40 protein-coding genes, 4 tRNA genes and 3 riboswitches are annotated in these 42,245 nt (G+C 73.2%); of the genes, 27 read left to right on the top strand and 17 right to left on the bottom strand.

Annotation, left to right across the window (positions count from 1 at the left end):
- Positions 1 to 141 precede the first annotated feature (141 nt).
- The 3 genes from AB3X52_RS16055 to AB3X52_RS16045 all read left to right on the top strand — a co-directional run bounded on the left by AB3X52_RS16055 (position 142) and on the right by AB3X52_RS16045 (position 2,938).
- Positions 142 to 957, top strand: a complete 816-nt coding sequence (locus tag AB3X52_RS16055; protein WP_367995103.1) for a glycerophosphodiester phosphodiesterase family protein — start codon at positions 142 to 144, stop codon at positions 955 to 957.
- The gene (locus AB3X52_RS16050; RefSeq protein ID WP_367995102.1) at positions 954 to 2,333 is read left to right on the top strand and encodes an MFS transporter; all 1,380 of its coding nucleotides are present in this window, start codon (positions 954 to 956) and stop codon (positions 2,331 to 2,333) included. The genes AB3X52_RS16055 and AB3X52_RS16050 overlap by 4 nt, the downstream gene beginning before the upstream one ends.
- 218 nt (positions 2,334 to 2,551) lie before the next feature.
- Entirely contained in the window at positions 2,552 to 2,938 is a 387-nt protein-coding gene (locus AB3X52_RS16045; RefSeq protein ID WP_367995101.1) for an RNA polymerase-binding protein RbpA, read from the top strand.
- A 163-nt stretch (positions 2,939 to 3,101) separates the two neighbouring features.
- On the opposite strand, the gene AB3X52_RS16040 is transcribed toward AB3X52_RS16045, so the two are convergent.
- From AB3X52_RS16040 to kdd, 6 genes are all read right to left on the bottom strand, one after another.
- Positions 3,102 to 3,557, bottom strand: coding sequence for an FxsA family protein (locus tag AB3X52_RS16040; protein ID WP_367995100.1), 456 nt, complete (start codon positions 3,555 to 3,557; stop codon positions 3,102 to 3,104).
- A gap of 39 nt (positions 3,558 to 3,596) precedes the next feature.
- Positions 3,597 to 4,367 (bottom strand): polyprenol monophosphomannose synthase, encoded by a 771-nt coding sequence (locus AB3X52_RS16035; RefSeq protein ID WP_437440567.1) that lies wholly within the window; start codon positions 4,365 to 4,367, stop codon positions 3,597 to 3,599.
- 467 nt (positions 4,368 to 4,834) lie between these two features.
- Complete coding sequence (gene kal, locus AB3X52_RS16030; RefSeq protein ID WP_367995099.1) at positions 4,835 to 5,242, bottom strand: 3-aminobutyryl-CoA ammonia lyase; 408 nt, start codon at positions 5,240 to 5,242, stop codon at positions 4,835 to 4,837.
- The gene (kamE, locus tag AB3X52_RS16025) at positions 5,239 to 5,994 is read right to left on the bottom strand and encodes a lysine 5,6-aminomutase subunit beta (protein ID WP_367995098.1); all 756 of its coding nucleotides are present in this window, start codon (positions 5,992 to 5,994) and stop codon (positions 5,239 to 5,241) included. The genes kal and kamE overlap by 4 nt, the downstream gene beginning before the upstream one ends.
- On the bottom strand, positions 5,991 to 7,589 hold the full coding sequence (gene kamD, locus AB3X52_RS16020) for a lysine 5,6-aminomutase subunit alpha (protein WP_367995097.1): 1,599 nt from the start codon (positions 7,587 to 7,589) through the stop codon (positions 5,991 to 5,993). The genes kamE and kamD overlap by 4 nt, the downstream gene beginning before the upstream one ends.
- Positions 7,586 to 8,665 (bottom strand): L-erythro-3,5-diaminohexanoate dehydrogenase, encoded by a 1,080-nt coding sequence (gene kdd, locus AB3X52_RS16015; RefSeq protein WP_367995096.1) that lies wholly within the window; start codon positions 8,663 to 8,665, stop codon positions 7,586 to 7,588. Before kdd ends, kamD begins: the two co-directional genes overlap by 4 nt.
- Positions 8,666 to 8,736: 71 nt before the next feature.
- Between kdd and AB3X52_RS16010 the strand changes: the two genes are divergently transcribed.
- Entirely contained in the window at positions 8,737 to 10,149 is a 1,413-nt protein-coding gene (locus AB3X52_RS16010; protein WP_367995095.1) for a KamA family radical SAM protein, read from the top strand.
- Between the two features lie 22 nt (positions 10,150 to 10,171).
- Here the strand turns inward: AB3X52_RS16010 and AB3X52_RS16005 are convergent, their stop codons facing one another.
- Together AB3X52_RS16005 and AB3X52_RS16000 are read right to left on the bottom strand one after the other, a co-directional pair.
- Positions 10,172 to 10,966: a sulfite exporter TauE/SafE family protein gene (locus AB3X52_RS16005; protein ID WP_367995094.1), complete on the bottom strand. Its 795-nt coding sequence runs from the start codon at positions 10,964 to 10,966 to the stop codon at positions 10,172 to 10,174.
- Positions 10,963 to 11,421: an Lrp/AsnC family transcriptional regulator gene (locus tag AB3X52_RS16000; protein WP_437440566.1), complete on the bottom strand. Its 459-nt coding sequence runs from the start codon at positions 11,419 to 11,421 to the stop codon at positions 10,963 to 10,965. Before AB3X52_RS16000 ends, AB3X52_RS16005 begins: the two co-directional genes overlap by 4 nt.
- A 122-nt stretch (positions 11,422 to 11,543) precedes the next feature.
- On the opposite strand from AB3X52_RS16000, the gene AB3X52_RS15995 reads away from it, so the two are divergent.
- Positions 11,544 to 12,449: a 5'-3' exonuclease gene (locus tag AB3X52_RS15995; RefSeq protein ID WP_367995104.1), complete on the top strand. Its 906-nt coding sequence runs from the start codon at positions 11,544 to 11,546 to the stop codon at positions 12,447 to 12,449.
- A gap of 161 nt (positions 12,450 to 12,610) precedes the next feature.
- Complete coding sequence (locus AB3X52_RS15990; RefSeq protein ID WP_367995093.1) at positions 12,611 to 13,051, top strand: SsgA family sporulation/cell division regulator; 441 nt, start codon at positions 12,611 to 12,613, stop codon at positions 13,049 to 13,051.
- Here AB3X52_RS15990 and AB3X52_RS15985 read toward each other — a convergent pair.
- Both AB3X52_RS15985 and AB3X52_RS15980 read right to left on the bottom strand, forming a co-directional pair.
- Entirely contained in the window at positions 13,037 to 13,855 is an 819-nt protein-coding gene (locus AB3X52_RS15985; protein WP_367995092.1) for an aminotransferase class IV, read from the bottom strand. The genes AB3X52_RS15990 and AB3X52_RS15985 overlap by 15 nt on opposite strands.
- A gap of 20 nt (positions 13,856 to 13,875) precedes the next feature.
- On the bottom strand, positions 13,876 to 14,100 hold the full coding sequence (locus tag AB3X52_RS15980; protein WP_367995091.1) for a DUF1918 domain-containing protein: 225 nt from the start codon (positions 14,098 to 14,100) through the stop codon (positions 13,876 to 13,878).
- Between the two features lie 215 nt (positions 14,101 to 14,315).
- Between AB3X52_RS15980 and AB3X52_RS15975 the strand changes: the two genes are divergently transcribed.
- The 9 genes from AB3X52_RS15975 (at position 14,316) to bluB (ending at position 19,648) form a co-directional block, all read left to right on the top strand.
- A tRNA-Gly gene (locus tag AB3X52_RS15975) sits at positions 14,316 to 14,388 on the top strand.
- A gap of 33 nt (positions 14,389 to 14,421) precedes the next feature.
- Positions 14,422 to 14,492, top strand: a tRNA-Cys gene (locus tag AB3X52_RS15970).
- Positions 14,493 to 14,525: 33 nt separating this feature from the next.
- Positions 14,526 to 14,597: transfer RNA gene (locus AB3X52_RS15965), tRNA-Val, on the top strand.
- Positions 14,598 to 14,635: 38 nt separating this feature from the next.
- Positions 14,636 to 14,709, top strand: a tRNA-Gly gene (locus AB3X52_RS15960).
- A 180-nt stretch (positions 14,710 to 14,889) separates the two neighbouring features.
- Positions 14,890 to 15,093, top strand: a riboswitch (cobalamin riboswitch).
- A gap of 53 nt (positions 15,094 to 15,146) precedes the next feature.
- On the top strand, positions 15,147 to 16,007 hold the full coding sequence (locus AB3X52_RS15955; protein WP_367995090.1) for a ferredoxin-like domain-containing protein: 861 nt from the start codon (positions 15,147 to 15,149) through the stop codon (positions 16,005 to 16,007).
- On the top strand, positions 16,004 to 16,684 hold the full coding sequence (locus AB3X52_RS15950; RefSeq protein WP_367995089.1) for a precorrin-8X methylmutase: 681 nt from the start codon (positions 16,004 to 16,006) through the stop codon (positions 16,682 to 16,684). The genes AB3X52_RS15955 and AB3X52_RS15950 overlap by 4 nt, the downstream gene beginning before the upstream one ends.
- Positions 16,681 to 18,240 carry a precorrin-2 C(20)-methyltransferase gene (locus AB3X52_RS15945; RefSeq protein ID WP_367995088.1) on the top strand — a complete coding sequence of 520 codons (1,560 nt, stop codon included), beginning with the start codon at positions 16,681 to 16,683 and terminating at the stop codon, positions 18,238 to 18,240. Before AB3X52_RS15950 ends, AB3X52_RS15945 begins: the two co-directional genes overlap by 4 nt.
- Positions 18,237 to 19,028 (top strand): cobalt-precorrin-4/precorrin-4 C(11)-methyltransferase, encoded by a 792-nt coding sequence (locus AB3X52_RS15940; protein WP_367995087.1) that lies wholly within the window; start codon positions 18,237 to 18,239, stop codon positions 19,026 to 19,028. The genes AB3X52_RS15945 and AB3X52_RS15940 overlap by 4 nt, the downstream gene beginning before the upstream one ends.
- Positions 19,028 to 19,648, top strand: coding sequence for a 5,6-dimethylbenzimidazole synthase (gene bluB, locus AB3X52_RS15935; RefSeq protein ID WP_367995086.1), 621 nt, complete (start codon positions 19,028 to 19,030; stop codon positions 19,646 to 19,648). The genes AB3X52_RS15940 and bluB overlap by 1 nt, the downstream gene beginning before the upstream one ends.
- Positions 19,649 to 19,688: 40 nt before the next feature.
- On the opposite strand, the gene cbiE is transcribed toward bluB, so the two are convergent.
- A complete protein-coding gene (cbiE, locus tag AB3X52_RS15930) occupies positions 19,689 to 20,891 on the bottom strand; it encodes a precorrin-6y C5,15-methyltransferase (decarboxylating) subunit CbiE (RefSeq protein WP_367995085.1) in 1,203 nt (400 codons plus the stop codon).
- Between the two features lie 31 nt (positions 20,892 to 20,922).
- Positions 20,923 to 21,089, top strand: a riboswitch (cobalamin riboswitch).
- Between the two features lie 25 nt (positions 21,090 to 21,114).
- Between cbiE and AB3X52_RS15925 the strand changes: the two genes are divergently transcribed.
- The 11 genes from AB3X52_RS15925 to AB3X52_RS15875 all read left to right on the top strand — a co-directional run bounded on the left by AB3X52_RS15925 (position 21,115) and on the right by AB3X52_RS15875 (position 33,373).
- On the top strand, positions 21,115 to 23,139 hold the full coding sequence (locus tag AB3X52_RS15925; protein WP_367995084.1) for a VWA domain-containing protein: 2,025 nt from the start codon (positions 21,115 to 21,117) through the stop codon (positions 23,137 to 23,139).
- Positions 23,139 to 23,753: a cob(I)yrinic acid a,c-diamide adenosyltransferase gene (cobO, locus tag AB3X52_RS15920; RefSeq protein ID WP_367995083.1), complete on the top strand. Its 615-nt coding sequence runs from the start codon at positions 23,139 to 23,141 to the stop codon at positions 23,751 to 23,753. The genes AB3X52_RS15925 and cobO overlap by 1 nt, the downstream gene beginning before the upstream one ends.
- Positions 23,747 to 26,245 carry a bifunctional hydrogenobyrinic acid a,c-diamide synthase/histidinol phosphate aminotransferase CobBC gene (gene cobBC / locus AB3X52_RS15915; protein WP_437440565.1) on the top strand — a complete coding sequence of 833 codons (2,499 nt, stop codon included), beginning with the start codon at positions 23,747 to 23,749 and terminating at the stop codon, positions 26,243 to 26,245. Before cobO ends, cobBC begins: the two co-directional genes overlap by 7 nt.
- On the top strand, positions 26,242 to 27,285 hold the full coding sequence (gene cobT / locus AB3X52_RS15910) for a nicotinate-nucleotide--dimethylbenzimidazole phosphoribosyltransferase (protein WP_367995081.1): 1,044 nt from the start codon (positions 26,242 to 26,244) through the stop codon (positions 27,283 to 27,285). The genes cobBC and cobT overlap by 4 nt, the downstream gene beginning before the upstream one ends.
- A gap of 17 nt (positions 27,286 to 27,302) precedes the next feature.
- Positions 27,303 to 28,061 (top strand): adenosylcobinamide-GDP ribazoletransferase, encoded by a 759-nt coding sequence (locus AB3X52_RS15905; protein ID WP_367995080.1) that lies wholly within the window; start codon positions 27,303 to 27,305, stop codon positions 28,059 to 28,061.
- A complete protein-coding gene (locus AB3X52_RS15900) occupies positions 28,058 to 29,062 on the top strand; it encodes a cobalamin biosynthesis protein (RefSeq protein ID WP_367995079.1) in 1,005 nt (334 codons plus the stop codon). Before AB3X52_RS15905 ends, AB3X52_RS15900 begins: the two co-directional genes overlap by 4 nt.
- Before the next feature lie 149 nt (positions 29,063 to 29,211).
- Entirely contained in the window at positions 29,212 to 29,439 is a 228-nt protein-coding gene (locus AB3X52_RS15895) for a CbtB domain-containing protein (protein WP_367995078.1), read from the top strand.
- A gap of 28 nt (positions 29,440 to 29,467) precedes the next feature.
- Entirely contained in the window at positions 29,468 to 30,331 is an 864-nt protein-coding gene (locus AB3X52_RS15890) for a CbtA family protein (protein ID WP_367995077.1), read from the top strand.
- Complete coding sequence (locus AB3X52_RS15885; RefSeq protein ID WP_367995076.1) at positions 30,328 to 31,077, top strand: hypothetical protein; 750 nt, start codon at positions 30,328 to 30,330, stop codon at positions 31,075 to 31,077. The genes AB3X52_RS15890 and AB3X52_RS15885 overlap by 4 nt, the downstream gene beginning before the upstream one ends.
- A 128-nt stretch (positions 31,078 to 31,205) precedes the next feature.
- Entirely contained in the window at positions 31,206 to 32,549 is a 1,344-nt protein-coding gene (locus AB3X52_RS15880) for an FAD-dependent oxidoreductase (RefSeq protein WP_367995075.1), read from the top strand.
- A gap of 2 nt (positions 32,550 to 32,551) precedes the next feature.
- Complete coding sequence (locus AB3X52_RS15875) at positions 32,552 to 33,373, top strand: siderophore-interacting protein (protein WP_367995074.1); 822 nt, start codon at positions 32,552 to 32,554, stop codon at positions 33,371 to 33,373.
- Positions 33,374 to 33,476: 103 nt separating this feature from the next.
- Here the strand turns inward: AB3X52_RS15875 and cobU are convergent, their stop codons facing one another.
- From cobU to cobN, 6 genes are read right to left on the bottom strand one after another with little or no spacing between them, the layout of a single operon-like run.
- Positions 33,477 to 33,992, bottom strand: a complete 516-nt coding sequence (cobU, locus tag AB3X52_RS15870; RefSeq protein ID WP_367995073.1) for a bifunctional adenosylcobinamide kinase/adenosylcobinamide-phosphate guanylyltransferase — start codon at positions 33,990 to 33,992, stop codon at positions 33,477 to 33,479.
- On the bottom strand, positions 33,989 to 34,732 hold the full coding sequence (locus AB3X52_RS15865) for a cobalt-precorrin-6A reductase (protein ID WP_367995072.1): 744 nt from the start codon (positions 34,730 to 34,732) through the stop codon (positions 33,989 to 33,991). The genes cobU and AB3X52_RS15865 overlap by 4 nt, the downstream gene beginning before the upstream one ends.
- Entirely contained in the window at positions 34,729 to 36,159 is a 1,431-nt protein-coding gene (locus AB3X52_RS15860; protein WP_367995071.1) for a cobyric acid synthase, read from the bottom strand. The genes AB3X52_RS15865 and AB3X52_RS15860 overlap by 4 nt, the downstream gene beginning before the upstream one ends.
- Complete coding sequence (locus tag AB3X52_RS15855; protein WP_367995070.1) at positions 36,159 to 36,737, bottom strand: 2'-5' RNA ligase family protein; 579 nt, start codon at positions 36,735 to 36,737, stop codon at positions 36,159 to 36,161. The genes AB3X52_RS15860 and AB3X52_RS15855 overlap by 1 nt, the downstream gene beginning before the upstream one ends.
- The gene (gene cobF / locus AB3X52_RS15850; protein WP_367995069.1) at positions 36,734 to 37,498 is read right to left on the bottom strand and encodes a precorrin-6A synthase (deacetylating); all 765 of its coding nucleotides are present in this window, start codon (positions 37,496 to 37,498) and stop codon (positions 36,734 to 36,736) included. The genes AB3X52_RS15855 and cobF overlap by 4 nt, the downstream gene beginning before the upstream one ends.
- Entirely contained in the window at positions 37,495 to 41,139 is a 3,645-nt protein-coding gene (gene cobN / locus AB3X52_RS15845; protein WP_367995068.1) for a cobaltochelatase subunit CobN, read from the bottom strand. Before cobN ends, cobF begins: the two co-directional genes overlap by 4 nt.
- Before the next feature lie 27 nt (positions 41,140 to 41,166).
- A riboswitch (cobalamin riboswitch) is annotated at positions 41,167 to 41,288 on the bottom strand.
- A 153-nt stretch (positions 41,289 to 41,441) separates the two neighbouring features.
- Between cobN and AB3X52_RS15840 the strand changes: the two genes are divergently transcribed.
- The gene (locus AB3X52_RS15840; RefSeq protein ID WP_367995067.1) at positions 41,442 to 42,122 is read left to right on the top strand and encodes a class I SAM-dependent methyltransferase; all 681 of its coding nucleotides are present in this window, start codon (positions 41,442 to 41,444) and stop codon (positions 42,120 to 42,122) included.
- Positions 42,123 to 42,245: the final 123 nt, after the last annotated feature.

The raw sequence follows: 42,245 nt of genomic DNA, 5'->3' as shown, positions 1-42,245 counted from the left end.
GTGGAGGAGGTCCTCGCGCGCGCCTTCTCGCGCCGACTCGACAGGTCGCAGGAGCGCGAGTCGGCGTCCATGGACGCCGACTCGGCGGACCGGGCGTGCGCGGCGATGACGGTCGACGGTGAGAAGGGATACTGACCCATCGTGAGGAAGACCAACAGCGCCGCCGGGGCTCACCCGGCCGTGCGGGCCTATGCCCACCGCGGTGGCTCCTACCACCCCGAGATCGAGGGGATGGAGAACACGCTCGCCGCGTTCGAGCACGCGGTGGCGCTGGGCTACCGCCACCTCGAGACGGACGCCCATGTCACCCGCGACGGCGTGCTCCTGGCCTTCCACGACGCCGTCCTCGACCGGGTCACCGACCGGCGTGGGGCCATCGCCGACCTCACCTACGACGAGGTTCGGGCCGCCCGGGTCGCCGGAAGCCACGAGGTGCCGCGTCTCGCGGACCTGTTCGCGGCCTTTCCCGATGTCGAGTTCAACGTCGACCTGAAGTCCGACGGCGCCGTCGACGCGCTCGCCGAGTTCCTCGAGGCGACCGGTCAGGAGGACCGGGTGATCGTCGGGTCCTTCTCCCCCGCCCGCCTGCGGCGGTTCCGGGAGGTCACCCGCGGACGGGTGCGGACCTCCGCCCACCCGCTCGAGGTGGTGGCCTACCTCGCCCTGCCCAGCGGTCGGCTCGCCGACCTGGTCACCCGCGGCCGGGTCAGCGCGCTCCAGATCCCGCACCGCCGCGGTCTCGGTCCGCTGCGCCTGACCGTGGCCCGCCGCAGCCTCGTCCGGAAGGCCCATGCCGCCGGCAAGGAGGTCCACGTCTGGACCATCGACGACCCGGCCGAGATGGCCGAGCTCCTCGACCGCGGCGTGGACGGGTTGATGACCGACCGCACGGACGTCCTCAAGGACCTGCTCCTCGCGCGCGGGCAGTGGCACGGACGGAACGGTTCCGCCGCGTGACGACGGCGACCGGGATCGGCGACTTCCGTCCGGTGCAGCGCCGGAACGAGCAGCGTGCGTGGAACTGGTACGACTGGGCGAACTCGGCGTTCTACACCACCGTCCTGACCGTTCTCTTCGGCCCGTTCATGATCACCGTCGCGGGACGAGCGGCCGGGTGTGGTGACTCCCCCGACGACACCTGCGCGAAGACGGTCAGCGTGCTCGGCCTCCATCTCGCGGCGGGGTCGCTGCCGTCGTACCTCACCTCCTTCGCGACCATCGCCAGCGCCTTCGTCCTGCCGGTGGTGGGGGCGCTCGTCGACCGGTCCTCGCACAAGAAGTGGCACCTGGCTTGGTTCGCCTGGGCCGGGGCGTTCTTCTGCGCGCTGCTCTTCTTCCTGCAGGGTGACCACTGGCAGCTCGGCGCGGTGGCGGTCGTGGTGAGCAGTGTGCTGGGTGGGTGCTCGCTGGTGAGCTACTACGCCATCCTCGTCGACATCTCGACCGAGGAGGAGCGTGACGCGGCGTCCGCGCGCGGCTGGGCGTTCGGCTATCTCGGCGGCGGGATCCTGCTGCTGGTCAACCTGGTGATGGTCCAGGGCCACAGCGCCCTGGGCCTCGACAAGGAGCTCGCCGTCCGGCTGTCCCTGCTCAGCGCCGCCGTGTGGTGGGCGGTGTTCACGGTCATCCCCGTGCGGCGACTGCGCGACCGGCCCGCGCTCGGCGTCGTCCCGGAGTCGGGCGGCCTGGTGCAGCGGTCCTTCGGCCAGCTGTGGACGACGCTCACGGAGATGCGCGCCTTCCCGATGACGCTGACGTTCCTGATCGCCTACCTGTTCTACAACGACGGCATCCAGACGGTGATCTACAGCGCGTCGATCTACGGCTCCAAACAGCTGCACTTCGGCGACAGCGTGCTCATCGCGGCGATCCTGATGATCCAGTTCGTCGCGTTCGGCGGTGCGCTCTTCTTCGGCCGGATGGCGCAGCGGTACGGCGCCTACCGCTGTCTCCTCTACGGCACGTTCGGGTGGATGGTCATCGTGGTCGCCGCGATGTTCCTGCCCGAGCGCAACATCGTGCTGTTTCTGGTCGCCGGTGTCGCGATCGCGCTCGTCATGGGCGGCACCCAGGCGCTGTCCCGCTCGTTCTTCAGCCTGCTCATCCCGCGTGGGCGCGAGGGTGAGTACTTCGCGCTCTACAACGCCGCCGAGCGTGGGACGTCCTGGTTCGGCACCCTGCTGTTCGGGCTGGTCTTCCAGCTCAGCGGCTCCTACCGGCCGGCGATCGTCTCGCTCATCGTCTTCTTCGTGCTCGGCGCCGTCTTCCTGCTCCGGCTCGACCCGCATCGAGGGGTAGCCGAGGCCGGCAACCGGGTACCCAGGGTGCTGTGACTGTGCCACGCTGGCACGACAGGCGAGCGAGACAGGGGGCGGCGAGACAGCGAGCGTCGACGTGGGTCAGGCCACGACAGTTTGTCGACAATTCCCGGAATCATGTCGATCTCGGTACCGTTGAAGACTTCGAGGGGTTCGGTACTCCGGCGTCATAAGTCGCGTCCCGGGCCGTCTCGTCCATGACAACCGGGGGAACAGCACTCAGGAGGTGCCCGATGGCTGAGCGCACACTGCGCGGAGCACGACTGGGCGGACAGAGCTTCGAGGACGAGCGCGGGATCGAGTTCGCCGCTCGCCAGCAGGTGGGCTACCGCTGTCCGCAGGGCCACGAGTTCGAGATCACGATGTCCGACGAGGCCGAGGTGCCCGCGGTCTGGGAGTGCCCGCGCTGCGGCGCGGAGGCGCTCAACACCTCCGGCGCCCAGCCCGAGGCCAAGGTGGAGAAGCCGGCGCGCACCCACTGGGACATGCTCCTCGAGCGTCGCTCCGAGAAGGAGCTCGAGGACATCCTCAAGGAGCGCCTCGAGCTGCTCCGCGGCGGCGAGATCGGCCCCGCGCACCTGCACCGCAAGACCGGCAAGCGGAGCAAGGCCACGGCCTGACGGCCGGCTGGCGTCGTACGACGGCGGTGGACTCCCGCGGGAGCCCACCGCCGTTCGTTGTCTCTGCCGCGCGCGACTGAGGGCCGACCCGCCAGAACGCGCAACTCGACCCGTCAGAACGCGCAACTCGACCCGCCAGAACGCGCAACTCGACGGGGTGGCGTCAGCGGTCGACGACCTCGCCCTGGATGACGTCACCGCGCCCCCGGCGGTCATAGCCGCGGGAGAATGTGGCGCTGGTCAGCCGTCGTTCCACGAGCGTGGCGAGCAGGCGCCGGAAGAACGGCCGGGTCAGCGGCAGGATCAGGAGCACGCCGAAGACGTCGGTCACGAAGCCCGGGCTCAGCATCAGCGCGCCCCCGAGCAGCACGAGCGCGCCGTCGGCCACCTCTCGATGCGGCATCCGCCCGGAGGAAAGTGCAACGCGGAGCGCCTCCCACGCGCGGGCGCCCTCGCGCTTGATCAGCCAGCTGCCGAAGATCGAGTCGGCGATGAGCAGCAGGATCGTCAACGGCGCGCCGATGACCTTCCCGACCTGGATCAGGACATAGATCTCCGCGATCGGAACGACGAGGAAGGCGACCAGGAGGATCCAGGTCAGGCGTCGGCGGTGCTTCACACCCCGATCATCCCACCCGGCACCAACCACGGGTCCGGGTCATCGACCGATCCGTCGGCGCAGCTGGTGGCGGCGCTCCCGCAGGCCCCAGCGCGTCACGAGCCGCATCGACTCGGCCGCGACCGCGCCGCTCATCTTGGAGTCGCCCCGGACCCGCTCGACGAACTGGATCGGGACCTCGGCCACCGTGAGCCCGGCCCGGAGCGTGCGGGTCACGAGGTCGGTCTGGAAGACGTAGCCCGTGGACTCCACCGAGTCGAGGTCGATCTTCTCGAGCGTCTCCCGGCGGAACAGGCGGTATCCGGCGGTCGCGTCGCGCACCCGGATCCCGAGAAGCAGCCGGACGTAGAGGTTGCCGCCCCGCGAGAGCGCCTGCCGGCGGAGCGGCCAGTTGACCACCGAGCCGCCGGGCACCCACCGCGAGCCGATCACGAGGTCGGCGTCGTGCAGCGCCGCGAGCAGCCGGTCGAGCTCCTCGGGCTGGTGGGACCCGTCGGCGTCCATCTCGCCGACGACGTCGTACCCCCGGTTGAGCGCCCACCGGAAGCCGTGGAGATAGGCCGCCCCGAGGCCGGCCTTCTCCGTCCGGTGGATCACGTGGACGTGGTCGTCCGCCGCGGCGAGGTCGTCGGCGATGGCGCCGGTGCCGTCCGGTGAGCCGTCGTCGACGACCAGGACGTCGAGGGCGGGCTGGGCCCTTCGGAGCCGGTCGACGATCCAGGCCAGGTTGGCGGCCTCGTTGTAGGTCGGGACCACCATGACGACCCGTCCCAGGTCACGGTCCGGCGCGTCGGCGGAAGGGTTCGTCACGTGGCTGGCCTCGCTCAGATCGGTGGGATGGGTCCCGAACGGTGGTGACCGGATCTGACGGACAGCGTAGACGGCGAGGCCCTCGGGCAGAGCCGTGGGAGGGTGGTCGACCGGGCTTCGGGCCGATCCGCGACCTCGGCTGGCGGCCGGGGCACGATCGTTGTCTAAAGCTCGTCGACGCCCTCCCACGGTGCCCTCGCGGGGCGGACCGGCGTCCGTGAGCCACGTGGGACAGGTGTCTGGTGTGACATCCTCCGACCCGGCCGCTCGGACGGCGGTCCACCGGTCGCGACTCTGCCTGGGCGGACCGACACAGGTTGTCTGCTCGACACGTGAGCCGTCAACCATCCCGTGACCAGCGGAAACGCCCGTTTACGCAGGTCAGCGAGGCACTTGCCGGCACGAAAATTCTTGGGAAATCACCAGATTCTCGGCGTGTCGCCGCGACACGCCGAGCCAGAGCGCTCTCATCGAGGCGGCGCCGACGGGACGACGACCGTTCCGCGCGCGCTGGTCGCCAGCAGCGGCGGATCGAGCACCGTGGCCGCGCCGGGCCGGTCCGGGGTCGGGGCGCCGCGGGCGACGACGTACGCGCGGAACTCGACGAGGCGCGACCGCGTGCCCGCCCGCACCAGTCGCGCGGTGACCTCAAGGACGTCCCCGGCGCGGACCGGCGCGAGGAACTGCACGTCGTCGTACGACGCGAAGAGCCCCTCGTCCCCGTCGGTCCGGATGCAGAGCTCGGTCGCGACGTCGCCGAAGAGCGCCAGGCTGTAGGCGCCGTCGACGAGGCTGCCGGCGTAGTGCGCGTGTGCGTACGGCACGTACCGGCGGTGGACGACCGTGGTGCCGATGTCGGGGCGGGCGGTGGTCATGCCGCCTCCTTCCGGACGATGCGATGGACGAGGTAGGACGCCACCTCGCCCGGAGTGGTGCCGCGGCCGAAGATCCGGTCGACTCCGAGGTCGCGGGCCATCGACTCGTCGAACCGCGGACCGCCGACGACCAGCAGCGGCCGGCGGTCGCGTGGATAGGCCTCGCGGAACGCCGCCGACATCTCGCGGGTGTTGTGGAGGTGGGCGTCGCGCTGGGTGACCACCTGCGAGACGAGCACCGCATCGGCATGGTGGTCGCGGGCCGCCGCGACGAGCGCCGGGACGGTGACCTGGGCACCCAGGTTCACGACCTGGAGCTCGTGGTAGTACTCCAGCCCCTTCTCCCCCGCGAACCCCTTGATGTTCAAGATCGCGTCGATGCCGACGGTGTGGGCATCGGTGCCGATGCAGCCGCCGACCACGACCAGCGGTCGGTGGAGGGTCTGCTTCACGGCCGCATTGACCTCCTGGGGGCTCAGCAGCGGGAAGTCGCGTTCGACCACCTGGACCAAGGAGGTGTCGACGAGGTGGGTGACCCGGCCGTAGACGACGAAGAAGGTGAAGCCGCTCCGCCCGTCGCGCGCGTCGGCGATCGGCCTGCTGTGGACGACCATCGCCGGGTCCAGGCCCATCTTCTTCGCCAGCTGCAGTGCGGCGCCGTCGGCGATCTTGTCGTGGGCGATCGGGAGCGTGAACGACAGCTGCACCATGCCGTCGCCGGTGGTGTCACCGTAGGGCCGGATGATCGTCACTGCTCCTCCTCCAGGAGATCGGTCGCCGGGTTGACGTACGCCGCCGACTTCTCGGCCACGCCCTCGAGGCCCTTGCCGCCGTCGGCGGGCCGCTTCATGAGGCCGAACGTGCCGTCGGCGATGGCGTCGAGCAGGCCCGCGCCATGGCTCGCGCCCGGCTCCGCAGCGATGCGCGTCAGCAGGTCGATCGACTCCCCCAGCACCTGTCGGGCGCGGGTCGCGATGACGCCGTCCGCCGAGGGATGGAAGTCCTCCCGCAGACGGCCGGCGGCATCGAGGACGTAGCGGACGTTCCGCAGGGCGAGGTCGCGGTCGGAGAGCCACGGCGTCACGACCGCCTCGGTCATCATGCCGACCAGCAGGATGCCCTGGCCGGTGAGCGCACCAGCGAGGTTGAAGAAGCCGTCGAGGAGATAGCCGCGGAAGACGTCGCCGGTCATGTGCCGGGTCGGTGGCATCCACTTCAGGGGCGCATCCGGGAAGAGCTCGCGCGCGAGCAGCGCGTGGGCGAGCTCGAGGCGGAACGAGTCCGGGATGTCGGGGTCGATCTCGAACGCGTGGCCGAGCCCGAGCTGCCAGTCCTCGAGCCCGGCCTCCTTCGCGAAGAACTCGTTGAGCAGCTGGCTGGTGGTGACGGTGTGGGCCGCCTCGACCGCGTCGGCGGTGGTGAGGTAGTTGTCCTCTCCGGTGTTGATGATGATCCCCGCCCGCGCGTGGATCTGTCGGCTGAAGCGCTGGTCGACGAACGTCCGGATCGGGTTGATGTCGCGGAAGAGGATCCCGTACATCGAGTCGTTCAGCATCATGTCGAGCCGTTCGAGGCCGGCCAACGCGGCGATCTCGGGCATGCAGAGCCCGGAGGCATAGTTCGTCAGCCGGACATAGCGGCCGAGCTCGCGCGACGTCTCGTCGAGCGCCGCGCGCATCAGCCGGAAGTTCTCCTGCGTCGCATACGTCCCCGCGAAGCCCTCCCGGGTCGCGCCCTCGGGCACGTAGTCGAGCAGACTCTGCCCCGTGCTCCGGATGACCGCGATGACGTCCGCACCGGCGCGGGCGGCCGCCTGGGCCTGCGGGATGTCCTCGTAGATGTCGCCCGTGGCGACGATGAGGTAGATCCAGGGAGTGCGCGGAGCGTCGCCGATCTCGGCAACCATCCGTTCACGCGTACGCCGGCGGGCGTCGATCGTGGCGATGCCCCGGGCGACGGCGGCCCGTGCCGCGCGGCCGGCCTCCTCGGCGGCTCGTCCCTCCGGCACGCGGAAGCGGACCGACCCTGCGGCGGCCTTCTCGGCCAGCGTCGCGAGGTCGTCGGCCTCGCCGCGCACCAGCGCGTCCCAGACGGGCAGGCTGACGCCGTGGGCGAGCCCGCCGTCGGCGGCAAGGCCCGACCGCACCTCGTCGACGAGGTGGTTGACCCAGGGGGTGCCGTCGGGGTCGGCGCCGCCGAGCCCGGCGAGCCGCAGGGTCGCCCGCTCGACGGCGACGGTGGTGTGGCGGCGGGCCAGGTCCACGATCGGCGCGCCCACCCGGGCGGCCAGCTCGCGGGCCGTGGCGACCGAGGTCGGGTCGAGGCCGAGCCGGGTCTCGATGCTCATCCGAGCCTTCTCTCGAGCAGACGGCGCACGCTGTCGTGGCGGCGCACCAGGTCGAGGGCGTAGGCGGCATGACCGGGCACGTAGCCGTTGCCGACCAGCATCGTCACGTCGGCGGCCAGTCCCTCCGCGCCGAGGGCGGCGGCGGAGAAGCTCGTGGCCATGGAGAAGAAGACGACCGTCCCGCAGTCGGCGGTGGCGAGGATCGCACCGCCCTCGCAGCCGGGCACGTCGACGCAGACCACCGTCACGTCGGCCGGACCGCCCGCCTTCTCCACCGCGTCGCGGAGAGCGACCTGGTCGCGCGCGTCGGCGACCACGACGGCGTCGGCCAACCCTTCCGCCAAACCGCCCTCGCGCAGGAGCCCCGCCTCCGCCTGCGTCGGGACGACCCCGATCAGGTGGCGTGCCCCCGCGTCGCGCGCGGCGGCCAGGGACAACGAGCCGGACTTGCCGCCCGCGCCGACCACGGCGACCACGCCCCCGGCGTACCTCTCCTCGGTGACCCGGCGGGTGAGGGCCGGAGCACCGCAGACGTCGAGGACCGCGAGGCTGAGTGGGGTCGGGAGGTCCTCGGGGAGCACGGCGGCGATCGACCGGCCGAAGAGGATCGCGTAGCCGTCCGTCGGCACCTGCTCGGAGCGAGCGTCCCAGCGGGCGAGCCCGTCCTCGATGACGAGCGGCGTCAGCGTCAGGGAGACGAGGGTCGCGACCCGGTCCCCCACGCGGAGCCCGAGGCGCGAGGCGGGCCCGACCTCCTCGACCGTGCCGACGAGCATGCCGCCCGAGCCGGTCTCGGGGTTCTGCATCTTCCCGCGCGACGCGACGATGTCGACGACCTCGGCCCGCAGGGCGTCACGGTCGACGGTCCCGCCCGAGGCGTGCGCGCGTTCGAGCTGTCGGAACGACGCGGCGTCGAGGTTGAGCCGCTCGACCCGGATCCGGACCTCGTCCGGCCACAGCTCGGGGCGGGTGTCGAGCCGGCGCGCGGCCTGCGGCAGCGGGACGGCTCCGTCCCTGGGAGCGTCGAGCACCCGGTGGAGGCCGGTCGGATCGCTGGGCGTGGTCTGAGGGGCCATGAGGCCAGCGTGCCACAGAATTTCCGGCGCGGTGGTCGACGGGCCGGAGAATCTGTGCCTACGCTGGCAATATGACGGCAACCATCGAGACTGCGCTGGCAGGGTCCTCGGCGACTGCGGCGGCCGCGCGCCGGCAGCCCTACGTCTATCGCCGTGAGCCGCTCGTCGAGCCGGACTGGCGGCGGTTCCCCGGCTGGGCGGACGTCACCGCCGAGCAGTGGGCCGACGTCCAGTGGCAGCGCAGCCACTGTGTCAAGAACGTCCGTCAGCTGCGGGCCCTCATGGGTGACCTGCTCGCGGAGTCGTTCTACGCCGACCTCGAGCGCGACCAGGCCGAGCGCGCCACGATGTCGATGCTCGTGCCGCCGCAGATGATGAACACGATGGTCCCCGACGGTGCCTCAGCGGGATCCGCGTTCACCGACGCGTTCTACGCCGACCCGGTGCGGCGCTACATGATCCCCATCTTCAGCGACCGGCGGACGGACTGGCCGTCCCATCCGTACGCCGCCCGCGACTCGCTGCACGAGCACGACATGTGGGTCGCCGAGGGCCTCACCCACCGCTACCCCACCAAGGTGCTCGCCGAGCTCCTGCCCACCTGTCCGCAGTACTGCGGGCACTGCACCCGGATGGACCTGGTCGGCAACTCGACGACGACGGTCGACAAGCTGAAGTTCCTCGGCAAGCCGGTGGACCGGCACGAGGCGATGCTCGACTACCTGCGCCGTACGCCGCAGGTGCGCGACGTCGTGGTCTCCGGCGGCGACGTCGCCAACCTGCCGTGGCCGCGGCTCGAGGCGTTCCTGGCCAGCCTGCTCGAGATCGACAACATCCGTGACATCCGGCTCGCCACGAAGGCGCTGGTGGGGCTCCCCCAGCACTGGCTGCAGGACGAGGTCCGCGCAGGGATGGAGCGGGTGGCGCGCGTCGCACGCTCCCGTGGCGTCTCGGTCGCGATCCACACCCACGCCAATCACGCGCAGTCGATCACCCCGATCGTGGCGGACGCGTCCCGGGCGATGCTCGAGGCCGGCGTCCGCGACGTCCGGAACCAGGGCGTGCTCCTCGCCGGCGTCAACGCCGACAGCCATGCGCTGCTCGACCTCTGCTTCCGGCTGCTCGACGGGGCGCAGATCATGCCCTACTACTTCTACATGTGCGACATGATCCCGTTCGCGGAGCACTGGCGGGTCTCCGTGGCCGCGGCGCAGGCGATGCAGCACGACCTGATGGGCTATCTGCCCGGCTTCGCGACGCCGCGGATCGTCTGCGACGTGCCGTTCGTCGGCAAGCGCTGGGTCCACCAGCTCGCCGACTACGACCGCGTGCGCGGCATCTCGTCCTGGACCAAGAACTACCGCACCTCGATCGAGTCCGAGGACGACCAGGCGCTCACCCGGACCTACGCCTACTACGACCCGATCCACACGTTGCCCGAGGCCGGGCAGCAGTGGTGGCGGGAGCAGGCCTCGGCCGCCTGACGGGCGATCGCGTGCGCCGGTCTCAGGTGTAGGCGCCGATGCCGAGGTCGACGGCGAGGTAGAGGCCGGCGAGACCGATCACGATCCGCAGGACGGTGGGCGGTACGGCGCGGGCGATCGCGGGCCCGACGTATCCTCCTGCCACGCACCCCACGCCCAGGAGTACGGCGGGCAGCCAGTGCACCGGGCCGAAGATCGCGAAGCCGAGTGCTGCAACGGCGTTGGCGACCCCGAGCAGGACGTTCTTGAGCGCGTTGGCGCGCACGAGGTGCTCCCCGGTCGCGAGCGAGAGGAGGGCCAGCATCATGACGCCGGCTCCGGCGCCGAAGTAGCCGCCGTACGCGCCGACCGCGAACATCGCGACCCGGCCGGCCCACGGCGTCGGCGCGCCGGCCGGACGCTCGTGGTGCTCGCCGCGGAGCCGCCGTCGGCGTGCGTCGAGGGCCGCCTGCAGCCGGGGGCGCACGAGGATGAGGACGGCCGAGCCCGCGATCAGGAACGGCACGACCTTCTGGAACCCGCTCGACGGCGTGAGCAGCAGGAGTGCCGCCCCCGCGACGCCGCCGAGCAGCGTGATCGGGACGAGCTCGCGCAGCCGGTGCCGCTGCCCGCGCAGCTCGGGGCGCGATCCGGCGACCGAGCCGAGCGAGCTGCCGATGAGCCCGACGGTGTTGGTGACGTTCGCCGCGACCGGCGAGAGACCGGTGGCGAGCAGCGCCGGGTAGGAGGCCAGCGAGGCGAGGCCCGCCACGCTCCCGCAGATGCCTGCCCCGACGCCGGCGCCGAGCAGCCCGACGGCCTCCGTCGCGGAGGTCACCCCTCGGTGACCGGACGGTTCTCGTAGTAGGTCGACAGCGCGATCGTCGTCCGGGTCGAGACGTTGGCCGCCGATCGGATCTGCGCGAGCAGCTCCTCCAGCGCCGCGGGCGTCGCTGTCCGCACCTTGAGGATGTAGGAGTCGTCGCCGGCGACCGACCAGCAGCTCTCGATCTCGGTGAAGCCGCTGACCCGCTCCGGACAGTCGTCGGGCTGGGACGGGTCCATCGGCCGGATCGCCACGAAGGCGGTCAGCGGGAGGCCCAGCTCGGCGTGGTTGAGGGCGGCGCCGTACCCCTGGATCAAACCGCGCTGCTCGAGTCGCTTCACCCGCTGGTGCACGGCCGACGTCGAGAGTCCGGTGGCCTTCCCGAGATCGGTGTACGACATCCGGCCGTCGGCGGCCAACAGGTGCAGGATCTTGCGATCCGTCGCCTCGATCTCGGATGTGCTCACGCGGCGAACCTTAGCGACGGTGCCTGTTCTGGCGCCCCTGACTGTCTGCAGGGCAAGACGGCGCGAGGCGCGGTCGAGTGCGGCGTACGCCTATGCTGCCGGACGTGCCAGAACGCCGGCTGATGCTGCTCGACACCGCCTCCCTCTATTTCCGGGCCTACTTCGGCGTCCCGGACATCACGGCTCCCGACGGGACGCCCGTGAACGCCGTCCGCGGCCTGCTCGACTTCATCGCTCGGCTCGTCGACGGCTACTCCCCCAGCGACCTCGTGTGCTGCTGGGACAACGACTGGCGCCCGCAGTGGCGGGTCGACCTGGTGCCGTCCTACAAGGCGCACCGGGTCGAGGCCGTGACCGAGACCGGTCCGGACGTCGAGGAGGTGCCGGACCCGCTGCAGGTGCAGATCCCTGTCATCCGGGAGGTGCTCGCAGCCGCCGGTGTGCCGGTGATGGGCGCGGACGGCTACGAAGCGGACGACGTGATCGGCACGCTCGCCACCGGTGCCGGCATGCCCGTCGACGTGGTGACCGGCGACCGCGACCTCTTCCAGTTGGTCGACGACGCCGCCGGCGTGCGCGTGCTCTACACGTCCCGCGGGGTCGGCAACCACGAACGCGTCGACGACGCCTGGGTGCGGGCGAAGTACGGCGTCTCCGCGCGCCAGTACGCCGACTTCGCCACGATGCGTGGCGACACCTCGGACGGGCTCCCCGGCGTGAAGGGCGTCGGCGAGAAGACCGCCGCCAAGCTCCTCCAGGAGTACGGCGACCTGGCCGGTGTCACGGCCGCCGCACTCGATGCGACCAGCGGCCTGACCGCGGCCCTGCGCGCGAAGATCGTCGCGGCCACCGACTACCTCGCCGTGGCGCCGACCGTCGTCGCGGTCGCACGGGACCTTCCGCTCGACCGGTCCGGTGCCACCCTGCCGGACGGCCCGGCCGACCCGGCGCGGCTTGCCGAGCTGGCCGACCGGTTCAACCTCGCCTCGCCCGTCGCGCGCCTCACTGCCGCGATGGCCGGTCGCTAAACGGGCGTATCCCACCCCTCCGACGCCGCGTCGAGAGGGTCGCCCACGGGCGGCCGCGGGCGTGGCGTACGTCACGCCGACTTGTTGGGCGGACCGCGTCATGGGTACCGCGCGCGCACGTCTCCCTCGTGAGACCACCAGCAAGGAGCGCGATCCCGCCGATGACCCACCCGACCCGCCACCCGGCCCTCACCCACGACATCACCCTCTCCTGCGTCGACCCGTGGGGACGCACGGTCGACGTGCCGACCACCCTGGGCTACCGCCAGGAGGACCCCTACGCGGTCTCGCTCACGTTCCACTCCCACACCGGCGACGTCGAGTGGGTCGTCTCCCGCACGCTGCTGCTCCAGGGCCTCGCCGCGCCGGCCGGCGAGGGCGACGTCAAGGTCTACCCGAGCATCGACGAGCGGGCCCGCGCCGTCACGATCCTCGACTTCAGCTCCCCCGACGGCCGGCTGGTCGCCGAGGCCAGCTCCCGCGAGATCCAGGGCTTCCTCGCCAAGACCTTCGCCGCGGTCCCGGTCGGCACCGAGAGCCGCCACCTCGACCTCGACGGTCTCGTCGCCGCCCTACTCGGCTCCGGCTCAGGCGCCGAGTAGGTCCCGCTCCTCGCCCCGCCAGGCCTCCCGCACGGCCCGGGTCACGGGGCCGTGCGGGAGGCCGCGCTCGTTCCACCGGGTGACGGCCTGGACGTCGCGGAGGGTCGAGACGAGGAAGACCTCCTCGGCACGCTCCTCGACGATCGCCAGGGGCTCGTCGACCTCCCGGGCGCCATACCACTCCAGGACGAGGGCGCGGGTGATGCCGGCCAGGCAGCCGCTCGCCAACGTCGGAGTGCGCAGCTCGCCGTCGAGCACGTAGAAGATGTTGCTGCCCGTCCCCTCGCAGAGGTGACCCTGCGTGTTGGCGAGGACCGCCTCGGTCGCGCCGTGGCGCTTGGCCTCGGCCAGGGCGACGACGTTCTCGGCGTACGACGTGGTCTTGAGACCGGTGAGCGCGCCGCGCTCGTTGCGCACCCACGGCACGGTGACGATGGCCGTCTCCTCGGCGGCCGGTGCGACCTGGTCGGCCACGACGACGATGGTCGGCGCCGCGTCGCCACGGCCCGACCCCATCGGGCCCGGGCCGCCGGTGACGGTCACACGGAGCCGCCCCAGCGCCAGCGGCGCGGCCGCCAGGACCTCCTTGACGCCCTGGCGGCAGGTGGCCTCGTCGACCCCGACCAGACCGAGACCGCGCGCAGAGCGCTGCAGTCGGTCGAGGTGGCGGACGAGCGCGAACGGCTGCCCCTCCACGATCTTGATCGTCTCGAACACGCCGTCGCCGACGGTCAGGCCGTGGTCGGTCACCGGCAGGGCCGGCGAGGAGGGGTCGATGAGATGGCCGTCGATCCAGGCGTGCATGCGTCGACTCTAGTGCGGCGCTAGGACGTGGCTCCTGGCTGGCCGTCGGCGCCCGCGTGCTGCACGAACGCGTCGGTCCCCGGGAAGAACAGCCCCTCGTGGCCGTCGCTCCAGTGGACGACGTACGGCGGACTGCCGTCCTCGTGGCGCACCTCGACGATCTCCCCGACGCGGTCGGCGTCGCCGACGTGGGTGCCACGGACCACGATCCGGTCGCCGGGTCGTGCCATCGGCGTCGTTGTCATCGGCATCTCCCTTCGTGTGCTGTCCCGAGGTTCTCGTTCCCCTCCAGCACACACCCGGGACCGGTCGGCCACAAGGGGTGACGGCCCCCGAACCCACTCGGCCGCCCATACCCGGTCGAATGACACGCGAGTGACCCCCGATTTGGCGCCGGATGGCGGCTCGGCTACTGTTCTCTGCGTCGCCACGGCCCGGGAAACCGGAGCCGGGGAGTCAAGCGGACGTAGCTCAGTTGGTAGAGCGCAACCTTGCCAAGGTTGAGGTCGCGAGTTCGAGCCTCGTCGTCCGCTCGGAGAGGTCTCCACCGAACGTTAGGCCTCAGCGGTGGGTTGGCCGAGAGGCGAGGCAACGGACTGCAAATCCGTGTACACGGGTTCAAATCCCGTACCCACCTCGAGTTCCACACAACTCAACATGCATCACCCACGGGCGATTGGCGCAGCGGTAGCGCGCTTCCTTGACACGGAAGAGGTCACTGGTTCAAACCCAGTATCGCCCACTGGATCCGGCCCCCGGTTCGCTCGGGGGCCGTTCCATGCGGATGTAGCTCAGTTGGCTAGAGCGCAACCTTGCCAAGGTTGAGGTCGCGAGTTCGAGCCTCGTCATCCGCTCCGACCGAAGGCCGCCCGTCCGGGCGGCCTTCTGGCATTTCCTGCCCGGTGCGGTCGGTCCCGGGTATCTCTCCGGGGCCGTCTCTGAGTCCGTCTCTGAGTCCGTCTCTGAGTCCGTCTCTGGGGACCGCGTCGCCGCGAGCCGCCTCCGGGCGTCGTCCATGGCGGCGCTGTCGCGGGTGTTATCGTGGCGCCGCCAGTCGCTCCCTGGGAGCAGAGGGAACCCGGTGGGACTCCGGGACTGACGCGCAGCGGTATGGGTGACGGGCGGGACATGTCGGGGCTCCGCGAGGGGCGCTGACGGCCACTGGGTCGACGACCTGGGAAGGCGTTCCGTGCCGGTCGATCCCGAGTCCGAAGACCTGCTGGCCCTTGCGGTGACCGCCGCGAGGTCATCCGCGGGCTTCGCGCACGGGCCCGGACCTCGAAGGAGATCCGTGACTGTCTCGGCACGTACCCGTCCGGACCGGTGCCCGGGGGTGCTGCGCCCGTGGCCCGCCGTGGACGGTGCGCTCATGCGGATCCGGCTCGTCGGCGGCCGGCTCACCGGGCGGGCGCTCTCCGGGCTGTCGGCGCTCGCGCAGGCGCACGGCGACGGCGGGCTCCACCTGACCGCGCGCGCCAACGTGCAGCTGCGTGCGATGCCGTACGTCGGCGCCCGGCCGCACGCGGACGTCGTGAGCCGGATCGAGGAGCTGGGCCTCCTCCCGTCGCGCACCCACGACCTGGTCCGCAACGTGATGGTCTCGCCGCAGACCGGGCTCAGCGGCGGCCGCGCGGACCTGCGTCCCGTGGCGTCGGCCCTCGACGAGGCGCTGTGCGCGGATCGCGCGCTGGCCGACCTGTCGGCGAAGTTCCTCTTCGTCCTCGACGACGGGCGGGGCGATCTCGCCGGCGTCCGCTGCGACCTCGGGTTGGTCGCGCTCGGCGGGGGCGAGGCGCAGCTGCGCGTCGGCGACGGCTGGGCCGGCGTCGTACCCCTGGACGAGGCGGTGGCGCGGCTTCTCGCGCTCGCCCATGCGTTCCGGGCGGCCCGCGGCGACGGGCCGACGGCCGCGTGGCATGTCGCCGAGCTCCCGCAGCCCGAACCGCTCGTCCCGGCACAGGAGCCGCGCCGGGAGGCGCTGGTGAGCACCGGTCCGCTGCCCTACGGCCGGGTCGGCGGTGGCCGTCACGTCGCCGCGCGGAGCGGGATCCTCTCCCCCGCGCTCGTGGCCGAGCTCGCGGCGGGACACGACGACGATGAGCTGGTGGTGACGCCCTGGCGTGGCGTCCTGATCCCCGAGGAGGAGCGATGACCAGGACCGTGGTCGGCGTTCTCGCGGCGCCGCGGCGCCGCTACGACTACGTGACGGACGGCGCCGAGATCTACCGGCGCTCGTTCGCGACGATCCGAGCCGAGTCGGCCCTCGGGCGCGTGCCCGCCGCGGCGGAGAAGCTGGCGGTGCGGATGATCCATGCCTGCGGACAGGTGGACCTCGTCGACGATCTCGTGGTCCATCCGGGGCTCGTCGACGCCGCGCGCACCGCGCTCGCCGGCGGGGCGCCGATCCTCTGCGACGCGCGCATGGTCGCGCACGGCGTCACGGCGGCGCGGCTGCCCGCCGGCAACGAGGTGCACTGCCTGCTCGGCGACGCGCGCGTGCCGGGCCTGGCGCAGGCGTGGGGCACGACGCGTACGGCGGCCGCCGTCTCGCTCTGGCAGCCGCTGCTCGACGGCGCGGTCGTCGCCATCGGCAACGCACCGACCGCGCTGTTCCACCTGCTCGAGCTGATCCTCGCCGGCGGACCACGGCCGGCAGCGGTCATCGGCTGCCCGGTCGGCTTCATCGGCGCCGCCGAGTCCAAGGAGGCGCTCGCGTCCTTCGCCGGCGACCACGGGATCGACCTCCCGTTCGTCACCGTGCGCGGACGCCGCGGCGGCTCGGCCATGGCCTCGGCCGCGGTCAATGCGCTGGCCCAGGAGGAGGAGTGACGACCCGGACCCTGGGCCGAGGGCGGTTCGCCGGCGTCGGCGTCGGCCCGGGCGACCCCGAACTCATGACCCTCAAGGCGGCCCGCCTCATCGGCAGCGCCGACGTCGTGGCCTTCCATGCCGGGGTCGGGAAGGAGTCGAACGCCCGCCGGATCGCGGCAGGGCTCATCCCCGAGACCGCGATCGAGGAGCAGCTGACCTACCCGGTCACGACCGGGACGACGGACCATCCGGGCGGCTATGCAGGCGCGCTCGCGGAGTTCTACGAGGAGTCGGCCGCCCGGCTGGCGGCCCACCTGGACGCCGGACGCGACGTCGTCCTCCTCGCGGAGGGGGACCCGCTCTTCTACGGCTCCTACATGTACATGCACGACCGACTCGCGGAGCGCTACGAGACCCAGATCGTCCCGGGGGTGCCGGCCTTCGCGTCGGCCGCGGCCGTGGCCGCCACTCCCCTCGTCCGGCAGACCGACGTCCTGACCGTCCTGCCGGGGACCCTGCCGGAGCCGGAGCTCGCGCGACGGCTGGCGGACACCGACGGGGCGATCATCATGAAGCTGGGGCGGACCTTCCCCGCCGTACGCCGGGCGCTGGAGCAGGCCGGCCGGCTCGAGCATGCGGTCTACGTCGAGCGGGCGTCGCTGCCGCAGGAGCGGTGGCTGCCCGTCGTCGAGGTGGACCCGGCGGACGTGCCGTACTTCTCCTTGGTCGTGGTTCCCGGCGACAGCCTCAACGGGCGCCGGTCGCGGCAGACGGAGGCGGAGGCCGCTCCTCGACCCGCCCGCGGTGTCGAGGCCTCCGGCGACACGCGTGCCGACAGTGTCGAGGCGGCCGAGCTCGCGGTCGTCGGGCTCGGCCCGGGCCCGGAGGAGTGGTTGACCCCGGAGGCGGCGGAGGTGCTCGCAGGTGTCGATCACGTGGTGGGCTACGCGCCGTACGTGCAGCGCGTGCCGCAGCGGGCCGGGCTGACCCGGCACGCCTCGGGCAACACCGTCGAGCTGGACCGGGCGCGGCTGGCGCTCGACCTGGCCCGCGCCGGCGACCGGGTCGCGGTGGTCTCCGGCGGTGACGCCGGGGTCTTCGGGATGGCGACCGCGGTCTTCGAGGCCGTCGAGCAGGGCGGGTACGACGACGTGCCGGTGCGCGTGGTCCCCGGCGTGAGCGCGGTCCAGGCCGTGGCGGCGCGAGCGGGCGCCCCGATCGGCGGCGACTTCGCCGTGGTGAGCCTCTCGGACCGGCTCAAGCCCTGGGAGGTCGTCGAGCGGCGGGTGCGTGCGGTCGCCGACGCGGACCTCGTCCTGGCGATCTACAACCCCGCGTCGCGGTCACGCACCGACCAGCTCGCATGGGCGCACAAGGTGCTGCTGGAGCACCGCTCACCCGACACCGTGGTCGTGGTCGGGCGTGACGTCGGCCGCGCCGAGGAGTCACTGACGGTGACGACCCTCGGGGACCTCGACGTCGAGTCGGTGGACATGAAGTGCCTGCTGATCGTCGGCGCCTCCGGCACCCGGGTCACGGGCGGTCGGGTGTGGACGCCGAGGTGGGTCCGATGAGCGCGGCCTCTGGCCCGATGCCCGTGTCCGCCGCCGGCGCCGTCGTTCACTTCGTCGGCGCCGGGCCGGGCGCCGCCGACCTGCTCACCGTCCGGGCGACCCGGATGCTGGCCGAGGCCGACGTGGTGCTCTACCCGGGCACCTACCTCGACCCGGCCGTCCTCGAGCACTGCAGCCCCGAGGCGGAGCTGGTGGATACGCAGGGGCTCGACCTCGACGCCATCACGGCGCGGCTCGTCGCCGCCCACGGCGCCGGCCACGCCGTCGTACGCCTGACGTCGGGGGATCCCTCGCTCTACTCCGCGCTCACGGAGCAGACCCGGCGGCTGGACGCGGCCGGGGTGCCGTGGGACGTGACGCCGGGCGTCCCGGCGTACGCCGCCGCGGCGGCCGTCGTCGGCCGGGAGCTGACCGTCCCCCTGGTGGCGCAGTCGGTCGTGCTTACCCGCACGCGTGCACGGTCGACGGCGATGCCGGACTCGGAGGAGCTGGCGGCGTACTCCGCCACGCGGGCCACGCTCGTGCTGCACCTCGCGATCACCCGGGTGCGGGCGCTCATGACGGAGGTCGCCGACGACTATGGCGCCGACTGCCCCGTGGTCGTGGTCCACCGCGCCAGCCAGCCTGAGGAGCTGGTCCTCACCGGGACGGTGGCCACGATCGCGGACCGCGTGGAGGCTGCCGGGTTGCGACAGGCGGCGGTGATCCTCGTCGGGTGGGCGCTGGCGCGGCAGGGTGGCGAGTCCTACCTGTACGACGCCGGGCGGCGCCGGACGGCGCGGCACTGATGGACCTCTATGAGGCCATCGGCCGGCGTCGGGACACGCGCGCGGAGTTCACCGGCGAGCCGGTCCCCGACGACGTGCTGGCACGAGTCCTCTCTGCGGCGCACGCCGCGCCGAGCGTCGGGATGTCGCAGCCGTGGGACTTCGTGCTCGTGCGGTCGCCCGAGACGCTGAGCGCCTTCCGGGCGCACGTCCTCGCCGAGCGCGAGGTGTTCGCCGCGTCGCTGGCGGGCGAGCGGGCCACGACCTTCTCGCGGATCAAGGTCGAGGGCATCTGCGAGGCCGGCCTGGGCGTCGTCGTGGGCTACGACCCCACCCGTGGCGGGTCGCAGATCCTCGGCCGGCACGCCATCGCCGATGCCGGGCTCTACTCCGTCTGCCTCGCGATCGAGAACCTTTGGCTGTCCGCGACGGCCGAGGGTCTCGGCGTGGGCTGGGTGAGCCTCTACCGCGAGGAGTTCCTGCGCGAGCTCGTCGGCCTGCCGGCCCATGTCCGCCCGGTCGCCTGGCTCTGCCTCGGCCCGGTCGCCGACCTGCCCGACGTCCCCGACCTGGAGCGGTACGGCTGGCGCTCGCGATCCCCGTTGGCGCCGTACGTACACCAGGAGCGGTACCGCCACTGAGGCCCGGACGCGTGCGCGGGCCGTGTGCGCCGACTCGGCGTCAGCGGGTGAGGGCCCACTGCACGACGGTGCGCTGGGGACGCCAGCCACGGAAGCTGCCGACGGCGTCGACCTGCTCCACCGAGATCCGGGTGAGCTCGCCGCCGAGCTCCGCCTGACGGCCGGCCAGCACGGTCTCGGTCTCGACGGTGACGCCGTGGACCACGAGGCGCCCGCCGGGGCCCAGTGCGTTCAGGCACGCGTCGAGGACGCCGGGACGGGTGGCGCCACCCCCGACGAACACGGCGTCCGGTGCGGGGAGCCCGGCGAGGGCGTCGGGGGCGCGGCCGGTGACGACCTCGAGGGTGGGCACGCCGAGGCGGTCCGCGTTGCGCCGCACGCGCGCCGCGCGGTCGGGGTCGGCCTCGACCGCGACCGTCCGGCAGGCGGGGTGGGCGCGCTGCCACTCGATCCCGACGGAGCCTGCTCCGGCGCCCACGTCCCAGAGCAGTTGGCCGGGGGCGGGCATCAGCCGCGCGAGCGCGCTCGCGCGCAGGTCGCGCTTGGTGAGCTGGCCGTCGTGCTCGAACGCGTCGTCGGGGAGCCCGCCGGCCCATCCGGCGGTGAGCGGCCCGGCGAGCTCGATGGCGAGCACGTGCAGCCGGGGCGCGGCCCCCTCCCAGGTCGCGGCGGTGGCTTCGGACCGGGACTCCTCAGGGGTGCCGAGGTCGCCCAGGACGGTGAGCCGCGAGGCGCCGTATCCGGCGCCGGCGAGCAGCTGCGCGACCTGCCCGGGGGTGTGCTCGTCGGCGGAGAGCACGAGCAGCCGGTGGCCGGGGGCGAGGTGGCGGAGCACGAGGTGGGCGTCGCGCCCGACCAGGGTCACCACCTCGCAGCGCTCGGCCGGCCACCGCATCCGGGCCCGCGCCAGGGCCACCGAGGAGACGGTGGGGACGATCTCGACCGCTCCCGTGCCCAGGAGGTCGACCAAGGTCGTGCCGATGCCGGAGACCAGCGGATCGCCCGACGCCAGCGCGACCACCCGAGCGCCGGCGTACGACCGGAGGAGGGCGCGCAGGCCGGTGCGCAGCGGGCTCGGCCACGGGACCCGCTCCTGCCCATCCAGCGGCGGCGGCAGGAGCGCAAGATGACGCGCGCCGCCGAGCACGACGTCCGCGGAGGCGACGAGCTCGACGGCGGTGCCTGGGAGCATCCCGTCCGCCTCGATGCCGACGACGGTGACGAGCGTGCTGCCGGAGGCCATGAGCGGCGATGCTAGCGTGTCGGTCACCAGGCGCGAGGTGCCCCGAGGTCCCAGTCATCGCCAGACGGTGAGGACGGACCGACGGGAGAATCTGGGAAGCCGGTGAGATTCCGGCACAGGCCCGCTGCGGTGATCCGAGCACCCTCCCAGGAGGGTGACTCGCTCAGTCCGAAGACCGGCCCCGCGCCCGTCCTTGTTGGTTGGCGACGAGCGGGAGCCTCACATGCCACTGTCCTACCCTTTCTCTGCCGTCCTCGGCGGTGACCCCGACGGCCCGGCCGGGCTCGACGACATGGCCCTGGCCCTGGTCCTGACCACCGTCTCCCCCGGGATCGGTGGCGTCCTCGTCCGCGGCGAGAAGGGCACCGCGAAGTCGACGCTGGTGCGCGCGCTCGCCGGAGTGCTGCCGCCGATCGACGTGTACGTCGGCGACAGGTTCTCCACCGACCCCGGCACCCGGGGCGGCGCGGCCGCGGGTGCAGACTCCCCCGACGGGCCCTTCGACGAGACGGTGGCCGTGGAGTCCCGGCCGGTCCGGCTGGTCGAGCTCCCCGTCGGCGCGACCGAGGACCGTGTCCTCGGCTCCATCCACCTCGAGCGTGCCCTCTCCGAGGGAAAGGTCGACTATGAGCCCGGCCTGCTGGCTCGGGCACACCGCGGGATCCTCTACGTCGACGAGGTGAACCTCCTTCACGACCACCTGGTGGACCTGCTCCTCGACGCCGGCGCCACCGGCACCGTCACGGTGGAGCGCGACGCGGTGTCGGTCTCGCACGCCGCGCGGTTCGTGCTGGTCGGGACGATGAATCCCGAGGAGGGCGAGCTGCGTCCCCAGCTGCTGGACCGGTTCGGCCTCGCGGTCGAGGTCGCCGCTCCCCGCGAGCCCGAGCTTCGCGCCGAGGTGGTCCGTCGCCGGCTCGCGTTCGACGCGGAGCCGGAGCGGTTCGTGGCGTCGTACGAAGACCGGGAGCGGCGCCTGCGGGCTCGCATCGTCGAGGCGCAGGCGCTGGTGGGTCACGTCCAGCTCACCGATGCGGCGCTGCTGCGCATCGCGGAGGTGTGCGCGGCGTTCGACGTGGACGGGCTGCGGGCCGACATCGTCACCGCGCGTACCGCCGTCGCGCACGCCGCCTGGCAGGGACGTGACCGCGTCACGCTCGACGACATCCGCGTCGCCGCCCGGCTCGCCCTCCCGCACCGGCGTCGGCGCAACCCGCTCGACGCCCCGGGCCTCGACCAGGACCGGCTCGAGGAGGCGCTCGGCGAGGACGACCTCGATGGGCCGCCGGAACCTCCGGACGGGCCCAAGGGTCCCGACGGCGGGCCCGAGGGTCCCGACGACCCGGACCCCGCGCCGGGCCGGCCCGGTGGCGGTGACTCCTCGGGCGGGACGGGTGACTCCTCGGGGGGAACCGGTGACCTCTCGGGCGGAACGGGTGACTCCTCGACCGTGGGAGCCGGTGACGCCTACCGGGCGCGGATGTTCGCCGTGCGCGGCCTGGGCGAGGGCGAGGCCGGACGACGCAGCCGGGCGCAGACCGGCATCGGCCGACGCGTCGGCGCCGGACGGGAGGCCACGGGTCCGCTCCACCTCGTGGAGACGGTGCGCGCGGCGGCGCCGTACCAACACGTGCGTGGCCGGGCTGCGGGGCCGCTGGCCCTGCGCGCCGAGGACCTGCGCTTCGCCGCCCGCGAGGGCCGGGAGAGCAACCTCGTGCTCTTCTGCGTCGACGCGTCGGGATCGATGGCCGCCCGCAAGCGCATGACGCAGGTCAAGGCGGCCGTGCTGTCGCTCCTGCTCGACGCCTATCGCCGTCGCGACAAGGTCGGTCTCGTGACCTTCCGCGGGCACGGTGCCGAGTTGGCGCTGCCGCCGACCCGGTCGGTCGACGTGGCCGCTCGCCGCCTCGACGAGCTGCCGGCGGGCGGGCGTACGCCGCTCGCGGAGGGCCTCCTCGAGGCGGCGGAGGTGATCGAGCGCGAGCGGCTCCGCGACCCGCGGCGACGGCCGCTGCTCGTTGTCGTCACCGACGGGCGGGCGACGGCAGGGGCTGACCCCGTCATCCGCTCGCGCGCTGCGGCCGACGCGCTCCACGGCATCGGCGCGGTCGTGATCGACTGCGAGAGCGGCCCGCTGCGGATGGGTCTCGCGGAGGTCCTGGCGCGCCATCTCGGCGCCGAGCACGTCCCGGTCGGCGAGGTGTCCGCGGACGTCCTCGCCACGACGGTGCGGGAGCGGGTGGCCTGATGCCGAAGGGCCAGCCGACGAGCGTGCCCGACGACGGGCTCACCACGCGCCAGCGACGCCAGCGTCCGCTGCTGATGGTCCACACCGGCCCCGGCAAGGGGAAGTCGACCGCCGCGTTCGGCCTCGCGCTGCGGGCCTGGAACCAGGGCTGGCGGGTCGGGGTCTTCCAGTTCGTGAAGTCGGCGAAGTGGCGGATCGGCGAGCAGACCGTGCTCGAGCGCCTCGGGCAGCTGCACGACGAGACCGGCGAGGGCGGCCCGGTCGAATGGCACAAGATGGGCAGCGGCTGGTCATGGAGCCGGAAGCAGGGCGACGAGACGGACCACGCCGCCGCCGCGGCCGAGGGCTGGGCGGAGGTCAAGCGGCGGATCGCCGCCGAGGCGCACGACCTCTACGTCCTCGACGAGTTCACCTATCCCCTGACGTGGGGCTGGATCGACGTCGACGACGTGGTCGCCGCACTGACCGCACGGCCCGGGCGGCAGCATGTCGTCGTCACCGGACGCAACGCCGACCCCCGCCTGATCGAGGCCGCGGACCTCGTCACCGAGATGGGCAAGGTCAAGCATCCGATGGACGTCGGGCAGAAGGGCCAGCGAGGCATCGAGTGGTGACCGTGCTCCCCCGCCTCGTCGTGGCCGCGCCCGCGAGCGGCCAGGGCAAGACGACCGTGGCGACGGGGCTCATGGCCGCGCTCGCGCGGGCCGGTCACGTCGTGAGCGGCCACAAGGTCGGGCCCGACTACATCGACCCCGGCTTCCACGCCCTCGCGTGTGGGCGGCCGGGCCGCAATCTCGACCCGCACCTCGTCGGTGAGGACCGGGTGGTGCCGCTCCTGCTCCACGGTGCGCGCAGCGCCGACGTCGCTGTGCTCGAGGGCGTCATGGGCCTGTACGACGGTCGGGTCGGCGCCGACGGGTATGCCTCGACCGCCCACGTGGCCGCCCTCACCGACTCCCCCGTGCTGCTCGTCGTGGACGCCTCGGCCGCCTCCCGCACCGTCGCGGCCGTGGTGCACGGCGTGGCGACCTTCGACCCGTCGCTGCGGGTCGGCGGCGTCGTGCTCAACAAGGTCGGCTCGCGCCGTCACGCGGCCGAGATCACGAGCGCCCTGCAGCGCACCCAGATCCCCGTGCTGGGCGCCCTCCCGCGTGACGCCGGCCTCGCCGCGCCCGCGCGCCACCTCGGCCTGGTGCCGGCCGCCGAGCGCGCGGAGACCGCAGCCCTGGTCGAGCGCCTGGGTGAGCGGGTCGCTGAGCACATCGATCTCGACGCCGTGCTCGCGCTCGCCGGGAGCGCGTCTGCGCTCGAGGCGGAGCCCTGGGACCCGGCCGCCGAGATGCGGGTCGCGGGTGAGGGGCGGCCGGTCGTCGCCGTGGCGGGCGGGCGGGCCTTCACGTTCCGCTACGCCGAGACCGAGGAGCTGCTCCGCGCGGCCGGCTGCGAGGTCGTCGCGTTCGACCCCGCGACCGACCCCGCGCTGCCCGAGGGCACCGCGGGGATCTACCTCGGTGGCGGCTTCCCGGAGGTCCACGCCGAGGCGCTCACCGGCAACGAGCCACTGCGGCGGTCGCTGCGCGACGCGGTCGCCGCCGGCGTACCCACGGTGGCGGAGTGCGCCGGGCTCCTCTATCTCTCCCGCACCCTCGACGGCTCGCCGATGGTCGGAGCGGTCGGCGCCGACGCGGCGATGGCCGAGCGGCTCACCCTCGCCTACCCCACCGCGACGTCGCCGGGCGACACGCTGCTGACCCGCGCCGGCGAGACGGTCACGGGCCACGAGTTCCACCGCACGCAGGTCACGCCGGGGGCCGGCGACGGCGAGCTCGGGCCCGCGTGGACGGCCGAGGGTCGTACGGTCGGCTTCGCAAGTGGCACCCTCCATGCGTCGTACCTCCACGTCCACTGGGCCGGTCACCCGCACCTCGCCCAGCGCTTCGCGGACGCCGTCCACGCCCGCGCCGAGAGGTCACCGATTCCTGCTGAGACGTCACCGAAAGTGAGCGGCACATCGGACGATCTGTCCTCTCGCGCGGAACAAGCGACCTCTCGGCCGGTGGAGCCGCTGCGGCACCACGGTGATGTCGAGGTGCGTGGGCAGGGCGTCGCAGACTTCGCGGTGAACGTGTACGCCGGCCCGCGACCGCCCTGGCTCGACGACGCGATCCACGCCGGACTGGGCGGGGTCGCCGCCTACCCGGACGCCACCTCCGCCGAGGAGGCGCTTGCGGCGCTCCACGCCCGGCGTCCGGAGGAGGTCCTGGCGACGGCGGGCGCGGCGGAGGCCTTCTCCCTCCTGGCGCGGTTGCGACGCTGGCGCCGGCCGGTGGTCGTGCATCCGCAGTTCACCGAGCCGCACGCCGCGCTCGAGCAGGCCGGTTGCGGGGTGAGCGTGGTCGCCTGCCGCGCGGAGGACGGGTTCGTGCTGGACCCGGCGGCCGTGCCCGACGACGCCGACCTCGTCGTGGTCGGCAACCCCACCAACCCCACCGGCGTGCTGCACCCGCACGCCACGCTGGACCGGCTGCGCCGTCCGGGGCGGCTCGTCGTCGTCGACGAGGCGTTCATGGACACCGTGCCGGGTGAGCCCGAGACGCTCGCGGACTCCGTCGACGACGGGCTCGTCGTGATTCGCAGCCTCACCAAGCACTGGTCGATCGCGGGTCTGCGGGCCGGCTACCTTCTCGGCAGCGCTGCCGTCGTCGCCGACCTGCGCCGTGGCCAGACTCCCTGGAGCGTCTCGACGCCCGCGCTCGCCGCGATGACTGCCCTCGCGACGCCCACGGCCACGACCGAGTCACGGGCACGCGCCGAGCGGCTCGTCGCATGGCGCAGCGCCCTCGAGGCGGGCCTGACCGCCCGCCGCATCCCCCATGTCGCCTCCGCCACCTCGTTCGTGCTCGCCCGTCCCGGCCACGGTGCCCACGCGGCGCTCCGCGACCGCGGCGTCGCCGTACGCCGAGCGGACACGTTCCCCGGTCTCGACGGGTCGTGGGTGAGGATCGCCGTACGACCTCCCGCGACCACCGCCCTGCTCTTCAGCGCGCTCGACGACCTGCTCGACGACCTGCACCACCAGCCGCACCACGCACGAGGAGAAGCATGACCACTATCGCCCCGCCCTCCGCCGACGCCCGGGAGGCAGCCGTCGAGCGGCTCGCCGGTCTGGCCACGCCGCCGGGGGCGCTCGGCCGCCTCGGCGACCTCGGCGTCTGGATCGCCGCCGCCCAGGGTGAGGTGCCGCCGCGCCCGGTCGACGTCGTCCGCCTGGTGATCTTCGCGGGCGACCACGGGGTGGCGGCGCACGGCGTCTCCGCCTTCCCCTCCGCGATCACCGGCGCGATGGTGCGGACCTTCCTCGCGGGCAAGGCCGGTGTGAGCGCCCTCGCCCGGGCCCACAACGTGAGCGTGCGGGTGCTCGACCTCGGCGTCGACGACGACTTCGCCGACCTCCCCGACGCCGTCCGCGGCGCCCTGACCGCCCACAAGGTGCGGCGGTCGAGCGGCGCCATCCACCTGGAGGACGCGCTCACCGCCGACGAGGTCCGCGCGGCGCTCGACGCCGGTGCCGCGGTCGCGCGGGAGGAGGTTGCCGCCGGCTCCCAACTGCTGCTGAGCGGCGACATGGGGATCGGCAACACCACTCCCGCCGCGGCGCTCGTCGCCGCCGCCCTCGGCCTACCCGCCGCGGAGGTCACCGGGCGCGGGACGGGCATCGACGCGGCCGCCTGGGAGCACAAGACCGCGGTCGTCCAGGCGGCGCTCGACCGGGTCCGCGACCGCCTCGACGACCCGGTCGCTTGCCTCCAGGCCCTCGGCAGCGCCGACCTCGCGGCGACGACGGGCTTCCTCCTGACGGCCGCCGAGCTCGGTGTCCCGGTGCTCCTCGACGGGCTGATGAGCGTGGCGTGCGCCCTGACCGCCGACCGGGTCGCGCCCGGCGCCGCGGCGTGGTTCGCGGCCGGCCACCGGTCCACCGAGCCGGCGCAGTCCCTCGCGCTCGCGAAGATGGGCCTGGAGCCGCTGCTCGACCTGGGACTGCGGCTCGGCGAGGGCTCCGGCGCGGTGGCCGCGGTCCCGGTCGTGCGCAGTTCCGCCGCCCTGCTCCGCGACGTCGCGCTGCTGAGCGACCTCTTGCCCGAGTGACGGCTGGCCTGCGAGGCGTGCTCCGCGACGGATGGCGGCTCGCGCTCGGCACCCTCACCGCGGTGCCGGTCCCACCGCCGGCCCAGGTGGACCGGCCGCGGGCCCGAGTCGCGATGCTGCTCGCTCCGGTCGCCGCCGTACCCCTGGCCGTGCTCGTCGCCGTCGTCCTCCAGCTCGCTCGCGGGGCGTCGCTCCCCGCGCTGGTGGGCGGAGTCCTGGCGGTCGCGGCGCTCGCGCTGGGGACACGGGTCATGCACTGGGACGGCCTCTCCGACGTGGCCGACGGCCTGACGGCGTCCTACGACGCCGAGCGGTCGCTCGCCGTGATGAAGACCGGCACCTCGGGGCCGGCCGGCACGGTCGCCGTCGTCCTCGTCGCCGGGCTGCAGGCGGCGGCGCTCGCTGGTCTGCCCGGCAGTCTGCGCGGCGCAGTGCTCGCCGGCACGGTGGTCTGCGCGTCCCGCGGCGCGCTGGCGGTCTGCTGCGTCCACGGCGTGCGACCGGCACGGCCCGGCGGTCTCGGCGCGACCTTCGCCGGCACGGTGCCGCGGGCCGCCGCGGTGGTGCTGTGGCTGGTCGTCGCGGCTGCCCTGGTCGCGGCGGCGGCCCTCACCGGGCTGCCCTGGTGGCGTGGCGCGGTCGCTGCGGTGGCCGCGCTCCTCGTGCTCGGTGCGCTCCTGCTCCGCGTCCACCGCCGTTTCGGTGGGGTCACCGGCGACGTCTTCGGCGCCGCGATCGAGCTCGCCCTCGCCGCGCTGCTGGTGGCGCTCGCATGACCGTCCGGCAGCGCGCGAGCGCCACCGCCGCGGGCCTGGTGCTCGGCTACGCCGCCGACGCGGTGCTGGGCGACCCGCGCCGCTTCCACCCCGTCGCCGGCTTCGGCACGGTCGCCAGCCACCTCGAGCATCAGTGGTACGACGACCGGCGGCTGCCGGGGGCGGGCTTCACGCTCCTCCTGGTGGCCGGCACGGCCGGGCTCGGTCTCCCGGTCCGGCGCCTCCGCTCCCCCATCCTGCGGGTCGGCCTCACCGCGCTGGCGACCTGGGCGGTCCTCGGCGGGCGCTCGCTCGACCGGGAGGCGGCCGCGGTGGAGCGTCTCCTGGGCGCGGGCGACCTGGCGACGGCGCGGGTCCGGCTCACCCACCTGGTCGGCCGCGACACCAGCTGCCTCGACGAGTCGGGCGTGGCGCGGGCGGTCGTGGAGTCGGTCGCGGAGAACTCCTCCGACGCCGTCGTCGCGCCGCTGCTGTGGGGCGCCGTCGCGGGCGTCCCGGGGCTCCTCGGCTACCGCGCCGCCAACACGCTCGACGCGATGGTGGGCCACCGCAGCGCACGCTACGAACGGTTCGGCTGGGCCGCCGCGCGACTCGATGACGTGCTCAACCTGCCGGGGGCGCGGCTCGCCGGGCTGCTGACCGCGGTCGTCTCCCCGCGGCGCTCGGCCGCCGTCGTACGCGTGTGGCGGCGGGACGCCGGCGCTCATCCCAGCCCCAACGCCGGGGTCGTCGAGGCCGCGTTCGCCGGAGCGCTCGACCTGACGCTGGGCGGGACGAACACCTACGGCACCGGCGCCGACCGGTGGACCGAGCAGCGCGCCCGCCTCGGCGACGGACCGGCGCCGACCGGGCCCGACATCGCCCGCGCTCGGCGCCTGGCGCGACGGCTCGGGCTCGCGGCGGCGGTCACCTCGGCGGCCATGGCGCTCGGGACGGCGGCGATCACCGGGCGGTCGTCTCGGTCCGCGAGCCGCGTTGCCGCCACCGCACGCACCGCGTAGGCTGCCCGAGCACGTCGGATGCGAGGAAGCCGGTGAGAGTCCGGCACGGTCACGCCACTGTGAGCGGTCCTAGGAGTCCGTGAAGTCAGATCTTCCGCCGCCGTGATCCAGCCCTACGAGGGAACGTTGTATTCCTGAAGGAGCATCACGTGAGCACCACGTCTGCTGTCCACACTCCCGTCGCCCCGATCACGACCCCGATCGTGACCGCCCAGGTCACGACGGTCGCCCTTCTTCTCGGCACCGCGATCGCGGCGTTGCTCGTCTACTACTTCGTCGGCGTCGACGAGGGCGCCATGTCGATCTTCGGGAAGAGCATGGTCCTCCACGAGCTCTTCCACGACGGCCGGCACTTCCTCGGCTTCCCCTGCCACTGATCCACCTCAGGCAGGAGAACAACCGAACATGGAGAAACAGCTCATCGGGCGGGGCGTGCTCTCCGGCGCCGCCGCCGGACTGGTGATGTTCGTCTTCGCCCGGCTCTTCGCCGAGCCGGTCATCTCGAAGGCGATCGACTACGAGAGCGCGCGCGACGCGGCCCAGGACAAGCTCGACAAGGCCGCCGGCCTCGCCGTACCCGCCGCTGGTCCCGACATCTTCAGCCGCACCGTCCAGGGCAACCTCGGGATCGGTGCCGGCCTGGTCCTCTTCGGCGCCGCCATGGGGGCGCTCGTTGCGGTCGCCTATGTCATCTGCCTCGGCCGTACGGGGCGGATCCGTCCGCGTCAGCTCGGCTACCTCGTCCCGGCGTTCTTCTTCGTCGGGGTCTTCCTGGTGCCGTTCATGAAGTATCCCGCCAACCCGCCGGCGATCGGTCACGAGGAGACGATCAGGACGCGCGGCGCGCTCTACCTCATCCTCGTCTTCTGCTCGTGCCTGGCACTCTTCCTGGCGGTGTACGTCGGCCAGAAGCTGCACCGCCGCTGGTCGGTCACGACATCGACGGTCGTCGTCGGGCTCGGCTATCTGGTCGTCATGACGGTCGTGATGCTGGTCATGCCGGCGCTGGGCCACCTGCACGCGAACGTGGTCGAGTACGGCAAGCACGCCACCGAGACGCCGCTGCCACTGAAGGATGCCGAGGGCCGCATCGTCTTCCCGGGCTTCCCGGCGGACGTCCTCGCGCAGTTCCGGGCTTACTCGGTCGGCGCCCAGGTCATCCTGTGGGGCGTCATCGCCCTGGTCTTCGCGCCGTTGGCCGAGCGTGTCCTCGCGCCGGTGACGCGGCATGAGGTGGCGTCGGCGCCCGCGTCGACCGTCGTCGGATGACCGGCCGCCACGGAGCTTCGGGCGGGGGTCGGACCATCAGGTCCGGGCCCCGCCGCCGTCTGCGGCGCCGTCACGGTCGAGGTGGTGTACGGCGGCGCGGCGTACGCGCGCTTGCGACAGCCTGCGTCATCGTCGCCGCCGGACTCGCCGGCGTCTCCCCCGTCGCCGCGCACGGCGGCGGCAACGCGGCCGACAATGTCCGGACCGAGCTCGACCGGGTGACGCCCGCCCTCCCGGGGATCCGCATCCGGGTCGAGGCGCACGGCGGGGAGGTGACGGTGCAGAACTCCGGTGCCCGTGCGCTCGTCGTGCTCGGCTACCAGCGCGAGCCCTACCTGCGGATCACCAGCGACGGGGTCTGGCGCAACGAGGGCTCGCTGACGACCTTCGCCACGACCGAGACGCTCGGGACGGCGCCGAGCTCGGTGGCCCCCGGTTCGGCGGTCCGCTGGGCGCGCGTCGCCCGGACCGGCGAGTTCTCCTGGCACGACGAGCGGGTCGCCTGGGCGGGCGGCGCCCTGCCGGCCACCGTCCATGGCGAGCCCGGGAAGCGACACCTGGTCGCCCACTGGCGGATCCCGCTGCGAGCGGGCACGACGAAGGCGGCGGTGGCCGGGACGATGTGGTGGGAGCCGACCCCCACGGACCCCACCGCCGTCCTGTGGGCGGTCGGCGGCGGGATCGTTCTCCTGATCGTCGGCGCGGGGGTCCTCGCGTTCCCCGTCCGCCGGCGGTCGACCACCTGACCGACCTCGTCACCGCGGCCCTCTACCACCTCTGCTTGTGATTCGAATCACGAGTCCGTGATGCGGCCCTCGCCGCGAGACAGGATGGTGAGGTTTTAGGCTCGCCTTAGTCCCAGGAAAGGCAGTTCATGCGCTCTCTTCGTGTCGCCGTCGTCGGAGGCGGCCCGGCCGGCATCTACGCCGCCGACATCCTCACCCGCGAGCACCCCGAGGCCCAGGTCGACGTCATCGAGCGTCTCCCGGCGCCGTACGGTCTGGTGCGGTACGGCGTCGCGCCGGACCACCCGCGGATCAAGGAGATCATCAAGGCGCTGCGCCGCGTCCTCGACAACGACCGGATCCGCTTCTTCGGGAACGTCGACTATGGCACCGACCTCAAGCTCGACGACCTGAAGCGCTACTACGACGCCGTCATCTTCGCGACCGGCGCGATGGCCGACCGTGCGCTCAACGTCCCCGGCGTCGAGCTGCCGCAGAGCCACGGCGCCGCCGACTTCGTCTCGTGGTACGCCGGCCACCCCGACGTGCCGCGCGAGTGGCCGCTCGAGGCGGAGTCCGTCGCCGTGATCGGCGCCGGCAACGTGGCGCTCGACGTCGCGCGCATGCTGGCCAAGCCCGCCGACGAGCAGCTCGTGACGGAGATCGCCGACAACGTCTACGAGGGGCTCAAGGCCAACCGCGCGACGGACGTCCACGTCTTCGCACGTCGCGGTCCGGCGCACATCAAGTTCTCGCCGATGGAGCTCCGCGAGCTGTCGCACTCCCCCAGCGTCGACGTGCTGGTCGAGGAGGACGGCTTCCAGATCGACGACGCCGGTCAGGCCGAGATCTCGAGCCACAAGGCCACCAAGCTCGTCGTCGACACGCTGCTGAAGTACCTCGAGGGCGAGCCGACCGGTGCCCCGCACCGGATCCACCTCCACATGATGCACAACCCGGTGGAGATCCTCGGCGAGGACGGGAACGTCGTGGCGATCCGGACCGAGCGGACCGAGTACACCGGCGACGGCAACGTCCGCGGCACCGGTGAGTTCGTCGACACCCCCGTCCAGGCGGTCTACCGCGCCGTGGGCTACCTCTCCTCCGCGCTCCCGGACGTGCCGTTCGACGACGGCGCGGGCGTCATCCCCAACGAGGGCGGCCGGGTGTTCCTCGACGGGGAGCAGGTCGACGGTCTCTATGTCACCGGCTGGATCAAGCGCGGCCCGGTCGGCCTCATCGGTCACACCAAGTCCGACGCCAAGGAGACGATCGAGCACCTGCTGGCCGACATCGACAAGCTCGCCGCGCCGGAGTTCAGCGACCCCGAGGCGATCGTCGAGCACCTCACCGCGCGTGGCGTCGAGTTCACGACCGAGGAGGGCTGGGCCAAGCTCGACGCGCACGAGCTCTCGCTCGGCGAGGCCTTCGGCGGCCGCGAGCGGGTCAAGGTCGTGCCGCGCGACCAGATGATCCGCATCTCGCGGGGCTGAGATTGCCCCGTCAGAACCTCACGAAGGTCGGCCGCCCTCCGGGGCAGGCCGACCTTCTGGTTTGTCGGGTCGTACGCCGACGGCGGCTGTCCCCCTCCTTCGTCCGCGTCACGCTCGGCGGCCAGGGCCTGGCCGGTTTCGTGCCTCTGGGGGCAGACCAGTGGGTCCGGCTCTTCCTCCCGGTCGACGACGGTGCGTCATTGGCCCGGGTCCCCGGGCGGCTGACCCCGCGCTCCTATCTGCGCTACCTCACGCTCGCCCGCGCCGATCGGCCGGTGATGCGCAGCTACACGGTCGCCGAGTTCCGAGCAGACGGTCCGGACGGTCCCGAGCTGGACCTCGATATCGTGCTCCACCGTGGCGCCGACGGCGAGCGGGGCCGCGCCGCCGACTGGGCAGCTTCGTGCTCGCCCGGCGACCCCGTCGGGCTCATCGACGGTGGTCTCGGCTTCGTCCTGCCGCAGGGATCCGCCCGGGTCGAGCTGGTCGGCGACGTCACCGCGCTGCCTGCGCTCGCCGGCATCCTCACGGCGTTGCCGACCGATGTCAGTGGACGCGCGACCGTCCAGCTGCGCGACGACGCCGACCGGCGTGAGCTGGCCCGGCCCGAGGGCGTCGAGGTCGTCTGGGTCGACGATGCGATCGCCGCCGTACGCGACCGGACGCTCTTCCCGCAAGGGGCCTTCGGCTGGGTCGCCGGCGAGGCGGGGCTCGTCGGCGCCGTACGCCGCCACTGGCTCACCTGCGGTCTGCCGAAGGACCGGGTCGCGTTCTGCGGCTACTGGCGCGCAGCGCACGGCGAAGCACCTCGGCGAGCGCTCTAGAGAGGGGCCACGGCCCGTCACGGTCGGCCCCCACCGTGGACGTGGTCGGATGGACCCCTCTCTCGCGGCCGGGAACCACTCGCTCGCGCCGGCAGCGCGTCCTTCAGAGCACCAGCACCCGTCCGGCGACGACCAGGTGCACCTCGTCGCACGCCGCGCCGAAGGCCTGGTTGACGGAGCCGAGAAGGTCGCGGAAGAGCCGCCCCGAGCGGTGGGCCGGCACGACCCCGAGCCCGACCTCGTTGGTGACCAGGACGGCGTCGTCCCGCCCCCGAAGGCGCGCCGCGGCGGCGTCGACCAGCTCCTGGACGACGCCGGTGACCTGCTCGACCGGAGACTCCCAGAGCGATCGCTCGTCGAGGACGCCGGTCAGCCACGTCCCGAGGCAGTCGACCAGCACGGCCTCCGGCCTCGCCAGAGCGGCCGCCAGGTCGCACGTCTCCAGCGTCGCCCACGTCGCGGGGCGCCGGGCACGATGCGCAGCGATCCGCGCCGCCCAGTCGGCATCGTCCACGACCGGTCCGGCGGCGACGTAGACGACATCGTCGCGCCCCGCGAGCAGCTCCTCGGCGTGGCGCGACTTCCCCGAGCGCACGCCTCCGGTGACGAGGACCTTCATCGCGGGGAGCCGGCGCGCTGCGACTCGACCCACTCCACGGCGGCCTCGACGTCGGTGACGGTCGGGATGCCCGGTGGACCGGGCGGGCGGCGTACGACGACGACCGGGACACCCAGCGTGGCGGCGGCCTCCATCTTGGGCCACGTGTAGGTCCCGCCGGAGTCCTTCGTGACCAGGACGTCGGCTCGGTGTGCGCGCATGAGCGAGAGCTCGCCGTCGAGGTGGTAGGGCCCGCGGCTGGTCACGATGCGCCAGTCCGGCGGAACGGCAATGTCGGGCAGGTCGACGACGCGGGCGAGCACCGACCGCCGGCCGAGCACGGGCAGGTAGCGTCCCAGCTCCTGACGCCCGACCGTGATGAACGGCCGACGGCCGAGGCGATCGGCGACGGTCGCGGCGTCGTCGTTGGAGTCGACCCAGTGCCAGTCGGGTGCGCCGGTCCAGCCGGGACGCTCGAGCCGGAGGAGCGGGACGGGCGGCTCCATCGTGCAGGCGGCCACGGCGTTGGCGCTGATGCCCCGGGCGAAGGGATGCGTGGCGTCCACGACCACGTCGTAGTCCGCGAGCGCGTTCCGCAGGCCGAGCACCCCGCCGAACCCACCGATGCGGACGTCGCCGACCGGCAGCCGGGGACGCTCGACGCGCCCCGCGAGCGACGAGGTCACCTCGATCCGCGCGGCGACGAGCCGCTGGGCGAGCTCGCGGGCCTCGGCGGTGCCGCCGAGCAGCAGGACCCTCATGACATCCCTCCTGGCGGTAGGACCGGCAGCCCGGCCGGCGCGCCGTCGTACGCGAGCGAGAGCAGGGCGTCGACGTCGAGGTGCTGCTCCACCAGGTCGCCGAGCAGGTCGAGGCGTCGCTGCCGCGCGTAGGGGAACGAGGCCTGTGAGCGGATCCCGAGCGTCTCGAGGAGGTAGGCCGCTCGGGTGTCGTCATCCTCGAGAGCTCCGTGCACCATGGTCCCCACGACGCTACCGGATCGGGTCTCACCGCTGACCCGGCCATGGTGGATCTCGTAGCCGGCGGGCTCGTGCAGGCGCAGCGTCTTCTCGGCCCGGAAGGTGGTCGCCAGGTCGAGCAGGCCCAGTCCGGGCACCTCCGCGCCGACGGACCCCTCCACGCCCTGAGGGTCGCGGATCGTCCGTCCGAGCATCTGGCAGCCACCGCAGATGCCGAGGACCGGACGCCCGGCGCGGGCGTGGGCCACGACCGCGTCCGCCAGCCCGCGCTCGCGCAGCCACGCCAGGTCGGCGAGCGTCGCGCGGCTGCCCGGCAGGACGACGAGGTCGGCGTCGGCCAGCCGGCGTGGATCGGAGACGAACGCGACGTCCAGCCCCGGCTCGAGCCCGAGCGCGTCCACGTCGGTGAAGTTGCTGACCCGCGGCAGGCGTACGACGGCGACGGTCCGCACGCTCTCGCCTGGCGCCGCCCGGCGACCGTCCAGGTCGAGGCCGTCCTCGGAGTCGAGCCACAGGTCCGGATGCCACGGCAGCACGCCGTGGACGGGACGCCCGGTGAGCCGCGTCAGCTCGTCGAGCCCGGGCCGCAGGAGCGCGAGGTCGCCGCGGAACTTGTTGACGACCCAGCCGGCGAGCAGCGCCTGGTCGTCGGCATCGAGGAGTGCCAGGGTTCCGAGCATCGACGCGAAGACGCCGCCGCGGTCGATGTCGCCCACGACGACCGTCGCCAGTCCCGCATGCCGGGCCAGCCCCAGGTTGACGTAGTCGCCGGCACGCAGGTTGATCTCCGCGGGGCTCCCCGCGCCCTCGGCCACGACCAGCTCGTAGCGGGCGGCCAGGTCGTCGTACGCCTCGTGGGCGGTGCGGGCCAGCACGCGTCGGCCCTCGACCCAGTCGGAGGACGACACCTCGCCGTACGGCTGGCCCAGGAGGACGACGTGGCTGCGTCGGTCGCTGCCGGGCTTGAGCAGGACCGGGTTCATCGCCGGCTCCGGCGTGGCGCGGGCGGCGAGCGCCTGGATCCACTGCGCCCGGCCGATCTCGGCGGGACCGTCCGGGCCCGCGCAGACCATGGAGTTGTTGGACATGTTCTGGGCCTTGTAGGGCGCCACCCGGATCCCCCGCCGGGCGAACGCACGACAGAGCCCGGTCGTGACGACGCTCTTGCCCGCGTCCGACGTCGTCCCGGCGACCAGCAGCCCGGCCATCAGCGGACCACCTCGGACACGCCGAGCTTCCAGGTGTGCCGCACGTGGCAGTCGTGGTTCGCCCACCACTGCAGGTCCACCCGGTCGACCCGGAGGCGCACGGGGAGGATGCCGCGGAGCTCGGCGGCGACCGAGTCCACGGTGACGGCCTCGGAGGTCTGGTCGAGGGTCAGGTGGGGCACCGGGTCCGGGAAGCGGCCGGCGTACGGCGGGCACTGCGGGAACCGCGCGACGAGCGCCTGCGTGAGCGCGCGGAACGGCGCGTCGGGCTCGGGCCGCAGGTGGACGAGGCCGTCGGGGAACGCGGAGACCTCCCCCAGCGCCGTCTCGAACGGCTCGAACCTGGCCAGCACCTGCGCGACGGTGTCGAGGTCGGCCACGGCCGGATCCGACAGCCAGTGGCCGAGCAGCGTGACGTGGGCGTGGGCGAACGCCGGGTCGGCGGAGAGGAAGGACGCGTCGTAGTGCGCCGTCCGGGCCTGGACGAACGGGTCCAGCTCGGGCACAGGCACGACCAGCACGGAGTGGCCGGGCCGGTCGGCGGGCCTGTCGGCGGGCCGTCCCGCGACACCGCTCATGGACGCCTCAGCAGGTAGAGGTCCATCACCCAGCCGGCTGCCTCGCGAGCTCGCTCGCGGGCCGCCTCGATCTCCGGCAGGACCTCGCCCACCCGGCCGGAGACGAGCTCCTCCCCCGCGGCCCCGAGGTTGCCGCCCCACCAGATCGACCAGTCCTCGAGCCCGCCGAGGTCGAGCCGGCGATTGAGCATGACGACGAGGTTGTCGAGCCCCGCGTCCACGGCCTCCCGGAGCCGGCGACCGGTGGTCAGGTGGACGGCCCGGCCGACGTCGTTGAGGACCAGGCGGTGGCGGGCGGCGAGCAGCTGCGGCGCGGAGATCCCCGGAAGGACGTCGTAGGACGCCAGCGCGCCGCGCTCCACCAGCGCGTCGGCGATCCGGATGCTGGAGTCGTAGAGCGACGGGTCTCCCCACACCAGCATCGCCACCGTGCCCGGACGCGCACCGAGGATCCCGGCGTACGCCGCGACCCGGGCCTCGTGCCAGTCCGCGACCGCGCGTGGGTAGTCCGCGGGGTCGGCGCGGTCACGGTCCGGGTCGGGGACGGCGACCAGCTCGACGTCGTACGCCTCCGCGACGGCGCGCCGGACCGCCAGCAGCGCGTCGTCCGCCGACTTCCGCGCAGCCAGGACGTAGTCGCAGCCGCGCAGCGCCTCGGCCGCCTCGGGGGTGACGTGCTGCGGGCCCATCCCGATGCCGATGATCCGCAGCGTCGACGGCGACGCTGCGCCGTTCCGTTGCTGAGCCTCTCGCAGGGTCACCGGTCCTCCAGCTCTCCCTCGACGTCGAGGTAGGCCTGCTGCAGCGCCGCGAGGGTCTCGGCGTCGGGCTCGGCCCACAGGCCCCGCTCGGCCGCCTCGTGCAGACGCTCGACGATGCCGCGCAGCGCCCACGGGTTGGAGCGGCGCAGGAACTCGTTGGTCTCCTGGTCGAGCACGTATTCGTGGGCGAGCTTGTCATACATCCAGTCGTGGACCACGCCGGCGGTCGCGTCGAGCCCGAAGAGGTAGTCGACCGTCGCGGCCAGCTCGAAGGCGCCCTTGTAGCCGTGACGGCGCATCGCCGCGATCCAGCGGGGGTTGACCACGCGGGCGCGGAACACGCGGGCGGTCTCCTCCCCCAGCGTGCGCGTCCTGACCGCGTCGGGCGAGGTCGAGTCGCCGACGTACGCCTTCGGGTCCTCGCCGGTGAGCGCGCGGACGGTGGCGACCATGCCGCCGTGGTACTGGAAGTAGTCGTCGCTGTCGGCGATGTCGTGCTCGCGGGTGTCGACGTTCTTGGCCGCCACCTTGATCCGGCGGTAGTTCGCGCGCATGTCGTCCGCCGCCGGCGCCCCCTCGAGGCCGCGTCCGTAGGCGAAGCCGCCCCAGGCCGTGTAGACCTCGGCGAGGTCGGCGTCGTCGCGCCAGCTTCCGGACTCGACGGCCTGGAGGATGCCCGCGCCGTAGGACCCCGGCTTCGAGCCGAAGATGCGCGTCGTCGCGCGGCGTTCGTCGCCGTGCTCGGCGAGGTCGGTGCGGGTGTGCGCGCGGACGTAGTTGAGCGAGTCCGGCTCGTCCAGGGCTGCCACGAGGCGTACGGCGTCGTCGAGCATCGCCACGACGTGCGGGAAGGCGTCCCGGAAGAATCCCGAGATGCGGACCGTCACGTCGATGCGGGGCCGGCCGAGCTCCGCGAGAGGTACGACGGCCAGGTCGCGCACCCGGCGCGACGCCTCGTCCCACACGGGCCGGACGCCGAGCAGCGCCAGCACCTCGGCGATGTCGTCGCCGCTGGTGCGCATCGCGCTGGTGCCCCAGACCGAGAGGCCGACGGAGGTCGGATGCGTCCCGGTCTCGTCGAGGTAGCGCTGGACCAGCGACTCGGCCATCGCCTGCCCGGTCTGCCAGGCCAGCCGCGACGGCACCGCGCGCGGGTCCACGGTGTAGAAGTTGCGCCCGGTCGGGAGGACGTTGACCAGCCCGCGGAGCGGCGATCCGGACGGCCCCGGCCGCACGAAGCCCCCCGCCAGCGCGGTGAGCACGGCGTCGAGTTCGTCCGTCGTCCGTGCCAGCCGCGGCACCACCTCGGTGGCGGCGAACCGCAGCACCGTCTGCACCTCGGGGTCGTGGTGAAGGCGCGTCACCTCCGCCGGGTCCCAGTCGGCCTTCTCCATCGCCTCCACCAGCGCTCGGGCCTCGGCCTCGACGACGTCCACCTCGGTGGTCGCCTGCTCGCTCGTCAGTCCGAGAGCCGTCCGCAGACCGGGGACCGCGTGGTCCTGGCCGCCCCACACCTGCGCGGCCCGCAGGATCGCGAGCACGAGGTTGACCCGCGCCTCCCCGACGGGCGCGCCGCCGAGGACGTGCAGGCCGTCGCGGATCTGGGCGTCCTTGATCTCGCAGAGCCAGCCGTCGACGTGCAGGAGGAAGTCGTCGAAGTCATCGTCCTCGGGCCGGTCGTCCAGGCCGAGGTCGCGGTGCATCTCGGCCGACCGCATCAGCTGCCAGATCTCACCCCGGATCGCCGGCAGCTTGGCTGGGTCCATCGAGGCGATGTTGGCGTGCTCGTCGAGCAGCTGCTCCAGGCGCGCGATGTCGCCGTACGACTCCGCGCGGGCCATGGGCGGGACCAGGTGGTCGACGATGACGGCGTGCGCCCGGCGCTTGGCCTGGGCGCCCTCGCCGGGGTCGTTGACGAGGAACGGGTAGACCAGCGGGAGGCTGCCGATGACGGCGTCGGTGGCGCACGCGGCCGAGAGCGCGGCGTTCTTGCCGGGCAGCCACTCCATCGAGCCGTGCTTGCCGAGGTGGACGACGGCGTGGGCCTTGAACCCCTGCTCGACCCAGCGGTACGCCGCGAGGTAATGGTGGCTCGGCGCCAGGTCGGGGTCGTGGTAGATCGCGACCGGGTTCTCCCCGAAGCCACGCGGCGGCTGGATCATCAGCGCCACGTTGCCGGCCTGCAGGCAGGCGAGGACGATCTCCTTCTCCCCGGAATCGGGCGCGGCGTTGACGAAGAGCCTCCCCGGCGCCTCGCCCCAGGCGGCGACGATCTGGTCGCGCAGCGTCGCCGGCAGGTCGGCCGTCCAGGCGCGGTAGTCATCGGCCGGGACGCGCACGTGCGCGTCGGTGAGCTGCCCCGAGGTCAGCCAGTCCTCGTCCTGGCCGCCCGCGGCGATGAGTGCATGGATGAGCCGGTCGCCGGCCTCGGTCTCGTCCTCGAGGTCCAGCACGCCGAAGCCGTCGCCGACGTCGTAGCCCTCGTCGCGAAGTCGGCGCAGCAGGCGTACGGCGGAGACCGGCGTGTCGAGGCCGACGGCGTTGCCGATGCGGGCGTGCTTGGTCGGGTAGGCCGACAGCATGAGCGCGATCCGCTTCTCGGCGTTCGGCACCCGGCGCAGCCGGGCGTGGTTGACCGCGAGCCGGGCGAGCCGGGTGCACCGCTCCGCGTCCGCGACGTAGCGCGGCAGGCCGTCCTCGTCGATCTCCTTGAACGAGAACGGCACCGTGATGATCCGGCCGTCGAACTCCGGGATCGCCACCTGGCTCGCCGAGTCGATGGGTGTCACGCCGTCGTCGGAGGCCTCCCACTCGGCGCGGCTGCTGGTCAGGGACAGGCCCTGGAGGACGGGGATGCCGAGCGCCGCGATCCGCTCCACGTCCCAGGAGCCGTCGTCCTCGCCGGCGCTCGCCGCGGCCGGCGTGGCTCCACCGGCGGCGAGCACCGTGACGACCAGTGCGTCGAGGCTGCTGAGGGCGTCGTACAGCTCATCGGGGGCGGCGCGCAGCGACGTCGAGAAGATCGGCACGCCGACCGCCTCCCCGGTCGCATCGATCGCGTCGGCGAGCGCGTGGGCGAAGGCGGTGTTGCCGCTGGTCTCGTGGGCACGGTAGTAGAGCACCCCCACGCGGGGCAGCTCGCCCTGTGATGCTGAGAGCGCACTCTGGCGCGCGCTGGGTGTCACGTCGCGCTCGGCGAAGCCCCAGGTGGGCACGATCGCCGGCGGCTCGAAGCCCTCGCCGGTGAGCAGCACGGTGTCGGCGAGGAACGCATGGAGCTGGGCGAGGTTGGCGGGGCCACCCTCGGCGAGGTAGCGGTGCGCCTGCGCGGCGATGCCGACGGGCACGGTCGAGAGCTCCATCAGCTCGGCGCTGGGCGTCTGCTCACCGCCGAGCACGACCAGCGGCGTGCCGGCGGCACGGACAGCCTCGAGCCCGGGCCACAGCTCGTGCGGCGACCCGAGCTGGCGTACGACGACCAGCGCGGCTCCTGCGACGAGCGCGGTCAGCTCCTCGTCGCTCGCGCGGGCCGGGTTGGCCCACCCGTAGGCCGCGCCGGACGCGCGGGCGGAGAGCAGGTCGGTGTCGGAGGTGGAGAGCAGCGCAAGGCGCGCGGGAGTGGTGGCCGCGGAAGTCGACACGGTTTCTCCTCGGGGTTCTCGCCCCTGGTCGGCGGAGGTCCCGTGGCCAGTGTCTGGCTGTGCCCCGCCCCTCGCCGGGCCAGGACTCACAGTGGCGGAACCGCTCCGGACTCGCACCGGATTCCTGCGCCACGAGACGTTACGGCGCTCAGCCTAGGGCAGACGGCGCATGCCTGCTCCGGCGAGGCCTCGGTGGGACGAGTCAGCATCACCTCGACATCCAGGTCGACGACCAGCCGAGCAGCTGACACGGCCGGTCGACACGGGCGGTCGACACGGGCGGTGACACTAAGGTGAGGGCCGTGCCTGCGCCGGAGATCCCTGAAGACCTGCTGAAGCACGCCGTCGACGCGCCGGGGTTCATGCCTCCGGACGAGGGCCTGCTGCTGTTCCGGTACGCCGTCGACCGGCTCGCGCACGGCCCGGCGCTCGAGGTCGGGACCTACTGCGGCAAGTCGGCGGTCTACCTCGGTGCGGCCGCGCGCGCGGCCGGCGTCGGTGCCGCCATCTTCACCGTCGACCACCACCGTGGCTCGGAGGAGAATCAGGCCGGCTGGGAGCACCACGACCCGGCGCTCGTCGACGCCCGCACCGGCCGGATGGACACCCTGCCCGTCTTCCGCCGGACCATCGAGGCGGCCGGCCTCGAGCGTGACGTGATCGCCGTCGTCGGCCACAGCGACGTCGTCAGCAGCCATTGGCGCACGCCGCTCTCGCTCCTCTTCATCGACGGCGGTCACGGCGTCGAGCCCGCCCGCGCGGACTACCGCGGCTGGGCGCCGTGGGTCGACGCCGGTGGACTGCTGGTGATCCACGACGTCTTCCCCGACCCGGCCGACGGCGGCCGACCGCCGTACGAGGACATCTATCTGCCGGCCCTCGCCTCCGGGTCCTTCGAGGAGGTCGAGGCGCTCGGGTCGATGCGGGTGCTGCGGCGCGTGCGGGGCGAGGCCGGCGACCCGTTGGGCATGGACATCGGCTGAGCAGCGATCGTGATGGAGCGGGACACGGCGCGTGGCCGCTCTCGATGAGTCGATCATCAGCGAGGATGCCGGTCTCGCCCGCGACGACGGCTCGTGTCCTCGCCGACCGTCGGGGGGGGGCGG

This window comes from Nocardioides eburneus (assembly GCF_040838215.1).
GTDB lineage: Bacteria > Actinomycetota > Actinomycetes > Propionibacteriales > Nocardioidaceae > Nocardioides > Nocardioides eburneus.
Note: the sequence above shows the minus strand (reverse complement) of the source record. Positions and strands in the feature narration are given on the sequence as shown.

What these genes read in the sequence shown, in the direction of transcription:
- AB3X52_RS16045 (WP_367995101.1), top strand. Translation starts at nt 2,552, where the DNA reads ATGGCTGAGCGCACACTGCGCGGAGCACGACTGGGCGGACAGAGCTTC.
- kal (WP_367995099.1), bottom strand. Translation starts at nt 5,242, where the DNA reads ATGACCACCGCCCGCCCCGACATCGGCACCACGGTCGTCCACCGCCGG.
- kamD (WP_367995097.1), bottom strand. Translation starts at nt 7,589, where the DNA reads ATGAGCATCGAGACCCGGCTCGGCCTCGACCCGACCTCGGTCGCCACG.
- kdd (WP_367995096.1), bottom strand. Translation starts at nt 8,665, where the DNA reads ATGGCCCCTCAGACCACGCCCAGCGATCCGACCGGCCTCCACCGGGTG.
- AB3X52_RS16010 (WP_367995095.1), top strand. Translation starts at nt 8,737, where the DNA reads ATGACGGCAACCATCGAGACTGCGCTGGCAGGGTCCTCGGCGACTGCG.
- AB3X52_RS15995 (WP_367995104.1), top strand. Translation starts at nt 11,544, where the DNA reads ATGCTGCTCGACACCGCCTCCCTCTATTTCCGGGCCTACTTCGGCGTC.
- AB3X52_RS15990 (WP_367995093.1), top strand. Translation starts at nt 12,611, where the DNA reads ATGACCCACCCGACCCGCCACCCGGCCCTCACCCACGACATCACCCTC.
- AB3X52_RS15985 (WP_367995092.1), bottom strand. Translation starts at nt 13,855, where the DNA reads ATGCACGCCTGGATCGACGGCCATCTCATCGACCCCTCCTCGCCGGCC.
- AB3X52_RS15980 (WP_367995091.1), bottom strand. Translation starts at nt 14,100, where the DNA reads ATGACAACGACGCCGATGGCACGACCCGGCGACCGGATCGTGGTCCGT.
- AB3X52_RS15950 (WP_367995089.1), top strand. Translation starts at nt 16,004, where the DNA reads ATGACCAGGACCGTGGTCGGCGTTCTCGCGGCGCCGCGGCGCCGCTAC.
- AB3X52_RS15940 (WP_367995087.1), top strand. Translation starts at nt 18,237, where the DNA reads ATGAGCGCGGCCTCTGGCCCGATGCCCGTGTCCGCCGCCGGCGCCGTC.
- bluB (WP_367995086.1), top strand. Translation starts at nt 19,028, where the DNA reads ATGGACCTCTATGAGGCCATCGGCCGGCGTCGGGACACGCGCGCGGAG.
- cbiE (WP_367995085.1), bottom strand. Translation starts at nt 20,891, where the DNA reads ATGGCCTCCGGCAGCACGCTCGTCACCGTCGTCGGCATCGAGGCGGAC.
- AB3X52_RS15925 (WP_367995084.1), top strand. Translation starts at nt 21,115, where the DNA reads ATGCCACTGTCCTACCCTTTCTCTGCCGTCCTCGGCGGTGACCCCGAC.
- cobO (WP_367995083.1), top strand. Translation starts at nt 23,139, where the DNA reads ATGCCGAAGGGCCAGCCGACGAGCGTGCCCGACGACGGGCTCACCACG.
- cobT (WP_367995081.1), top strand. Translation starts at nt 26,242, where the DNA reads ATGACCACTATCGCCCCGCCCTCCGCCGACGCCCGGGAGGCAGCCGTC.
- AB3X52_RS15900 (WP_367995079.1), top strand. Translation starts at nt 28,058, where the DNA reads ATGACCGTCCGGCAGCGCGCGAGCGCCACCGCCGCGGGCCTGGTGCTC.
- AB3X52_RS15890 (WP_367995077.1), top strand. Translation starts at nt 29,468, where the DNA reads ATGGAGAAACAGCTCATCGGGCGGGGCGTGCTCTCCGGCGCCGCCGCC.
- AB3X52_RS15885 (WP_367995076.1), top strand. Translation starts at nt 30,328, where the DNA reads ATGACCGGCCGCCACGGAGCTTCGGGCGGGGGTCGGACCATCAGGTCC.
- AB3X52_RS15880 (WP_367995075.1), top strand. Translation starts at nt 31,206, where the DNA reads ATGCGCTCTCTTCGTGTCGCCGTCGTCGGAGGCGGCCCGGCCGGCATC.
- cobU (WP_367995073.1), bottom strand. Translation starts at nt 33,992, where the DNA reads ATGAAGGTCCTCGTCACCGGAGGCGTGCGCTCGGGGAAGTCGCGCCAC.
- AB3X52_RS15865 (WP_367995072.1), bottom strand. Translation starts at nt 34,732, where the DNA reads ATGAGGGTCCTGCTGCTCGGCGGCACCGCCGAGGCCCGCGAGCTCGCC.
- AB3X52_RS15860 (WP_367995071.1), bottom strand. Translation starts at nt 36,159, where the DNA reads ATGGCCGGGCTGCTGGTCGCCGGGACGACGTCGGACGCGGGCAAGAGC.
- AB3X52_RS15855 (WP_367995070.1), bottom strand. Translation starts at nt 36,737, where the DNA reads ATGAGCGGTGTCGCGGGACGGCCCGCCGACAGGCCCGCCGACCGGCCC.